The 57,671-nt window shown below is 60.7% G+C and carries 52 protein-coding genes (1 of these 52 running past the window's edge); 33 read left to right on the plus strand and 19 right to left on the minus strand.

All coding sequences use genetic code 11. The features are described 5' to 3' along the window. The 3 genes from WNE31_RS07940 to WNE31_RS07950 all read left to right on the plus strand — a co-directional run. Window positions 1-1,568 (plus strand): DEAD/DEAH box helicase (locus WNE31_RS07940; protein WP_349979196.1); only part of this gene is annotated, 1,568 nt, incomplete at its 5' end. A 2-nt stretch (window positions 1,569-1,570) separates the two neighbouring features. After that, on the plus strand, window positions 1,571-4,669 hold the full coding sequence (locus WNE31_RS07945) for an AAA family ATPase (RefSeq protein ID WP_349979197.1): 3,099 nt from the start codon (window positions 1,571-1,573) through the stop codon (window positions 4,667-4,669). Window positions 4,670-4,716: 47 nt separating this feature from the next. Then, complete coding sequence (locus WNE31_RS07950; protein WP_349979198.1) at window positions 4,717-5,913, plus strand: McrC family protein; 1,197 nt, start codon at window positions 4,717-4,719, stop codon at window positions 5,911-5,913. A gap of 444 nt (window positions 5,914-6,357) precedes the next feature. Here WNE31_RS07950 and WNE31_RS07955 read toward each other — a convergent pair whose 3' ends face one another. From WNE31_RS07955 to WNE31_RS07965, 3 genes are all read right to left on the minus strand, one after another. Beyond that, complete coding sequence (locus WNE31_RS07955; RefSeq protein WP_349979199.1) at window positions 6,358-7,032, minus strand: thermonuclease family protein; 675 nt, start codon at window positions 7,030-7,032, stop codon at window positions 6,358-6,360. 86 nt (window positions 7,033-7,118) lie between these two features. After that, the gene (locus WNE31_RS07960; RefSeq protein ID WP_349979200.1) at window positions 7,119-8,276 is read right to left on the minus strand and encodes a COG3904 family protein; all 1,158 of its coding nucleotides are present in this window, start codon (window positions 8,274-8,276) and stop codon (window positions 7,119-7,121) included. Further along, complete coding sequence (locus WNE31_RS07965; protein ID WP_349979201.1) at window positions 8,260-9,783, minus strand: hypothetical protein; 1,524 nt, start codon at window positions 9,781-9,783, stop codon at window positions 8,260-8,262. The genes WNE31_RS07960 and WNE31_RS07965 overlap by 17 nt, the downstream gene beginning before the upstream one ends. 340 nt (window positions 9,784-10,123) lie before the next feature. Between WNE31_RS07965 and WNE31_RS07970 the strand changes: the two genes are divergently transcribed. Next, window positions 10,124-11,116, plus strand: a complete 993-nt coding sequence (locus tag WNE31_RS07970) for a helix-turn-helix domain-containing protein (RefSeq protein ID WP_349979202.1) — start codon at window positions 10,124-10,126, stop codon at window positions 11,114-11,116. Here WNE31_RS07970 and WNE31_RS07975 read toward each other — a convergent pair. Then, entirely contained in the window at window positions 11,113-14,805 is a 3,693-nt protein-coding gene (locus tag WNE31_RS07975) for a calcium-binding protein (RefSeq protein ID WP_349979203.1), read from the minus strand. The genes WNE31_RS07970 and WNE31_RS07975 overlap by 4 nt on opposite strands. Window positions 14,806-15,460: 655 nt before the next feature. Here WNE31_RS07975 and WNE31_RS07980 point away from each other — a divergent pair. From WNE31_RS07980 to WNE31_RS08020, 9 genes are all read left to right on the plus strand, one after another. Next, window positions 15,461-16,561, plus strand: coding sequence for an MHYT domain-containing protein (locus WNE31_RS07980; RefSeq protein ID WP_349979204.1), 1,101 nt, complete (start codon window positions 15,461-15,463; stop codon window positions 16,559-16,561). A gap of 148 nt (window positions 16,562-16,709) precedes the next feature. Beyond that, window positions 16,710-17,564 (plus strand): FAD binding domain-containing protein, encoded by an 855-nt coding sequence (locus WNE31_RS07985; RefSeq protein ID WP_349979205.1) that lies wholly within the window; start codon window positions 16,710-16,712, stop codon window positions 17,562-17,564. A gap of 11 nt (window positions 17,565-17,575) precedes the next feature. After that, the gene (locus tag WNE31_RS07990; protein WP_349979206.1) at window positions 17,576-18,070 is read left to right on the plus strand and encodes a (2Fe-2S)-binding protein; all 495 of its coding nucleotides are present in this window, start codon (window positions 17,576-17,578) and stop codon (window positions 18,068-18,070) included. Next, entirely contained in the window at window positions 18,067-20,493 is a 2,427-nt protein-coding gene (locus WNE31_RS07995; RefSeq protein ID WP_349979207.1) for an aerobic carbon-monoxide dehydrogenase large subunit, read from the plus strand. Before WNE31_RS07990 ends, WNE31_RS07995 begins: the two co-directional genes overlap by 4 nt. Window positions 20,494-20,553: 60 nt before the next feature. Beyond that, the gene (locus WNE31_RS08000) at window positions 20,554-21,429 is read left to right on the plus strand and encodes an AAA family ATPase (RefSeq protein ID WP_349979208.1); all 876 of its coding nucleotides are present in this window, start codon (window positions 20,554-20,556) and stop codon (window positions 21,427-21,429) included. After that, window positions 21,426-22,613 (plus strand): vWA domain-containing protein, encoded by a 1,188-nt coding sequence (locus tag WNE31_RS08005; protein WP_349979209.1) that lies wholly within the window; start codon window positions 21,426-21,428, stop codon window positions 22,611-22,613. The genes WNE31_RS08000 and WNE31_RS08005 overlap by 4 nt, the downstream gene beginning before the upstream one ends. After that, a complete protein-coding gene (locus WNE31_RS08010; RefSeq protein ID WP_349979210.1) occupies window positions 22,610-23,395 on the plus strand; it encodes an XdhC family protein in 786 nt (261 codons plus the stop codon). The genes WNE31_RS08005 and WNE31_RS08010 overlap by 4 nt, the downstream gene beginning before the upstream one ends. Window positions 23,396-23,498: 103 nt before the next feature. Continuing rightward, window positions 23,499-23,951, plus strand: coding sequence for a CoxG family protein (locus WNE31_RS08015; protein ID WP_349979211.1), 453 nt, complete (start codon window positions 23,499-23,501; stop codon window positions 23,949-23,951). Continuing rightward, complete coding sequence (locus tag WNE31_RS08020) at window positions 23,944-24,894, plus strand: XdhC family protein (protein ID WP_349979212.1); 951 nt, start codon at window positions 23,944-23,946, stop codon at window positions 24,892-24,894. The genes WNE31_RS08015 and WNE31_RS08020 overlap by 8 nt, the downstream gene beginning before the upstream one ends. Before the next feature lie 40 nt (window positions 24,895-24,934). Here WNE31_RS08020 and WNE31_RS08025 read toward each other — a convergent pair whose 3' ends face one another. After that, window positions 24,935-26,263, minus strand: a complete 1,329-nt coding sequence (locus WNE31_RS08025; protein ID WP_349979213.1) for an aminotransferase class III-fold pyridoxal phosphate-dependent enzyme — start codon at window positions 26,261-26,263, stop codon at window positions 24,935-24,937. A gap of 94 nt (window positions 26,264-26,357) precedes the next feature. Here WNE31_RS08025 and WNE31_RS08030 point away from each other — a divergent pair, with 94 nt between their 5' ends. Then, window positions 26,358-27,281 (plus strand): LysR substrate-binding domain-containing protein, encoded by a 924-nt coding sequence (locus tag WNE31_RS08030; protein WP_349979214.1) that lies wholly within the window; start codon window positions 26,358-26,360, stop codon window positions 27,279-27,281. 50 nt (window positions 27,282-27,331) lie between these two features. Here WNE31_RS08030 and WNE31_RS08035 read toward each other — a convergent pair whose 3' ends face one another. The 5 genes from WNE31_RS08035 to WNE31_RS08055 all read right to left on the minus strand — a co-directional run bounded on the left by WNE31_RS08035 (window position 27,332) and on the right by WNE31_RS08055 (window position 33,884). Then, window positions 27,332-29,242: a PhoX family protein gene (locus WNE31_RS08035; protein ID WP_349979215.1), complete on the minus strand. Its 1,911-nt coding sequence runs from the start codon at window positions 29,240-29,242 to the stop codon at window positions 27,332-27,334. Window positions 29,243-29,385: 143 nt separating this feature from the next. Next, a complete protein-coding gene (locus tag WNE31_RS08040; RefSeq protein ID WP_349979216.1) occupies window positions 29,386-30,525 on the minus strand; it encodes a hypothetical protein in 1,140 nt (379 codons plus the stop codon). Between the two features lie 8 nt (window positions 30,526-30,533). Then, a complete protein-coding gene (locus WNE31_RS08045) occupies window positions 30,534-31,091 on the minus strand; it encodes a hypothetical protein (RefSeq protein ID WP_349979217.1) in 558 nt (185 codons plus the stop codon). 28 nt (window positions 31,092-31,119) lie between these two features. Next, on the minus strand, window positions 31,120-31,314 hold the full coding sequence (locus tag WNE31_RS08050; protein ID WP_349979218.1) for a hypothetical protein: 195 nt from the start codon (window positions 31,312-31,314) through the stop codon (window positions 31,120-31,122). A 68-nt stretch (window positions 31,315-31,382) separates the two neighbouring features. Further along, window positions 31,383-33,884, minus strand: a complete 2,502-nt coding sequence (locus WNE31_RS08055) for an arylsulfatase (RefSeq protein WP_349979219.1) — start codon at window positions 33,882-33,884, stop codon at window positions 31,383-31,385. 161 nt (window positions 33,885-34,045) lie between these two features. On the opposite strand from WNE31_RS08055, the gene WNE31_RS08060 reads away from it, so the two are divergent. From WNE31_RS08060 to uvrC, 12 genes are all read left to right on the plus strand, one after another. Next, entirely contained in the window at window positions 34,046-35,041 is a 996-nt protein-coding gene (locus WNE31_RS08060) for a helix-turn-helix transcriptional regulator (RefSeq protein WP_349979220.1), read from the plus strand. Between the two features lie 140 nt (window positions 35,042-35,181). Then, on the plus strand, window positions 35,182-35,340 hold the full coding sequence (locus tag WNE31_RS08065; protein ID WP_349979221.1) for a lipoprotein: 159 nt from the start codon (window positions 35,182-35,184) through the stop codon (window positions 35,338-35,340). A 104-nt stretch (window positions 35,341-35,444) separates the two neighbouring features. Next, window positions 35,445-36,305, plus strand: a complete 861-nt coding sequence (locus WNE31_RS08070; RefSeq protein ID WP_349979222.1) for a crotonase/enoyl-CoA hydratase family protein — start codon at window positions 35,445-35,447, stop codon at window positions 36,303-36,305. 54 nt (window positions 36,306-36,359) lie between these two features. Beyond that, a complete protein-coding gene (locus WNE31_RS08075) occupies window positions 36,360-36,887 on the plus strand; it encodes a CoxG family protein (protein ID WP_349979223.1) in 528 nt (175 codons plus the stop codon). Between the two features lie 135 nt (window positions 36,888-37,022). Continuing rightward, window positions 37,023-37,952 carry an ABC transporter ATP-binding protein gene (locus WNE31_RS08080; protein WP_349979224.1) on the plus strand — a complete coding sequence of 310 codons (930 nt, stop codon included), beginning with the start codon at window positions 37,023-37,025 and terminating at the stop codon, window positions 37,950-37,952. Continuing rightward, window positions 37,949-38,710, plus strand: coding sequence for an ABC transporter permease (locus WNE31_RS08085; RefSeq protein WP_349979225.1), 762 nt, complete (start codon window positions 37,949-37,951; stop codon window positions 38,708-38,710). Before WNE31_RS08080 ends, WNE31_RS08085 begins: the two co-directional genes overlap by 4 nt. A gap of 103 nt (window positions 38,711-38,813) precedes the next feature. Then, a complete protein-coding gene (locus tag WNE31_RS08090) occupies window positions 38,814-39,611 on the plus strand; it encodes a S49 family peptidase (RefSeq protein ID WP_349979226.1) in 798 nt (265 codons plus the stop codon). Further along, window positions 39,612-39,776, plus strand: coding sequence for a hypothetical protein (locus WNE31_RS08095; RefSeq protein ID WP_349979227.1), 165 nt, complete (start codon window positions 39,612-39,614; stop codon window positions 39,774-39,776). Window positions 39,777-39,779: 3 nt separating this feature from the next. After that, window positions 39,780-40,733: a calcium/sodium antiporter gene (locus tag WNE31_RS08100; RefSeq protein WP_349979228.1), complete on the plus strand. Its 954-nt coding sequence runs from the start codon at window positions 39,780-39,782 to the stop codon at window positions 40,731-40,733. A gap of 11 nt (window positions 40,734-40,744) precedes the next feature. Beyond that, window positions 40,745-41,524, plus strand: a complete 780-nt coding sequence (locus WNE31_RS08105) for an SDR family oxidoreductase (RefSeq protein ID WP_349979229.1) — start codon at window positions 40,745-40,747, stop codon at window positions 41,522-41,524. A gap of 102 nt (window positions 41,525-41,626) precedes the next feature. Continuing rightward, on the plus strand, window positions 41,627-41,779 hold the full coding sequence (locus WNE31_RS08110; protein ID WP_349979230.1) for a hypothetical protein: 153 nt from the start codon (window positions 41,627-41,629) through the stop codon (window positions 41,777-41,779). A 40-nt stretch (window positions 41,780-41,819) separates the two neighbouring features. Beyond that, a complete protein-coding gene (gene uvrC / locus WNE31_RS08115; protein WP_349979231.1) occupies window positions 41,820-43,694 on the plus strand; it encodes an excinuclease ABC subunit UvrC in 1,875 nt (624 codons plus the stop codon). A 70-nt stretch (window positions 43,695-43,764) separates the two neighbouring features. Here the strand turns inward: uvrC and WNE31_RS08120 are convergent, their stop codons facing one another. Further along, entirely contained in the window at window positions 43,765-45,714 is a 1,950-nt protein-coding gene (locus WNE31_RS08120; RefSeq protein WP_463407424.1) for a DEAD/DEAH box helicase, read from the minus strand. A gap of 130 nt (window positions 45,715-45,844) precedes the next feature. Between WNE31_RS08120 and pgsA the strand changes: the two genes are divergently transcribed. The 3 genes from pgsA to WNE31_RS08135 are packed head-to-tail and all read left to right on the plus strand — an operon-like array spanning window position 45,845 to window position 47,215. Next, entirely contained in the window at window positions 45,845-46,510 is a 666-nt protein-coding gene (gene pgsA, locus WNE31_RS08125) for a CDP-diacylglycerol--glycerol-3-phosphate 3-phosphatidyltransferase (protein WP_349979232.1), read from the plus strand. Between the two features lie 4 nt (window positions 46,511-46,514). Further along, window positions 46,515-46,766, plus strand: coding sequence for a molybdopterin converting factor subunit 1 (gene moaD, locus WNE31_RS08130; RefSeq protein WP_349979233.1), 252 nt, complete (start codon window positions 46,515-46,517; stop codon window positions 46,764-46,766). A 5-nt stretch (window positions 46,767-46,771) separates the two neighbouring features. Beyond that, window positions 46,772-47,215: a molybdenum cofactor biosynthesis protein MoaE gene (locus WNE31_RS08135; protein ID WP_349979234.1), complete on the plus strand. Its 444-nt coding sequence runs from the start codon at window positions 46,772-46,774 to the stop codon at window positions 47,213-47,215. 25 nt (window positions 47,216-47,240) lie between these two features. Here the strand turns inward: WNE31_RS08135 and WNE31_RS08140 are convergent, their stop codons facing one another. Genes WNE31_RS08140 through ubiA form a run of 3 tightly spaced genes read right to left on the minus strand, consistent with a single transcriptional unit; the run spans window position 47,241 to window position 50,643 of the window. Then, window positions 47,241-47,564, minus strand: coding sequence for a hypothetical protein (locus WNE31_RS08140; RefSeq protein WP_349979235.1), 324 nt, complete (start codon window positions 47,562-47,564; stop codon window positions 47,241-47,243). Then, on the minus strand, window positions 47,551-49,617 hold the full coding sequence (locus tag WNE31_RS08145; protein ID WP_349979236.1) for an OmpA family protein: 2,067 nt from the start codon (window positions 49,615-49,617) through the stop codon (window positions 47,551-47,553). Before WNE31_RS08145 ends, WNE31_RS08140 begins: the two co-directional genes overlap by 14 nt. A gap of 60 nt (window positions 49,618-49,677) precedes the next feature. Beyond that, window positions 49,678-50,643: a 4-hydroxybenzoate octaprenyltransferase gene (gene ubiA, locus WNE31_RS08150; RefSeq protein ID WP_349979237.1), complete on the minus strand. Its 966-nt coding sequence runs from the start codon at window positions 50,641-50,643 to the stop codon at window positions 49,678-49,680. A 12-nt stretch (window positions 50,644-50,655) separates the two neighbouring features. Between ubiA and WNE31_RS08155 the strand changes: the two genes are divergently transcribed. The 4 genes from WNE31_RS08155 (at window position 50,656) to WNE31_RS08170 (ending at window position 54,162) form a co-directional block, all read left to right on the plus strand. Next, window positions 50,656-51,381: a 16S rRNA (uracil(1498)-N(3))-methyltransferase gene (locus WNE31_RS08155; RefSeq protein WP_349979238.1), complete on the plus strand. Its 726-nt coding sequence runs from the start codon at window positions 50,656-50,658 to the stop codon at window positions 51,379-51,381. Then, entirely contained in the window at window positions 51,378-52,220 is an 843-nt protein-coding gene (locus WNE31_RS08160) for a GNAT family N-acetyltransferase (RefSeq protein WP_349979239.1), read from the plus strand. The genes WNE31_RS08155 and WNE31_RS08160 overlap by 4 nt, the downstream gene beginning before the upstream one ends. Next, window positions 52,217-52,726, plus strand: coding sequence for a hypothetical protein (locus WNE31_RS08165; protein WP_349979240.1), 510 nt, complete (start codon window positions 52,217-52,219; stop codon window positions 52,724-52,726). Before WNE31_RS08160 ends, WNE31_RS08165 begins: the two co-directional genes overlap by 4 nt. Before the next feature lie 65 nt (window positions 52,727-52,791). Further along, on the plus strand, window positions 52,792-54,162 hold the full coding sequence (locus WNE31_RS08170; protein ID WP_349979241.1) for a glutamate--cysteine ligase: 1,371 nt from the start codon (window positions 52,792-52,794) through the stop codon (window positions 54,160-54,162). Between the two features lie 51 nt (window positions 54,163-54,213). Here WNE31_RS08170 and WNE31_RS08175 read toward each other — a convergent pair whose 3' ends face one another. The 5 genes from WNE31_RS08175 to WNE31_RS08195 all read right to left on the minus strand — a co-directional run. Next, window positions 54,214-54,756: a DUF805 domain-containing protein gene (locus WNE31_RS08175; protein ID WP_349979242.1), complete on the minus strand. Its 543-nt coding sequence runs from the start codon at window positions 54,754-54,756 to the stop codon at window positions 54,214-54,216. A 96-nt stretch (window positions 54,757-54,852) separates the two neighbouring features. Further along, entirely contained in the window at window positions 54,853-55,461 is a 609-nt protein-coding gene (gene plsY, locus WNE31_RS08180) for a glycerol-3-phosphate 1-O-acyltransferase PlsY (RefSeq protein ID WP_349979243.1), read from the minus strand. Then, window positions 55,461-56,738 carry a dihydroorotase gene (gene pyrC / locus WNE31_RS08185; RefSeq protein ID WP_349979244.1) on the minus strand — a complete coding sequence of 426 codons (1,278 nt, stop codon included), beginning with the start codon at window positions 56,736-56,738 and terminating at the stop codon, window positions 55,461-55,463. The genes plsY and pyrC overlap by 1 nt, the downstream gene beginning before the upstream one ends. 75 nt (window positions 56,739-56,813) lie before the next feature. Then, window positions 56,814-57,341 carry an aspartate carbamoyltransferase catalytic subunit gene (locus tag WNE31_RS08190; RefSeq protein WP_349979245.1) on the minus strand — a complete coding sequence of 176 codons (528 nt, stop codon included), beginning with the start codon at window positions 57,339-57,341 and terminating at the stop codon, window positions 56,814-56,816. Continuing rightward, window positions 57,338-57,671, minus strand: partial view of a hypothetical protein gene (locus tag WNE31_RS08195; protein WP_349979246.1) — the 3' portion only. 107 nt of this gene lie beyond the right edge of the window; the window shows 334 of its 441 coding nt (coding positions 108-441); the start codon falls outside the window, past its right edge — the gene reads right to left on this strand; its stop codon occupies window positions 57,338-57,340. Before WNE31_RS08195 ends, WNE31_RS08190 begins: the two co-directional genes overlap by 4 nt.

Below are 57,671 nucleotides of genomic sequence, written 5' to 3' on the forward strand. Positions count from 1 at the left end.
CGCCCGCAACGACAGTGAAACAGTCGCTCGAACGACCGTATCGCTATGCCTTTCAGGAAACCAAACTGCGCAAAGGCAGTAGAGCGAGCGTCGATATGGGCGATGGCATGATGGTCGGTGTCACCATCACCGCGCTGGACCGCAAGGCGCAGACGGTTTCGGTCAAGGTAGGAAAGAAGAACGCCGCTGCCCTGCGCGACCGCATCGACCTGTTGCCGGATTTCGGAGTGGATCCCAAACCTATTCCGGCTGCTGTGCGCGCGATGATTGCCGACCAGTGCGACAAGGGCACGAGGGCTGTCGTCGAAGATTTGTTGGCGCCCAATCCGCCCGCGCTTGTGGCGGATGCCCCCCTGCCACAGGATGCCGATCCCGTCGAGCGTTTGACAAAGACCGTGCATCTGATGGACGGCACGGTCCTGCCGGTTCAGGGTCCGCCCGGCACCGGCAAGACCCATGTCACTGCCCGTGCCATCCTGTCTCTGGTCAGGGCGGGCAAACGGGTTGGTGTGTCCTCCAACAGCCATGATGCTATCCGCAACGTGTTGATGGGCTGTATTGATGCGCTCGGGGAGGACGACATCGACCTCACGGTTCAGGATGTGACCATCGCCCATAAGGACAAAACGGGCGCGGGTCCCTTGCCCGAGGGGTATCGTGAAATCATCCAGACGCGCACCTCTTCGGATCCACTGCACGGGTCGGCCCAGGTGGTGGGCGGCACGGCCTGGCTTTTCGCGCGCGAAGAACTGGAGGGTACGTTCGATTACCTGTTCGTCGACGAGGCCGGACAGGTGAGCCTTGCCAATGCGTTGGCCATGTCGCGATCCACGACCAATCTGGTGCTGGTGGGGGATCCGCGCCAGTTACCACAAGTGATCCAAGGGTCGCATCCGCATCCGGCAGACCTGTCCTGTCTTGACTGGATCATGGGGGACCATGCCGTTCTGCCAGCCGATCGGGGCATCTATCTGGATACGACACGCCGGATGCATCCGCGGCTGACCAGCTATATTTCGGACCAGTTCTACGAGGGCACGCTTCAGGCCCATCCGGACACCGCAAATCAGGTGGTCGAGGTGCCGGACCTGCCGTCAGCAGGGGCCTTTCTGGTGCCGGTCGCGCATACAGGCCGGGCGCAGGACTGCCCCGAAGAAATCAAGGCAATCCGTGCCATGGTTGACCGGCTGCTCACGGGGACATGGACCGACAAGACCGGCGCCACACGCCCCATCCGAACCGACGACATCATAGTCGTCGCCCCCTATAACGCGCAGGTCAACGCGCTGGCCGAGGCGCTGGGCGGGATCAGGGTTGGCACCGTGGACCGGTTCCAGGGACAGGAAGCGCCGATCGCGCTGATTTCCATGACGGCCAGCTCGGCGGCCGAAACGTCCCGCGGGCTGGATTTCCTTTTGTCACGCGAGCGTCTGAACGTTGCCATCAGCCGGGCCAAGGCGCTTAGCCTCGTATTCGCCTCACCGGCGCTTGTAGCGACACCCTGCGATACAGTGGAGCAAATGAGATTGGTCAATGCGCTGGCGGCGTTGGAGGAAGTGGAGACGTAGAATTGAGTGATAGACAGAAAAATGAGGTGCCTTTTCAGCTCCGGAAAGAAAAAGCTATAGCACAGGGCTTTGAATTAGCTGATGGCTTCCTTGTAAAAGAAGGTTCAACCGCCATGAGAGAGGGATCACCTGCGGTTAAGAGAAACCGTGGTCTGACCCAGACATTGCTTGCGCAAGGGGTGCTGGTGCCCGATCAGGATCCAGAACTTTACAGGTTTTCCAAAGATCACCTCTTCTCAAGTAAAAGTGCCGCGGCTGGTGTGGTCATCGACGGTAACAGCAACGGTAGCCACTGGAGGCCTGTTCCACCCGTCTATCGTTCGGAATTGAAACTCGACGGTGATGTCATCTCCCGCTGGATTTCCGCCCTAAAATCCGTGTTTCAAGGTTTCAAGCATTTCGATCCCCCAAATCAGGAGTTTGATGAGGCCGAGATCGAATTTAAGCTGAAGCGCACCCAAAGGCTCAGGGAAAAGCTGGACGAATGCGGTAGTGATACGGAATATGCAGAGGCAATCCGTTCCGCATTTAGCGGCTACAGTCTGCTCAACCAATTCTTGATGATTAAATTCGGTTGGGATTGGCCGAAGGCGGATTTGGGTCGAGTTATCGGTCAATTTGTTGAAAGCGATGGGACAGAGGTGGAGTCTTTTGTCTCGGACTTTACAAAAATTTGGATGCGAGATTGTCCGGAACCGCAACGCGACCACGCGCGGCAAGTGGCCAGCCTTTTTGCGATGCAGTTGTTTCCTTCCGATGCCGTCTACTTCAGGCGGACAATCCTGGACGAACTTTACCAAGAAGCCACGGGCCAACCCTTTCCGCGATCAGAAGACCCCGCCGAGGAGTATGCTGAAGAACTGCGGTTTGCCCGCGCTGTCGAGCGCGCCTTTGCCGAGCGTGGGCTGGCGCCGCGCAACTTGATGGACGTGCAGTCTGCCCTTTGGGTTGTCGGTAAATACAACTCGGAAACCACCGACATTACACGTGAGTCCGTTGAAGCCGCGATGGACGCCTATGAAGCCTTTCTGGAGAGGCGCGAACACGCGGAAATCTTCGAGGCATTTGGTGAGCCGCGTGACTATTGGGTGCGGTCCACACGTGCACGACGCAACCCCGTGTTTCCGACCAAGCCGTTGATCGGGTTCATTCAGAACAATCCCGAGATCACTGGAGGGTGGTCAACCAAAGGCTCGGCGGCAGCGCAATTGCACAATGCCGGGTACATCATTGTCGACAGGGCCAATACTCCTATATCCCCGCCAGAACAATTGGCACATTTGCTGCGGGATGCGGACAGAATCCGCCAAAGCGCTCTGGTGTATCACATCTTGCCAGCCCGAGAACGGCAAGAGCGACAAGTTCGCATTCGTGCAGGAGACCTGGCCAAGGATCTATTTCTGCAACAGCGGTTGCCAAATGTCTGTCAGTCTCTGCGCGGCAATAAGTTCCAAAACCTCGCGAAGGTGCAACCACCTCAGACACAAGGCCCGGATGTGAGTCCGTCAACAACTTTTGTTTTTACTTTGGAGGAGGGTGGCATGCCGACTTCGCAAGAGAAAAAGCCATCTAAATTGAACTTACCCCTCAACACCATTCTTTACGGCCCGCCTGGCACTGGAAAAACCTATGAAACGGCGGCGCGGGCCGTGAGGATTTGCGACGGGGGCGTGCCGGAGGATCGGGGCGCTGTGATGACGCGCTATGCCGAGTTGTGTGCTGCCAACCGGATCGAGTTCGTGACCTTTCACCAGAGCTATGGCTATGAGGAGTTTGTCGAAGGCTTGCGCCCGATGACCGGTGGAGACGGGCAGGGGGCGGGGTTTCGGCTGGAGCCTGTGGATGGGGCCTTAAAAAAGATGGCAATGAATGCGCGGCGACCTATCGCTGCAACCGATCCAAACCATGAGTTTTCCACAGAAAATAGACAGATTTTTAAAGTGGCTCTTGGAATGCAGAGTAACCCTTTGGTCGAAGAGCAAAGACAAGCGTGCTTTGATAATGGGTATATTGCGAACTATTTCGGTGGAGAGGTCGACTGGTCGCCAGCGGAGTTGGAAACGTACGAAGCGATGCTCGCATATTGGCGGTCTTTGCCAGGAAACAAAAACGCAAGCCACAAGAACCAACATGTCGAACAGGCATGGCAAATCCGAAGCAGGATGAAGCCGGATGATGTTGTTGTTGTACCAAGTGGCCTGCGGAAAATATGCGCAATTGGCATCGTGACGGGTGACTATGAATATGTCGCGACCGATAAATATGATTACCGTCACCATCGACCGGTAAATTGGGTTTGGATTGACGAGACAGGTAACGGCATAGATGTTTCCGACTTCTACGACTCCGATTTATCCTCGCATATGCTGAACGGTCTGAACATGAAGAAGGTGCGCTGGGGAGGGTTGCTGCCATATCTGGTTTCTGATGCAGAGTACGCCGAAGCTACACCATTGCCCCACGTCCTGATTGTCGACGAGATCAACCGCGCCAACATTTCCAAAGTAATGGGCGAGATGATCACACTGCTGGAAGAGGACAAGCGGGAAGGACAGGAAAACGAATTGTCGGTGGTCTTGCCCCACTCGAAGAAGCATTTCACGCTGCCGTCGAACCTGCACATTCTGGGCACCATGAATACTGCAGACCGCTCGATTGCCCTATTGGATACTGCGCTGCGTCGGCGCTTCCATTTCGAGGCGGTTGACCCCGATCCTTCCTTGCTGAATCCTGTCGGGGGGATTGATCTTGCCGCAGTGCTGACGGCCATCAACCAGCGGCTGGAATACCTGATCGGACCGGATCACCTGATCGGTCATGCGTGGATGATGGGCGCGCGCGATATTGCTCATTTGGACGACATCATGGCGAACAAGGTGATCCCTTTGCTGCGGGAATATTTCCACGAGGATCTGGGGCGAGTGCGTGCGGTTTTGGGGGGCGGGGATGCGTTTCTGCACCGGGTTGAGCTGACCGCACCGCCGGGGCTGGACGAGGGCTATGGCGAAACACGCTATCGCTATGTCGTCGCCCCGAGTTTCGGTGCGGCAGCCTATCGCGAGCTTATTTTGGGGGTGTCCGACATCGGGGACAGCCTGTGAAGGCTTTCTCGGGGCAGAAGCGGCTGGTTTGCCACGAGTGGCAGCAGGTGAAGGTTGGAGAGGGCCCCGAGATGCTCGGGGCGCAACAGGCGGATCGGCTGTGCCGTCTGGCCAGCCATCGGGCCGCTGTTTTAAAGCTCGGCTCCGAGGCCGTTCTGGCGCGGCGTCACAAGCATGTGAAGGCGGGTCAGGTCTGCGGCGTTCTGAGCGTGCCCGGTGTTGTGCTGGAAATCCTGCCAAAGATCGACATTGACGGCGAGGATGGTCGGGCCACGCTGATCCACATGTTGGATGTGGCCTATGATCTGCGGATTTCTGCGGAGGGTCTGGCGGGGTTCGGAAGCCAGTCGATTGACCTGCTCGAAGTAATTATTCTGTCCTTTGCCCGTCGGCTAACCGCTACGCTGAGATATGGATTGCCGCGACGCTATCGGACCGAACAGGATGATCTGGCGGTTTTGCGGGGTGCGTTGGATGTGAAACGGCAATTCACGCGGCACGCCGTGCGCCCCGACCGGCTGGCCTGCCGGTTCGACGAGTTAACCCATGATACGCCCCTGAATCGCGTGGTCGCGGCAGCCGTGCGTCTGTTGGCGCGCCGCACAGGGTTGGCCGCTACCTATACCATGCTGAATGATGCACTGGACCAGATGGAAGGCGTGGGCATCAGCCCCGATCCGCTGCGTGAACGGGTGATGCTGGACCGCACGAACAGCGCTTGGCACGGACTTTACCGGATGGCGCGTTTTCTTCTGGGCGGGGTCTCCCAATCAGCACGCATAGGCTCGGACGAAGGGTTCGCCCTGCTGTTCCCCATGAACGATCTTTTCGAGAACTATACAGCCAAACTGTTCCGGCGCGCCTATGGCCGTCGCGTCCGCGCCCAGGCTCGCGGCAAGGCCGTGACCTCCTGCGGCAAGTTCGCGCTGCGTCCCGATATTGTGGTCGATCTGCCTGACGAGACCCTGATTGTGGACACCAAGTGGAAGCGGCTGGATCTGAACGACGAAAAGGCCGGAGTGTCCCAGTCGGATGTCTACCAGATGCTGGCCTATGGTCACGCCTATGGTAGTCGCGAAAAGCCCGCCCGTTTGATGCTACTTTATCCCGCAAAGGAAGGGCAGGAGACATATGTCCTGCGGGACTGGAAGGTCGAGGGAAGTGGGTTTGCGTTGCAGGTTGGGACGCTGGGATTGCATTCACGCCAGCATCTTTGCAAGGAACTCATTAGTCTTGAGAGCTGATCCTCCCCCACTGAAGTGGTCCGCCCCTATAGTTAGAAATCGGAGGATCAAATTTTGGAGGCGTTTTATGTTTTGCCTCCGAATCCAGTTTTGGGTGAACGTTTCTATATTCCGGAAATGATCGAAGACTGTTTTGTCACTGAGTTTTGGGACTCAATTTTTTTGGCGGGGAGTTGGTTTGCCGTGTGGAATGGTGTCGATCTGGAATTGGATAAATCGGTATTCGAACAGGTCTACTTAATCGGGTAAACCTGAACTGTTGCCCTAATAATTCATCGCATGAAAGTTAGCATGTTCTCCAACTCTAAAGAAGACTTTTGATGCTAAGCTATAGGAGAGAAACGAAAATTATTAGTGGGTCGAAGCGCGGCTATTGTTGGTGAAATTGACGCTCTAGGGTCTTGTCAAAGTCATTTATGGTCCAAAAGCTGCCCTTCACAGCTTTCACCGCGCCTTTCGCCAGCCGGCGGCGCGGGCTTCGGCTTCGCTGCAGAACCATCGTTCGCCCTTGTGTTCGCTGATCCGGGTGCGGCTGTACCATTCAGTGCCCGGCAGGTGGTAGATGCGTTTTCCTTTGGAACTGATATTGCCCTTGATCACGCAGGCGCCCTGTCTTGTGTCTGCGCGGGCGACGGCGTCTGTCGAGAGCCGGGCACCCTTGCGCCACTGGTCGGGCTGCACGAAGCGGCCTTGCCAGATCCCGCTGCGCCGGTTGCGGGCGGTCTGTTCCTGCGCGACATAGTCCTGCGCGTATTTTAGATAGGCGATGGCCCAGCCGTTCTGGACCATCCAAGCGTTCAGGTTGGTCGCGCCGGTATAGCAGTTTGCGATGTGGCGGCCATAACGGTCGCGGCCGTTAATCCTGCACGAGACCGTTTTGCGTCCGATTTTCTTGTCGAGGGCCTGTGCAGATTTCTGGCCACAGCGCCATTTACGGTTGCGCGCATCAAGGCAAAGCTGCCCGCTTTCGGGGGCGTCGATTCCGTGCAGGCGGATGCGGTTGCCGTGGATCTCGATCGTATCCCCGTCCACCACACTGGCGCGGCCGGTCAGAATAGGGGCTTCGGCGGCGAAGGCCGGTGTCGACAGGATCAAAAGCAGGGCAAGCAGGCGCGTCATGGTCTCATTCACAGTTTAGTTAATATTTGGTTAATGGTTGCGCGAACACAAGTGGGCTGCATTGGCGCAGGGGAAGCAGGGTCAGATCAGGAGGTGGTTACGCCCCAGTCGCGCATTTCGCTGCGGGTGAGCCAGTACATGTCGCCCGCCGCGGTGCTGGCGCCGGCGACAAAAAACTCTTCGCTGACACCGGCCTCTTTGAACAGTGCAACCAACAACCCCGACAGAAGCTGTGCTTCACTTTCGTGGGCGGGTTGCTCGACAGAACGCCACTGATGGATGCCAAGACGGGCCATGGGGCCGACCTCGCGCGCGGTCCCGCCAAGGAAAAGGATCGAACAGGCACTGGCGCATTCGCCCGTGACCACGGTTTTTACATTGGCCGCGCGCAGCGCCGCATAGCCGCGCATCGCTTCGTCGAGCAATCCGCCGGGCGAGTCGAAGGATACCGCACGCACGCCGTCGTTCACGGCAGCGATCATTTTGTCGACGTTTGCGGCAGTGACGTCACCAGTAAAGCGATAGCTGCCTTTGGTTGCAGGCATAACGGACGGGGCCGCGGCCAGATCCGGGTTGCCGTCCAGCCAGGGGCAGGCGTTGAACAATCTAAGGTGGTCGTCCAGTGACAGGCCGGTCCGGTCAAGTTCCTGAGAGGTGGGCAGACGCCGTTCAGGGGGCTGGTTCGGCTTCTTGTTGCCAAGCACCACGTTGATGATGACCCCGTTTTCCCGAATGTCGGTATAGCACCATGCATGTTTGAACTGGGTGTCGGTGCCCTTGTCAAAGTGGTGACCTGCCTCGACATCCAGCGTTCTGCCGCCGAGGGTCATGTGTTTTGTGCGGAACAGGCTGAAATTGGTGGTGACAACATTGCCTTCTCCGTCGGTGCCTGCACCGGGCAGGGGCATGTTTGGCCAGATCGCTGTCGGGGCCGGAGGGGACGCAGCAGGCGCCAATGCCTGCTCCCTGTTTACCGGACCCAGCACAAGCCATGCGGCAAAGCCAAGGGCCAGTACGAAGGCCGACAGCGCCAAAAGAACCATGACAGCGCGATGCGTTTGCGCCCGGATCAGCGCGGTTTGTGCGCCCGAGTCTGCAGCGGTCACGTCTTGGTGCGCCTTGGCGGAGATCTCCTGGCTGCGCCGGTCCGAGGCCGCCCTCAATTCCCGTGCCGGCGCCTCGAGGCGTTCGGCATTCGCGCGGATCACCTGTTCAAGAAGGTGGGTATCATGCTGCTCGCGCATAGGGTGCTCCTTTCGGGCTGTCGTTTCCGGTGTCGTCCGACTTGAAACCTGCTGCCAGCTGGCGTCTCAGGTCTTCGGCGGCATCCGGTGGCAGGGCTTCGAGAATGGCATTGATGTCATCCTCGACGTCGCCACCCACGGGCACCGGCACGTAGACGTGTTTGAGAACCGGCACCTCGACCTCAACCGGCACCTCGATCTCTTTTTCAATGATTTTTTCGATTTCGACCTGTTCGGTGCGGATGACAGGCTGCATTCCCCGCACGCGGAACCATTGGGAATACATCGCAACGGTGGATCCGGTCAGGGCGGCGACTATGCCAAGGATTGCGCCAAAGACCGCGCCGACCCTCTTGGCCTGGTTGTCCTGCACCGCGCCGGGCTCCACGCCGAACACGAAGGACGCCCAGCGATGCATCTGCGAAAGGTTTGCCGCATGTGCGATGTTGTTTTCGGCCTCGACAGCCTCGGCCTCCAGTGCCTCGATATTTCGTGAACGCTCGGTCTTTGCGGCCTGGATTCCGAGAAGCGCGGTCATGCGTTCGCTGGCACGGGCTGCACTGTCGCGCTCGAACGCGGCCAGTGTGGCCGCCGCCTCGTCACGTTCGGCCTTTTTGGTTTCGACATCGGCCAGGGCTTCGGGCGAGGGCTGCGTGATCGAGGCCTCGACCTCCTGGTTCAGTTTCATGATTTCCGCATCGAACATGACCCGGGCCTCGGTAATGACCGACTGTTTGGCCGGCATCGTGCGCATCCGGTTGTTCAGCTGGGCGCGGGTCCGGTTGTCGATGCCGTCCCCATTCAGGCGTGTCATGATCCATTCCTGTTCCTGTTGCCAGGCTTGCGCCGCGGCCTCGCCTGCTTCGTCCTGCTGCTGAAGCAGGTTTGCGAGCTGCGCCTTCAACTCGCGTGTTTCGGAACTTTCGAGGTTTTCGCGGGCGGTTTGCAAAGCGTTTTCGCGCATCGCCAGAGACTGTTCCAGTTGGGCAAGGCGTTCGGCATCCACTGCGGCGATGTCATCGCCCGTCAGGTCGTCCTCGAGTGCAACGCTTTTGAGGCTCGCGATTTCGCCAAGCAGTTTTTGATGGGTGGCGCGTGCCTCGCTCACGGGGGCGGTGGTGACATGCACATAGCGTTCGATCCCGTTGAACACGGTCTCGAACGAAATCACCGAGGCCACGAACAAACCACACAAGGCGAGATAACGCGCAATGCCGCGCGCATGGAATACCACTGTCGCCGCTGGGATTTTTGCCAACTCGACCGCCGCCAGAACGACAAACACCCCGAATACCGGTACAGCTTGGGCAAAACTGGATCCTGCGGGTACGCTGGTGGCTTGTGCAAAGGCCACACCAAGGCCGACAGTGACAAGCACGATCTCGATCGTCCAGGCCAGCAGGATCAGCTTGCCGGCCCATTGCCGGTTTTCCTGTCGGAGTGTCTCTGCTTCTGGATGCGCCAGCGAGGCCGGCGGCTTTTCGGGGGCGGAAATTTCATCTGTCATGGGCAGCCTCGTCCTTCAGCGACGGAAAACGCCGGTCCCCTCGGCTCCTCCGTCTGTTTACCTTCTGTTAACTATTCGCTGAGGGTGACAAAAAGAGTCGTACCCTATTGAACTCCGTGTGTTTCGCCCTGAAGCCCGCGCGTTCGCCGTTACCTTCGACGTGGAAGTGCACAGTTCGATCCGGTCAGGCCTGAAATAGGGATTTGCCGGGATGTCAATTTTGGTTTGTCGGCCAATCCATTGTCATTGGGTGACAAATCCGCCTTCCTGGACCTCGCGGCGCGCATCGCTTTGTGTTGATTGCGGGGGGCGGATGGGTCAGGATCGAGGAAGGGGAGAGATGATGCAGGTTGACCGTTTTCGGGTAGATTTTCTGACGACACAGATTGCCAAAGCCTCGGACCAATCGACGGCCGAGGCATTGCTGAAACTCGTGGGTGTGAAGCACGGCGGGCTAGAGGTCGATGCGGTGCAGGAGGCCCGGCTGTTGAAGGCGGCGTGTGAAAGGCTCGCCGATCCTCTTTGGAGCATTCGCATGGGCCTTGCCTTTCACCAATCCTCTACTTTGACAGGGTATGTCGCCCGCTATTCAAAAACGCTCGCCACCGCGATCCAGCATTCCCGTAAGGTCAATCGGGTGGTGTTTCCCGCCTATGATTTCACCCTTAATGTTTCCGGAAATGCGGCGAGCTTCCGGTTTCAGGCGATTGACGAAAGGCTGGTCAAATACCATCGCCACAGGGAATTTCTGGGTCTGGGAGTCCTGTCATTTCTGCGCGACATATCGCGGACCGACTTCTTTCCCTATGAATTGCGGTTTACGCATCATGTTGGCGAACGTCAGGACCAGATCCAGAAACTTGCCGGTTTCCCGGTTGTATTTGGTGCCGAGGAGATGGAATTGGTGCTGCCGCTCTCGGTGCTTTCCCTGCCAATCCCGACCTATGACCCCAAACTGCGGGATTATCTCGTGGCTTATGGAGAGCGCCTTTTGAAGGACCGGCCCGATCCCAATCCCTCACTCCGGGCCCGTATCGAGGGGGTCCTGACAGGCGCTCTGCCAGATCGGCTTGTATGTGCTGACGAGGTTGCGTCCAGCCTCGGGATGAGTGCGCGCACCATGGCAAGACGCCTGAAAGAGGACGGCCTCAGCTTTCGGGAAATCGTCGACGACCTTCGGCTGTCGCTTGCGAAAACCTATCTGGAGAGCGGGTATAGCGTCACCGAGGTCGGGTTCCTGCTCGACTATTCGGACACCGCCAGCTTCTCGACGGCCTTCAAGCGCTGGACAGGGCAGTCGCCGAGGAGGTTTGTTTCCGCGCTGCGTATCTAAGCAAGCAAATCAAAGTTTTCGCCGTCGATCCGGAGGTAAATCGAGTCCTGTTCGGCGCCATCAACGAGGGCCCAGAGGATTTGCCCGGTTGGGCGATAAATCACGAACGCCTCGTCGATCGTAGTATCCCCGGCGTTGGGAGTATTGTCAAAGTTCACTTGAAACTGCGATGCGGTGCCATTGTTGTCCCCGAACAGCAACACATCCATTTCGGCCGCCCGATAGTCCTGAATCCAGTCGGAGCCGTGATCCCAAATGCCGACATGCAAGAACCGGTCCGCGCCGTTTCCGCCGTTCAGCCGGTCATGACCCCAGCCCCCGTTGATGAGGTCGTCGCCATCGCCGCCAAACAGCATATCACCCCAGGCCCCGCCGGACAGTTGGTCATCATCCGCGCCTCCGAACAGGGTATCGGCGCCAAAACCCCCGAACACGGTGTCGTTTCCGGCGTCGCCGCGAACTTCATCGTTGCCATAGCCGCCATCTACCCAGTCATTGCCGTCACCGGCATAGATCAGATCACGCAGGTCGCTTTCGTCAGTGCCGCCGATCAGGGTGTCATTCCCAAGGTCGCCATGCAGCGTATCGGCTCCCGTTCCGGCGTTGAAGTAATCGGCGCCTTGTCCGCCGTTGAGCACGTCATTGCCTGCGCCGGAAAGAAGGCTGTCAGACCCGTCTCCGCCACGCAATGTGTCGCTGGCATCGCCACCGATAAGGGTGTCGTCCCCAGCCTCGCCCATCAGCAGGTTTGCGTCAAAAATGTCTTGCAACAAATCGTTGCCGTCTCCTCCGTAAAGGCTGTCTCTGCCAAGGCCCCCGTCAAGCGTGTCATTTCCCGCTTCTCCCAGGACGGCGTCATTGTCCGCCTCACCGTAAAGGACGTCATGATGAAAGCCCCCTCTGAGATTGTCGCGACCATCTCCGGCCCAGATCGTATCGTTTCCATTGCCGCCGGAAAGGATGTCTCTTCCGCTTGCGGCCACAAGCAGGTCATTGCCCTCCTCTCCGTAGATGCTGTCCGATAAACCATCGTCACCGGTAGTGCCGTCTGAGGATGCGCCGTAAATCGTGTCGTTTCCAGATCCTCCTCGCAGAGTGTCGCCCCTCCCAAAATTGCTGCCAAGCATGTGCCCCGCGCCACCTTCAATCAGGTCATCGCCCGACCTGCCGTAAATCACATCACGCCCCTCGGCACCGATCAGGGTGTCGTGTCCCGCTCCGCCATCAAGGTGGTCGTGGTCGGTCGCGCCATAAATGTAGTCATCGCCGTCTTCACCCCAGATACTATCCCAGCCCGCTTGACCCAGAAGACGATCATCCCCGTCGCCCCCTAGAATAGAGTCAGCGTTATCGCCCCCTTCGATGGTATCCGCGCCGGCCAGACCTTCGATCGTGTCGCCATCTGCCAACCCGAAGATGTAGTCGGGGGACTCCGTGCCGACCAGACTGTCCCGGCCATCCGTCCCCCAGATGTAGAGGTATCTGATGGCAATATCGTCACCTAACTGAAACACGTCCGGCGGCCGGGATGCGAAGTCGCCCAACAACCGGATGCTGAAATCCGGAACCCCGTTGCCGCTCAGATCCAGAGAGAGAGTGGTTTCCGTGCCGTCAAACACGACCTCGGGGCTGCCGTGTAGCGTGGCACTGGTGATCCGGATAATGTCGCTTTGGGTGAAGTCCTGAATCAGGTCACCGTTCAATCCGTCGGCATTGGAGGTGATGGCATCCTGTCCGTTACCGGATGAAACGGTGTCGATACCGGTGCCCGGATCAATCCTGTCATCGCCGTCTTCCCCATAGAGAAGGTCGTCACCGCTGCCGCCTGAGACGCTGTCATTGGCGCCACCCGCATAAACCGTATCGGTTCCGGAATCGCCCGAGATCGTGTCCGCTTGATCCGACCCGCGCAGCAAATCGCTGCCGAAGCCTCCAAACAGCGTCGAGGGGGTGTCCTCGGCTCCGAACATCGTGTCGTTGCCTTCGCCACCTTCCGCGATGCCATGGGAAAGGCTTATAACGTCATCTCCCATGCCCCCGAGGATGGTGCCGCCGCCCGCAATCTGGTCGTTCCCGTCGCCGCCGTCCAGCGTGTCGTTTCCTCCGTTGCCGAAAATCGTATCGTTCTCCCCAAGGCCGTTAATACGGTCGGCGCCAGACGTGCCTGTCAGGGAGTCGGCGTCATCAGTACCTTCAATTGCGCGGCCAATGTCCGAAATCGTGTTGGTGCTGCGGATGGCTTCCTGCGCGCCTGCGTCGTCTTGGAAGCGAAGCTCGACGAAAATGTCCTGACCGGCATCCTCGGGCGACAGGACATAGGCGGCAGCGGTTGCCCCGACGATTTCGTCATCTCCGCGGAACCATTGATGGCTGATGTCCCCAACCCCGTCGGGATCATCGACAGCCAACGGGACCGCTGTGAGGGCTTCTCCGACAAAACCATTGCCCTCGATGACAACCCTTCCGGTGGGAAAGTTGTTGAGGGTCACGAATTGGTAGTGGATGTCGTTGCTGTTGCTGTTCCAAGCCACGATCAAAGATCCAGATTCAAGGCGCGCTACGATGGGGGTAGGGTCACTGCCCGGGTATGGGTCTCCGAAAGACGTCGGAACCTGTACCACGTCGTTTTCACCATCTGGGGAAATACGATGGCTCAGGGCGCCATACTCGAACTCAAACCTAGTGCTGTAGTAGGTGCCGTAGATCGTCTGGAGTCCGTTTCCTTCCAAGGCAACACCATCAATAGAACTTCCGTTCCTGATCGAGGTTTCCTCATTCAGAATATCGCCTTGCGCGTTCAGGTGCCGGTAAAGCGTGATGCCATTGCCGCCAAAGTCTGGCGCATCACGGACACCGGTCGTGAAAACGAAATAGCTTCCGTCATTTGCGGCCACCGTTGTGGTCGCAAGAGAAGGTGCATTCCAGGTGTATGTTGACCAGTCTGCAGCCAATATTTCATTGCCTGCGCCACCCGTGAGGTCTGAAAACACACGTGTATACGCCGCCACATCCAATATGCCGGCGACAGTGTTGGACCCCACATCTGTATTCCACGACGCTGCGAATCCGCTTTCGCCTAGCGCGGCAAGGCTCACGCCTGTCTGGTCGCCGTCAACGGCTTGATTGAGGCGAAATACGTCAGAGTCCGCAACACCGTTTGAGTCAAACCCCTGACCGAAAACTTCGTGGCCAGTCGTGCTTCCGGCAGCGAGGCTCTGCCAGGCCACGAAGGTTGATCCATCGGCAAAGGAGATGATATCGGGGCGGGATTGGTCTGCTTGGGGGGATGTGCTGACAAGGGTCTCGCCCCCGACCATGTCTCCGTTGGTGTCGTAACGCTGCGCATAGATGCCTCCCTCATAGCCATCCTGCCGGTCGGACTCCCATACGACCGTAAACCCGCCATCCGGCAGCGCCGCCACGGCTGGGTTCTGCTGGTCGAACAGGGTAAAACTGTTCACTCGGAACTCGTCACCTATGGACGCGCCGCTTGCGTCGAACCTCTGGCCGTAGATGCCTTTGCCGTCGCCGTCCTGATCTTCTGAAACCCAGACAATCACAAAGCCGCCATCCTCGAGCGCCGCGACGGCTTGTTGGGAAACTTCGCGATCCTCTTCGCCCGGCGCGGATCCATAGGTATTTGCGGTTCGTACGTCAGAAACAGGAACCACGGACGGCGAGAGAATCATTTGAAATTTCCTTGGATTGAGGGGCTTGAAACCATATTCAGTTTGCCGAAGGTTTCGAGGCCATGCAACCGGTCGGTACCCGTTTAAGTGGAGTTTGGCCGAACCTCGCAATTGTTTGGCCGACATGGACAATACTAGAGGAAAAGGTCTTTTTGGTCATGCGAAGGAAGATCGGATACGTCGAACGGCCATTCTTCCAGTCCAGTCTTGCGACAGTTTTCGGTCGCGCGGAATCACAACCGACCGAACGTGGAAATATAATTCTCACGTTATCTTAAAGCTGATGCCATCGAGCAATGCCTTGGTGAACAAACGGGCGTCACGCATGCGAGCGCGGCGCTTCGTGACACTGCCGAGCTTTGGCGTGTCCATTGGGAATGCGCTTTCACGTGTGAGGGTTAGCTTTGCGTTCGATTTTGGGTGAGATGTACATGACGGCCCACAGCACAAACGGCGAGATTTGCCGCTGGACGATTTAGGGCCAAGCTTCTTTCGAGAAATCACCGGGACGACATAAAAGAGATCGTCGGTTGTTTAGAAGTGCGGATTTTGGGCCGGGGACCCAGCGCGACCGGCCGGGGTTGAAGGACCATGGAGGCGCGCCGGTCTCAGGCGGTGATTGAATAAGCGTGTCTGCTGCGCCATTGTCACTCGCATGGAGTTTCTTGAAGTCGGACATAACCCCTGGTTGGTGGTGATCTCCCTGATTGTCGCCCTTGTTGCCGGCGCAACAGGGCTTTCGTTGACGCGCGATTTGTCCGCCAAATCCCCGTCACAGCGCAGGCTGGCGATTGCGCTGGCGGCGATTGCGCTGGGGGGTGGGATCTGGTCGATGCATTTCGTGGCCATGCTTGGCCTCAAGCTGCCGATCCTTTTCTACTATGATGCTGCGATTACGCTGGCCTCGGCCCTGATTGCGATCCTGATGGTGGCGCTGGCACTGGTCTTGTTGCATTTCACCACGCGCACGAAACGGATCATCGCGGCGGCGGGGATCATTGTCGGGGCTGGCATCCTTGCGATGCATTATGTCGGCATGGCGGGCATGCAGCTGTGCCGCCCCATTTATACCGTGCAAGGGGTTCTCGGGTCGTCGGCTCTGGCGATCGTTCTGTGCATCATCGCGATTGGGGTTGCCTATAACGAACGCTCGAACCGGACCATTGTTATCGGCACGCTGTGTTTCGGGATTGCCGTTTTCTCGGTCCATTTCCTGGCGATGGCGGGCACTAATTTTGTCGCCCTTGAAAACATCCGCGAATTCGGCCCGGTCATCAGCAACGAGGTGATGGCAATTGGTGTCATCCTGTCCAGTTTCGTGATCTTCGGGGCGTTTCTTTGGGTCGGGACCACCTATCTCGTGCCGGTTCAAACGCCCGCCCCGCGCCCGGATGTTGACGTTGATGCGCCCGTAGAAAAGCCATCTGCCCTGTTGCGCCTCCCGTGCGAAAGGGACGGCGGCAAGGTGTTCATTGCCGCACCCGATGTCGTGTTTCTGCGGGCGGACGGTCACTATACTCAGGTCTATACCCTGAGCGAGAAGTATTTTTGCGTGTGGCCGATTACCGAAGCGGTGAAACGTCTTGAGCCGATCGGATTCCTGCGTGTTCATCGCAGCTATATCGTGAACCCCAGGATGGTCACGCGGTTCGAGCGCACCAAGGACAAGGGGCAATGCACCTTTGGCGCGGCCGAACTGCCCCCGGTTCCAGTCAGCCGGTCGAACCTGAAAGCGGCGCAGGACGCCTTTGGGTAAACCTTAGCCCCAGCGACAGCGCAACTCGTGCGGTCTGGGGCGCATTTCGTGCAAAACCTTCGAAAACAAGTTGTTTTTACGGGTCAGCTCGATCGGTCAGAGCCAGCCTCCTCAGCAGCCAGAACAATTGCTGTAGGGAGGAGAGGCAATGATTCCAGCTGCCTTTGAGTATTATAGACCCAAGAACCTAGAGAGCGCCTTGTCCGTTCTTCAGGAACACGGAGATGATGCACGCGTGATCGCGGGCGGGCACAGTCTGATCCCCATGATGAAATTGCGCATGGCCGAGGTGCCGCACCTGATCGACCTTCAGGATGTGGAAGGGCTGCACGGGGTGTCCATCGAGGGCGACCGTATCCGTATCGGCGCAATGACCACCCAGCACGACATTATCAACCACGTCCAGCTGGCCACCGCTGCGCCGATCATGCGCGAAGCATCTTTGCAGATTGCCGACCCGCAGGTGCGGTACATGGGCACGGTCGGCGGCAATGTCGCCAACGGAGATCCGGGCAACGACATGCCGGGGCTGATGCAGTGTCTGGATGCCACGTTCACGCTGGTCGGGCCGGATGGAGAACGTGAGGTCGCGGCGCGCGACTTTTATGAAGCGGCCTATATGACCGACCGCGAGGATGAGGAAATCCTGACGGCGGTCGCGTTCACCGCACCCGTGGGCGGATACGCCTATGAAAAGCAGAAGCGCAAGATCGGTGACTACGCCACCGCGGCAGCAGCCGTGCTTTTGACGAAAGAGGGTGGCGTGTGCACCTCGGCGTCGATTGCCATGACCAACCTCAGTGACACGCCTGTTTATTCCGAGGATGCGGGCGCGGCGCTGGTGGGGACGTCTCTGGATGACGCAGCGGTCAAGGCGGCGGTAGATGCCATGCTGGGCGATATCGACCCCACGCAGGACAACCGCGGACCCATCGAATTCAAACGCCACGCTGCGGCAATCATTCTGCGCCGCGCGATCGCAAACGCCTGGGCCAGAGCCTGAGGAGAGAGATCATGTCCAACAAGAAACACATCAAACTGACCGTCAATGGCGAGGAGCAAGAGTTCCTGGCTGAACCGCGCGAGTTGCTGATCCACACGCTGCGCGAACGCCTGCGCAAGACCGGCCCGCATATCGGCTGTGAAACCTCGCATTGTGGGGCCTGCACTGTGACCATGAATGGCAAATCGGTGAAATCCTGCACCGTGTTCGTGGCACAGGCCGATGGTGCCGATATCACCACCATTGAAGGACTGGGCAATCCGGACACCCTGCATGTGCTGCAGGAGGCGTTCAAGGAACACCACGGGTTGCAGTGCGGCTTTTGCACGCCGGGCATGATCACCCGCGCGTCCAAGCTTTTGGAGGAAAACCCGAACCCGACCGAGGAAGAGGTCCGGTTCGGCATGGCAGGCAACCTGTGCCGCTGCACCGGTTATCAGAACATCGTCAAATCCATTCTCGCCGCTGCGGCCGAGATGAACTCCGCAAAGGAGGCAGCACAATGAACAAGGAACTTACCCGCGAAGAACGCGCCGATGCGCTGGGCGGTATGGGATGCAAGCGCAAGCGTGTGGAAGATGCCCGCTTTACCCAAGGCAAGGGCAACTATGTGGACGACATTCAACTGCCGGGCATGTTGCATGGCGATTTCGTGAGGTCCCCTTATGCGCACGCCAAGGTTGTGTCGATCAATGCCGAGCCCGCGCTGGCGCTGGACGGTGTTATTGCGGTTCTGACCGCCGAAGATCTGGCGCCGCTTGGTCTGCACTGGATGCCGACTCTGGCAGGCGACAAGCAAATGGTGCTGGCAGACGGAAAGGTCCTGTTCCAGGGGCAGGAAGTGGCCTTTGTCGTGGCGAAAGACCGCTACATTGCCGCTGATGCCGTGGAACTGGTCGAGGTGGAATATGAAGAACTGCCCGTGCTGACCGATCCCCACGCCGCGCTTGAATCCAACGTGGTTCTGCGTGAAGACCTGATGGGTGAAGATGGCAGCATTCCTGACGGTGCCCACGGTCCGCGTAAACACCCGAACCATATCTTCACCTGGGAAGTGGGTGAGAAAGAGGCCACGGAACAAGTGATGGGCGAGGCAGACGTGGTGGCCGAAGAGATGGTATATTACCACCGCACGCACCCGTGCCCCCTGGAAACCTGCGGCTGTGTGGCCTCGATGGACAAAGTCAACGGCAAGTTGACCCTGCACGGTACCTTCCAGGCGCCGCACGCGATCCGCACCGTGGTCAGCCTGATCTCGGGGATCGAAGAGCACAATATCCGCGTGATCTCGCCCGATATCGGCGGCGGCTTTGGCAACAAGGTGGGGGCCTATCCCGGTTATGTCTGTTCGGTTGTGGCCTCGATCGTCACCGGTGTGCCGGTGAAATGGGTCGAGGACCGGATGGAAAACCTGATGACCACCGCCTTTGCCCGCGACTACTGGATGCGCGGCAAGATCAGCGCCACCAAAGAGGGCAAGATCACCGCTCTCTGGTGCCACACCACGGCAGACCACGGCGGCTTTGACGCCTGTGCCGACCCGACCAAGTTTCCGGCCGGGTTCATGAACATCTGCACCGGCTCTTACGACATCCCGACCGCCTATCTGGCTGTCGATGGTGTTTATACCAACAAGGCGCCGGGCGGGGTCAGCTATCGTTGTTCGTTCCGTGTGACCGAAGCGGCCTATTTCATCGAGCGCATGATTGAGGTTCTGGCGATCGAGTTGAACATGGATGCGGCCGAGCTGCGCCGGATCAACTTCATCAAGAAGGAACAGTTCCCCTATCAGTCTGCACTGGGCTGGGAATATGACTCGGGTGACTACCACACCGCCTGGGACAAGGCGTTGAAGGCCGTCGACTATGAGGGGCTGCGTGCGGAACAGGCCCAACGCGTTGAGGACTTCAAGGCTGGCAAAACCCGCAAGCTCATGGGCATTGGCCTGACGCATTTCACCGAAATCGTCGGCGCGGGTCCGGTCAAGAATTGCGATATCCTTGGCCTTGGCATGTTCGACAGCTGCGAAATCCGCATTCACCCGACCGGATCGGCGATTGCGCGTCTTGGTACGATCTCGCAGGGGCAGGGCCACGCGACCACCTTTGCGCAAATTCTAGCGACCGAGATCGGGCTGCCAGCGGATAGCATCACGATTGAAGAGGGGGATACGGACACCGCGCCCTATGGTCTTGGCACCTACGGTTCGCGGTCCACGCCGGTCGCCGGTGCGGCCACCGCGATGGCCGGGCGCAAAATTCGCGCCAAGGCCCAGATGATCGCGGCCTACTTGTTGGAAGTGCACGACGATGACGTCGAATTCGACGTTGATCGTTTCGTGGTCAAAGGCGCGCCTGAAAAGTTCAAAACGATGAAGGAAATCGCCTTTGCCGCCTATAACCAGGCCATTCCGGGGATCGAGCCGGGACTGGAAGCGGTCAGCTATTACGACCCGCCGAACATGACCTATCCGTTCGGGGCCTATGTCTGCGTGATGGATATCGACGTGGACACTGGTGAGACCCATATCCGCCGCTTCTATGCACTGGATGACTGCGGCACCCGCATCAACCCGATGATCATCGAGGGGCAGGTGCATGGGGGTCTGACCGAGGCGCTGGCCGTCGCTTTGGGACAAGAGATTGCCTATGACGAGATGGGCAACGTCAAGACCGGCACACTCATGGACTTTTTCCTGCCGACTGCGTGGGAAGTGCCGAACTATGAAACCGATCACACCGTGACCCCCAGCCCGCATCATCCGATCGGGGCCAAGGGGGTCGGCGAAAGCCCCCATGTGGGCGGTGTGCCCTGTTTCTCGAATGCCGTGAACGATGCGTTCCGCGCATTTGGTCTGCGTCACACGCATATGCCCCATGATCATTGGCGGATCTGGAAGACCGCGAATGAACTGGGCCTGCACGGCTGACGCGAGGGTGCGCGCGGCCGGGGATGACCGCGCGCACCTGTTTGACCCGTTGAGGAGCTCATGACCTGGATCGATTTACAAACTGCCCTGGCGGCAAAGAACTATGTTGCCTCTGACGACCTTGCGGTGTCGCTGCATCTGACCCTGTCACTGCAACGCCCGTTGTTGTTGGAAGGGGCGGCAGGCGTTGGCAAGACCGAGGTGGCGCGGGTGCTGGCCGCGGTGCAGGACACGCGTCTGATCCGCCTGCAGTGCTATGAGGGGCTGGACGCGGCTCAGGCGATTTACGAATGGAACTACCAGCGCCAGTTGCTTGCGATCCGCGCGTCTTCCGAGGCGGGCGAAACGGGTAAGGCGGTTGAAGACCGCATTTTTTCCCGTGATTACCTGCTTGAGCGCCCTTTGCTGGCTGCAATCACGCAGGAACGCGCGCCGGTCTTGCTGATTGACGAGATTGACCGCGCGGATGAGGAATTCGAGGCCTTCCTGCTGGAAATTCTGGCCGATTATCAGATCACTGTGCCGGAACTGGGCACCATTACGGCCACAACGATCCCCACGGTTATACTGACCTCGAACGGTACCCGTGATCTGTCGGATGCGTTGCGGCGGCGCTGCCTGTTTGCCTATGTGGATTATCCGGACCGTGCCACGGAACTCGCGATCCTGAAGGCGCGGTGCGCCGGGATCGAGGCGCGTCTTGCCGAGCAGGTGGTCGGCTTTGTGCAGACGCTGCGCAAGGAGGAACTGGAAAAGGTGCCCGGCATCGCCGAGATGCTGGATTTTGCAGCCGCGCTCATGGGGCTGGGCATAGGCGATCTGACCGAAAATCCCGCAGCCCTGCAAGCCACACTCACGACACTTTTGAAAACACAAGGCGACCGCGCACACATCACTACCGAAGTGGCGCAGCGCATTGCGGGGAAAGCGGCATGAGCCGCGTCACGCGCTTTGCCGGTCGGGATCCGGGCGCCACGGCGCGTATGGCCGGTTTCCTTGCCCATTTGCGCGAAAACGGGCTGCGGCTCGGGGTGCAGGAAACCGAGGCGGCGCTTGCCTCCCTGACATGTGTCGAGGCTGCGCGCCCAGAAGAAGCGCGCCGCGCGCTCAAGGCCGTTTGCACAGGATCAAAGGACGAAGCACAGCAATTCGACGCTCTGTTTGACAGTTTCTGGATGGATGCAGGGCGGGTGCGGACCAAGGTCGTGCCCAGGACCACGCCGCCCGCAAAAGGGGATGACAGTGTGCACTCGTCGCGTGATGCCAACGGGCAGGATGCAGGCGGGGCCGGGGATAGCACCGCGCCGGATGGGGGCGAATGCGAGGCCGACAGTGATGGCGAGGGCAAGCTGATTGCGACCGAGATGCGCAACCTGTCGCGCCGCGACCTGCGTGATCTGGTGCGGCCCGAAGAGATTGCCGAGGCTGAAGAGGTGGCCCGCCGGTTGGGATTGGCACTGCGCGACCAGCGTTCCCGTCGCCGTATCGCGGCCCGCAAGGGCGACCGGTTGCATTTCCGTAAAACCATCCGGCGCAGTCTTGCCACCGGTGGCGAACCCATCCGCCTGATCAAACGCAAACGCCCGGATCGCAGCCGCAAGATCGTGGCGCTTTGTGATGTGTCTGGTTCGATGAGCGTTTATGCGCAGGTGTTTCTGGCCTTTCTGGCGGGGTTGATGCGGGGCGACCCGAGGGCTGATGCGTACCTGTTTCACACGCGGCTGGTGCGGATCACCGAGGCGCTGCGCGACAAGGATGCCATGCGCGCAATCGGGCGCATGTCCCTGATGGCAGACGGGTTCGGGGGCGGGTCGAAGATCGGCGAGAGTCTCGAACGGTTTGCGTCGACCTATGCCCGCCGTTTTGTCGACGGTCGGTCTGTCGTGATGATCCTGTCTGATGGCTATGACACTTCGGACCCCGCGCATATCGACGCCGCGCTGGGCAAGCTGCGCAAACGGGGCTGTCGCATCATCTGGCTGAACCCGCTGAAAGGCTGGCGTGATTATGCACCGGTTGCAGCGGGCATGGCTGCCGCCCTCCCGCATCTTGACCGCTTTGCCGCCGCCAACACGCTGGCCGATCTGGCCGCACTGGAAAAGGAGCTGGTTTCGCTATGACACCTGCAGAATTGCTTTCCACGGATTTGGCTGAAACCGCCCAGTCCCTGCGCGCCAGAGAAGAGCCGTTCGCCTTTGCAACCATCGTGCGCACGGCGGGCACCACGGCAGCCAAGCCGGGGGCCAAGGCGATCATCGGGGCGGACGGAACGATTTTGCACGGATTTCTAGGTGGCGGCTGCACCCGAGGCGCAGTGAAACGGGCCACCCTCGAAGCCCTTGAAACCGGCACGCCCACGCTGGTTTCGGTGGCGCCGGAAGAGTTTTTGAAAGACATCGGCGTCAGCGCCGGTGCGATCGTGGAAGGGGTGACCTATGCGCGCAACGGATGTCCGTCGCGGGGCACGATCGACATCTTCATCGAGCCCTGCCTTCCGGTGCCGGAACTGACCGTGCTTGGAAACTCTCCTGTGGCCGAGGCGCTGGCGCAGATCGCGCCCCAGTTTCACTGGTCCATCAGCCGTGCTGTTGGGGCGGCAAAACCCCGGGGCAAGATGAGCGCAGTCGTCGTGGCCACGCAGGGACAGGGGGATCTTGACGCGCTGCGCGATGCCCTGGCGCAAGATGCCGCCTACGTGGCCTTTGTCGGCAGCAAAAAGAAATTCTCGGCCCTGTCAAAGAAACTCTTGGAGGCAGGGGTTCGCGAGGCTGAGATCGCCCGCGTATCGGCCCCGGCCGGTCTGGATATCGGCGCGGTCACGCCCGAAGAGATCGCGCTCTCCATTCTGGGAGAGTTGGTTTCCGTGCGTCGCAATTCGGTGGAAAGGACACAAAATGCATAAAGTTTTCATGCGCTTCACCCGCTTCTTCAAGCCCTCGCCCGAGCAGGCCGAGGTGCTTGCCAAAATCAAGTTTCCCTGTTGCTGACAAAAGAAAGGAACCGTCATGGAACTGTCTGACGAAATCACCATCGATGCACCGCGTGACGTCGTTTACGCGGCCCTGAATGATCCCGAAATCCTCAAACGCTGTATTCCGGGCTGTGAAGAACTGATCAAGAAGTCTGATACGGAACTTGAAGCCAAGGTGGTTCTCAAGGTGGGGCCAGTCAAAGCCAAGTTCAGCGGCGATGTGGTGTTGCATACGGACGGCGCGCCCGAGACGTTTTCCTTGGAGGGGCAGGGCAATGGTGGCGCAGCGGGTCATGCCAAAGGCGGTGCCGATGTCACCCTGACCGAGGACGGGGGCCAGACCATTCTGCGCTATGAAGCCAAGGCGGTGATCGGGGGCAAGCTGGCGCAACTTGGCAGCCGCCTGATACAGAGCACAGCCAAGAAACTGGCGGCCAAGTTCTTTAAGTCATTCGCCGATGTCATGGCGGAGGAACCCGTTGCCTGAGCCGATTGTGTATACAGAACATCCGGTGGATGTCCTCGGGCATGCAGTACGCCTGCAGTCCGAGGCACAGCGGGTTGTCCTGATCACCTCTGTCGATATTCGCGGGGGCGCGGCCCGGGAACTGGGATCGCTGGCCGTGGTGTCCGAGAGCGGTGGCATGTTCGGCTATATGTCCAACGGGTGTATCGACAGGGATATCCGTGAACAGGCGCTGTCGTTGCTCGGCTCAGGCAAGGGCGCGAAGACCCTGCGCTATGGAGAGGGGTCGCCGTTTTTTGACCTCAAGCTGCCATGTGGCGGGTCGCTGGAACTTTTGCTGGATGCCGATCCCGATCTGGCGACACTTCGGGCGGCGCATCGCGATCTGATCGCGCGGCGGTCTGTCTGCATCGACTTTCGACCTCCGGGCGGGGAAGAACACATCAGCTTTGAATATGCGCCGAAATCCCGTCTGGCGATTGCAGGGCGTGGCGCTGTTTTTCGCGCAACCGTGCAAGTGGCCGAAGCTTCGGGATTTGAAACCCTCGCCTATTCGCCGGAAGAGGCCGATCTTGAGGCCGTCGCGCATCTTTGCGCAGAAGAGCCGGTTTTCCTGTCGACCCCACGTGCCAGACAGACGTTACCGCTGGATCGCTTTTCAGGGTTCCTGACCTTGTTCCATGACCACGACTGGGAACCGGAACTGCTCAAATCCGCCCTGATGACAGAGACGCGGTTCATTGGCTGTCTCGGCAGCCAGAAGACGCAGCAGCTGCGGCTGAATAATCTTAGGGCTGATGGGGTTGACCCGGGTTCTCTCGAACGGATCAATGGCCCGATCGGTCTTGTGCCATCGCTGCGCAATGCACCTTCGATTGCGATTTCCGCCATTGCCGAAGTGGTGGGGCGGTTTCCTTCAAGCATCCGACAAGTGCAGGAAGCAGACAAACGAAACGCCGCCTGAAAGGGGCGGCGTCTTGTCTTCGAGATGCGATTGCGTCGAACTATGTCGCGGCGGCTGGTAGATGATGGGCGCCTGTTATGTGCCCTATCGAGTCGCGCATCACCAACATGATATCGTCAATATCCTCGGGCGTGCAGATATAGGGTGGGGCGATGGCCAGAACGTCGCCGATGATGCGGAAAAACACGCCCCGGCGTTCGGCCTCTTCGCCAATGCGGCGACCCAGATCGGGGCCGAATTTCCCGTTGGTGTCAAACTCGACAGCCGCCAGCATCCCGTCCCTGCGCACATCCAGAACGCCCGGCAGGGACTTCAGGTCTTGCAGGTGGGTGCCGATACGGTCACCGAGCGTCTGCACATGGGTAGGCAGATCCATTTCCGCATAGATATCAAGGCATTCAAGGGCCACTGCCGCTCCGACGGGGTGTCCGCCATAGGTGACTCCATGCCCCAGCGTTCCGTGCTGACCCGCGAGACCGGCCATCGTGTCGCGGACGTGGTCTGTCATGGCGACGGCGGACATGGGGAACACCGCGGCGGTTAGCTGTTTGGCCATGGTCATCATGTCGGGCGCGATGTCATAGGTTTCGCAGGCGAACCACTGGCCCGTGCGGCCAAACCCGCAGATGATCTCGTCAGCGATCAGAAGGATGTCGTGGCGGGCGAGCACCTCTTGGATTTCGGACCAGTAGCCCTCGGGGGGCAGGATCACACCGCCCGCGCCCATCGCGGGTTCTCCGATAAAGGCGGTGATGGTGCACGCGTCTTCCTGCCGGATCAGTGCGTCCAGTTCGCGGGCTCGGCGTTTGGAAAAGGCGATCTCGGTTTCGCCCGGGTCTGCATCGCGCAGGAAATGTGGCCGGCCCGTGCGCAGCACATCCGCCAGCGGCAACCCGAACCCGTCATGGCAATAGGTCAGCCCGGTCAGGGCCGCGCTCATCTGGCCAGACCCGTGATAGGCGCCTTCACGGGCGATGAAGCGGCGTTTGTCCGGCTTGCCGCGCGCCTCTTGATAGTAGCGGGCGAATTTCGCTGCTGTTTCCACCGCTTCGGATCCGGACGTGCCGAAAAACACGTGGTTGAGGGGGCCGGGCAGGTGTTGCGCCAGACGTTGGGCCAGACGGTTCGTGATTTCGGGGGTACGGCCCATGAAAGAATGGTAATAAGCCAGTTCCCCCATCTGCCGGTCCATGGCCTGTCGTAAACGGTCAGGGGCAAAGCCGAGGGACGCGCACCACAGGGCGGACACCGCGTCGATATAGGCTTTGCCGTCGGCATCAAACACGCGAATCCCCTCGCCACGGACAAACTGCTTCGGCGGGGAAAGGTCGCTTGCCATCGGGTCGGTAAAGGGAAAAAGCTGGGCCATGCCTGTCTCCTTTGGGCAAATGCAGGTGCAAGCTTTACGCAGTCTTTTTTCTCTGTAAAATTCCAATTTTTCCGGTCATGCAGTAGGAAAATTCATGTCAGACGGGCGACTTCCCAACCTGAACGGCCTGCGCGTGCTAGTTGAGGTGGATCAACACCGCAGTTTTACCCGGGCGGCCGAGGCACTTGGGGTGACACAATCCGCCGTCAGCAAACAGATCGCGGCGCTTGAGGCGCATTTCGGTCAGCCGCTGTTTTCCCGCGCGCATCGCAAGGTCGAGATCACGCCGTTCGGTAAAAAGGTGGCGGAAATTGCGGCGACGGCCTTTGACCAGATCCAGTCCGGCCTGCGCAATGATCGCGAGGCCGCGCCGGATCAGGTGTCTCTTTGGGGGGATGCGGATTTCGTCGAGCTGTGGCTGTTTCCGCGCCTGCAACGGTTCGAGGCGCTGCATCCCGATATCCGGATTTCGATTTCGGTCGGGGTCGGGATGAACCAGCCGCCCATCGCGCCCTATGATTGTGCGATAATCTGGGGGCGGGGCGGATGGACAAACTGCCGGTTTGAACCGTTGATGACCAACAGCGTCTTTCCGGTGGCGGCCCCTGGATTCTTTCGCCATCTCGACCGGCCGCCGGAACTGTCGGACATTCCCGAGCACCAGTTGATCCACGATCAGGGCGCGTTCTGGTGGCGGGCCTTTCGCGAGGCGGCGGGTGACCGATCGTTCAATCCGAATGCGGGGCGGATCTATAATCGCAGCGCCCTTTGCCTTGAAGCGGCGGCGCGTGGCAACGGGATCACGATCGGCGACGAGGTGACGACACGTGAACATATCGAGCGCGGCACGCTCGTCTGTCCGTTCAACACGCGGCTGCCGTCGCCGGATTCTTACTTCGTAATCCTGCCGGAGAATGTGAATAAGACCGAGGCCGTAAGCCGGTTCATCCTCTGGCTGAAGGGCGAGTGTGACGAACATAACCGGTTTTTCGGGTCGTTTTGGAAGACCCGCGCCTGAGCTGCGCGCGCCCCAGCATCGGGCGCGCGCGTAAGGTTAGGAGGACCGGATCAGCCGACCAGCGCCCCGTCGTCGCGCCAGACGGCAATGACGGAAGACCGCGGCAGGCCGTTGCCATCCGGGAAAGACCCGCCAGGATGCTGGATGCCGACGAACATCGTCTTGCGGTCGGTCGACCAGCACAGGCCCGTGACTTCGCAGCCGTTGGGGCCGGTCAGGAAGCGTTCGATCTGGCCTGTGACTGGATCACCTGCCAGCATCTGGTTGTTGCCCATGCCTTCGAAGTCGCCTTCGTTTCGGTCACTGCCGTCGGTCTGGATCCAGAGCAGGCCCGAGCTGTCGAATACCATCCCGTCGGGCGAGTTGAACAGGTTGCCCTCGTTGATATTGGACGACCCCTTGTAGGCACCTTCCTGCGTCAGGGGGTTGCCCGCCATGACATAAAGATCCCAGTCAAAGACCGGGGCCGCGTGGTCGTCGTCGCGCGGGAACCAGCGCACGATCTGACCGAACTTGTTGGCCTCGCGCGGGTTAGGACCGTTCACAGGTGTTTCGTCGCCGCCGGCATTCGGCTTGATGCCGCGGTTCTTGTTGTTGGTGAGGCAGCAATACCCTTCGACCGCGACGGGGTTGGTGGCGATCCATTCGGGGCGGTCCATGGTGGTGGCCCCCACCGCCGAACCGGCCTTGCGGGCGTAAATCAGGATTTCAGCAGGCTCCATACCGGTGTTTTCCGGCGTCAGGGCGATCCATTCTCCGGTCCCGTCCGCGTTGAAGCGTGCAACATGCAGCGTCCCCTCGTTCAGCAGGTTTTCGGTGTCGCCGCCGGGCACATAGACCCCGTCTGAGACAAATTTATACATGAACTCGCCGCGTTCATCATCGCCCATATAGACGACAACCCGCCCGTCACGGGCCAGCGCGACAGCTGCGTTTTCATGTTTGAAGCGGCCAAGGCCGGTGCGTTTCTTGGGCCGTGCGGTGGGGTCTGCCGGGTCAATCTCGACCACCCAGCCGTGGCGGTGCGGTTCGTTCGGGGTTTTCGAGGTGTCAAACCGTGCATCCCACTTGTGATAGTCATAGCCCCAGCCCTTGGGGCCGATGCCATAACGCGCATAGCCGGCGTCGAGTTGAACCGGCTTCTGGTCCTGCGATTCCTCGGTCGAGCCGAAGTAGCCGTTGAAGTTTTCTTCGCAGGTCAGGTAGGTGCCCCACGGGGTCGGGCCCGACCCGCAGTTGTTGAGCGTTCCAAGCACCTGTGTGCCGGTCGGGTCGGCGTCGGTCTTGAGAAGATCATGCCCCGCCGCAGGCCCGGTGATCGTCATCGGTGTGTTGTGGTCGATGCGACGGTTGAAGGGCGAGTCGACCACGATGTCATAGCCGCCACCGTCTTTTGGGGCGACCTCGAAGATGGTGACGCCCTGGATGCCCTGGAGCAGGCGCACGTCTTCAAGGCTCTGCGGGGTGCCGGCGGCGTCGCCAGCATAGGGCAGGTTGGTTTTGCGGTTGGCGTATTCGTTGTTGATGGCGATGACTTCGCGCCCGTCGATCGAGAACAGCCACATGCCGTCGGTGTTTTCGCCAAACACCTTCGAAGCATTCGCCGCCGAGTGGCCGGTTGCCGGGTCAAAGGCGTCGGCATCCGAAAACAGGGGTTGGCCCCATTTCGCGACGGGCGCCCAGCTATAGCCCTCGGGCACGTGGACGGTGCCATCTGTCGCGATGGGAATCGGTTTGAAAGCAAAGCGCGAGGTGGATTGCGCCTGCGCCGAGGTCGTGCCCAAGACGCCCGCAGTGCCCATCACCGCCGCGCCCGACCCGAAGGCCAGCACGCCGCCAAGGAACCCGCGACGGGTCAGGGCCTCTTCCACGACATTGTCGAAATCACTGGTTTCGGGACGAGGGAAATTCAGTTCGTCCCAATCGTCGGCGGACATGTCCGTTGTGTCGATATCTGTCATCGGTTGTCTCCCAGTTGAGGCCACAAGGTAGGGCCGTTCTTCTCAGAACGCCAATGGACCCTGAGTCGATGACAAAGGTGTGAAACAACGGGGGGCGATGCAAAAAAATCCGGCAGAAGAAGGGGGGCCACCTGTCAGGCAGCTCAGAACCGCCACAGCGCGCCGATTTGGTAGGCGGTCACCGTTTGCAGGGTGCCAAGTGAGGGGGTGCGCGAGTCGTAGCGGCGCAGGCCGAGGAAGATATCCACATTCGGCCTGTCCAGATGCTGAACAATGGCCGCGCCCCACGCGGTGGCGCTTGTGCCCGCGCCGAATGTGTCGGCGTTCAAGATGTGGTCGATGGAAAGGGCCGTGACGCCCCAGGGCAGCCAGCGCAGCTTGCGGCCGAACTTGGCATAAATCCCGGTGCCGCCCGGATCGGCAAACCCGCCGGACAGGGTCAGGTTCCAGCCGCTGGACCGGTGCAGAACCGACGCAGAGCCGACAAGTTCGCAAAAGCTGGCCCCGGTGGCGGGGCGGATATGGCTGAGACCGACCGACGCCTGCACGTCAAACGTGCCCCGGGCGGCAGAATAATAAAAGCCTGTGTCAAACACGTCGTCCGCACCGATGTTCTGCAGGCGGCCCGACCCGGCGGCGATCGAAAATTGCAGGGCGTCAGTGATCTGGTTGTCGTAGCGCAGGCGCACGCGGCGCAGCCCGTCAAAGGTCTTGTAGACATCCCCGACCGCAATGCCCGACAGCGCGCCGCCCGCGCTGCGAAACTGGATGCCACCGGCCATGTCGGGCACTGAAACATTGATCGCCATATCGGTGCCCGAGAGGTCGGACCCCGCCGCGTCATGCGAGGCCATCGCGCCCTGACCGACCGAAAGCGTATGGGTCTCGTCCATGTTCCATGACACCTCTAGCCAGCGGATATCTTCCTTGGTCAGATCAATCGGATCAGGGGTGGTCGTCTGGCTGAATCCGTCCGACTGGCGCGTGCCTAGGCCGGTTTCAAACCGAAACCCGAAGGCGCGCCCCGGTTTGCGGGTGCGAAAGCCAAAGCGGCTTGGGTTCTGGGCGGCGTCCACAGCCAGCGACGAACGGTCCGCGCCGTCATCGACCGACACGTAAGAGGGCGACAGCAGCCCGTAAAAGGTTGTGTGCCGCCCAAGTGGTCCGGTCCAGTCCTGTTCCGCCTGAGCGGTGGTGGCGGTGAGCAGGAACAGGGCCAAAGCCCCAAGCGCGGCAACGCTGCGGGGCCATGCAATCCATGTGGAAAGCGGCATTGCAGACATGCGGGGCCTTATTCGATCACGGCCCGGCGATAGGTGCGACGGCGGACCCCGGCCGCAGAAACCGGTGTGCGTGGCATCCCGACCACGTCGATGAACAGCGATGTGTTCTTGCCCAGCACGGGCATGGTGCCCGACAGGATGCGGGCCACGGTATAATGCAGGTTGTCACCCTCCAGCACCGGATTGGTCAGTTCGACCACGACCTGCAACAGGCTGTCGCCCTCGAGAATCGACAGGTCGGCATTGGGCGGGTTGGACAGAAAACTGTCCTCTCCTTCGCTCCAGAACGGGATGAACCGTTCGGTGGTCATGTTGCCCGCGATCCGGTCGGGGCGGTCCGAGAAAAACAGGGTCACGGGGCTAACCCCGCGTAGGGTCAGGCGATTGGCATCCGCCGCATAGGACATGCCATGCGCAGTCTGCACGAACAGGAAATCCACCTCGGCAGCGTCTTCGGCAGAAACGCCGGTAGCCGAAGCGGCGGCGATCATCGCGGCTCCCCCGGTGCAAAGCTGGCGGCGGGTGAGGGCGGGGACACTGGGCGGCTTTGTAAGGTGATGGGGCATCTGGGTCTCCATTTGTGGATGGGGGCAGCTATTGGGGCGGCTGTGCGTTGCAGGTCCACGATCCCGAGATCGGGTGTGCAAGGCAGGTGGTGATCGGCATCGCGGCGAATTGGGACTGCGCGGGCAGTACCGGTTTGAGCGAGGGCGTGCCGCCGCCCGAAAGCGCGCCAATCGCGATCAAGAGGCCAAGTGCGGCCATCACGAGAATCTGTCTGGTCAACATCTTTGCGCCTTTCTCGCAAGGGTCAGTATCGGGCCGACAGCGGGGCCGGCCCGACAGGAAGGGCACAATCAATCGCTGGCGCGCAGCATCGCGTCCTCAAGCCGTTTCTTGTCGGCTTCACTAAGTTCCGGACGGTCGATCTTGAGCGTCAGCTTGTTGAGTTTGGCGGTCAGCTTGAACGGCGGCAGGTAGTCCGCGTCATAGACGCCAGTCAGAGTGTCCTGCCCGATGTCAAAGGCCTCGTCCCATTGCAGAACAACAGGAATGGTGTGCTTCATCTTTTTGGTCGCTACCACCTTGTCATCAACGCTCAGTGTGCCGGTGCCGCCCTGTCCGATGCCGCTGGCGTCGCCATAGGCCAGCGTGCTCGAACCGAGCCCGTCATATTTGAAGTCAAACACAACGGTGTGCTTACCGGGTGTCAGGGCCTTGTCCCCCTGCCACTGGATACGTTCGAGGTTCAGCATGTTCCACGTAAAGGTCGGCTTGCCGTCTTTGAGGTAAAAACCATAGCCCGCGAACCGGCCACCCGATGTCACGATCATGCCTTCAGCGCCGCCTTCCGGCACCTCGATTTCGGCGGTGAAAGTGTACGAGCTGTTCAGGATACTGGGTGAATCGCCCTGCGGCACACCGATCATCGGTTGGGTATAGACGAATTCGCTCCTGCCTGCGGTGATCGAGGGGCGTGCCTTCGCAATCCGCGTGGTGACCGAGGCATCCAGCGGGAACACTTGGTACTTCTCGGCCTCTTCGATGAAGATGGCCTTCAGTTCCTCGACCTTTTCGGGGTGGTCCTTGGCCACGTCCTTTTGCTGGTTCATGTCCGTTCTCAGGTCATAAAGCTGGAACTCCTGATTATTGAGCGGGTCGGGGTTGGGTGTCTTGGGGGTTTCCCAAGGCATCCGGTTGACCTTGGTGCTCAGGAACCAACCTTCATGATACAGTGCCCACTGGCCCATCATCTCAAAATACTGGGTCCGGTGACGGCTGGGCGCATCCGTGTTTTCCTTGTCGAACGTATAGGCAAAGCTGGTGCCTTCGATAGGGGACTGAATGATGCCGTCCACGATCTGTGGCTGCGCGATACCAGCAACTTCGAGGATGGTTGGCACAACGTCGATCACGTGCATGAACTGTTCACGCATCCCGCCCTTGTCGGTGATCCGATTCGGCCAGGACACAACCATGTTCTGACGGACACCGCCCAGACGGTTGGCGTTCTGCTTGAAATAGTCGAACGGCGTGTCGAAGGCCCAGGACCAACCGGCGGACATGTGGTTATAGGTCGCCTCGGTGCCCCACTCGTCATACCATTGCAGCTGGGTTTCGGCGGGCATCGCCGAGATGCCGTTGAACCAGGCCACTTCGTTCGGGGTGCCCATCGGGCCGCCCTCTGCCGAGGTGCCATTGTCGCCGTTGATATAGATCACAAGGGTGTCGTCCAGCTTGCCCAAATCCGCAACGGCGTCGACCACGCGGCCGATCTCATAGTCGGTATAGGCGGCATAGGCGGCAAAGACTTCGACCTGTTTGATGAACAGCTTTTTCTCGTTATCCGTCAACTGATCCCACGGTTTGATCTTGTCAGCGGGCCACGGGGTCATGGTCGCGTCCTGCGGGACAAGGCCCAGTTTCTTCTGGTTGTCAAAGATGGTCTGGCGCAGCGCTTCGTAGCCATCATCGAACAGTTCCATATCCTCGATCTTTTTCACCCATTCCTTGGTCGGGTGGTGCGGCGCGTGGGTGGCACCGGGTGCGTACTTCACAAAGAATGGCTTGTCCGGGTCGATCTGGTGCAGGCGGGTGATATGCGCAATCGCGTCATCCGCCATGCCGGTGATCATGTTCCATTCCGGTTTGCCGTCAAAGGGATAAATCTGTGTCGTGTTGCGGAACAGGTTCGGCTGCCACTGGTTCGCGTCACCGCCGACAAACCCATAGAAATACTCAAACCCCAGACCGGTGGGCCATTGGTCGAACGGACCCGCCTGACTGGCGGTAAAGGAGGGTGTGTTGTGATCCTTGCCGAACCATGAGGTGGCATAGCCGTTTTCCAGCAGAATACGCCCGACCGTGGCCTTGTTGTCGGGGATGATGCTGTTGTAGCCGGGATAGCCGGTGGATTGCTCCGAAATCACGCCGAAGCCCACCGAATGGTGGTTGCGGCCCGTGATCAGCGCGGCGCGCGTGGGCGAACAGAGCGCTGTCGAGTGCATGTTGGTATAGCTCAGACCCTCGGCGGCCAGCTCGTCCATCGTGTCGGTTGGGATCACCCCGCCAAAGGTGCTGGGCACGCCAAATCCGGCATCATCCAGAATGATCAGCAACACGTTCGGCGCTTCTTCTGGCGGCACCACGCTGGGCGGCCAGAACTCGGTTGATTTGAGCACCTGCGGCTCGATTTTGCCCTCGAACTTGGTGGGTGGCGGGGGCAGTTGGCTGCCGTCAATGGTGATGGTGGCGCCGGGCTGGCCGGGCTGGACATCCGCCATTGCGGGCGTCCCGGCATGGATCATCAGGACAAGTCCCGAGACCAGCGCCTTGGAAAGGTGTGATCTGTATTTCATTCGGTTTCCTCCTACGCAAAACAGGACCACGCGGCTGATCTTGGCGCGCGACGCGGCCATTCGGGCACAGTCTGGCGTCGGGTTTCTTGATCTGGGTCAAGGAATAGAGGTGGCATTTGACTTCTGTGGCCACGGCGGTCAAGCTGGGGGCAGGAGGCGAGATGACAGGTTCCATTCCCTTGATCCGCTCGGGTGCGATTGCCCCGATGCGGCGCTGGTTGCGCAAAGCCGGGCGGGACGAGACCCCATGCCTGCGGCAGGCCGGGCTGGAGTGGGTGCCGGAGGACGATCCGACCGTGCCCATTCCCCTGCTCGGGGCGATCGAACTGTTGACAACGATGTCCGGGGCTTTTGGGCCGGACACGCCCTATCGGATTGTCGGGGATGTCGGGGCGTTCGAGATAGGCCTGATCGGGGTCGAAGGGTTGCAGGGGCCGACGGTGCGGGACGGGATGCGCCGGATTTCGCAGATGATGCGGTTTCATGCCACGCACGAGCTGTTTTCCGTCACGGAAGAGGACGATGGCGCCATTCAGATCGTGGACGGGTGGTCGATGAACTTGTGGGATGCCGCAGCGATCCATTACGTGCAGCAATATGACGTGGCCCTGATCGACGGGATCTGTCAGGCGGCCACGGGGCGGCGGCCGAACCCGTCGCAGGTCTGGATGTTGCCGCATCCCGAACACGGGCTGGCGCATCTGGAGGGCCGGATGGGGCGGCAGCTGGCCGAGGCAAAGAACCGGGCGTTGACCCTCAGAATTGACGCGGAGGTGGCTGATTACAGCATCCCGCCAGATGTGTCGCGCGCGGCCCGCAGGCTGCTGCCGGACAATCCAGTGATCCTGCCGCGCGGCGCGACGCTGGCCGAGGATGTCGCGACGTTGCTGGTGTCGATGCTGCCACATACCAAGGTAACGCTGCCCGGGGTGGCAGCCGCGGCGGGGATGAGCGCGCGTACGTTCCGGCGGCGGCTGGCCGATGACGGTACGGGTTTTTTCGAGATCGTCGAGCAGGTGCGCGCCGAACGGGCGACCGTGCGGCTGTCAGACCCGAACCCGCCTTCGCTGGGGGCGCTGGCCAAAGAGTTGGGATTCCGCGATCAGGCCACCCTGACTCGTGCCATGCATCGCTGGCGGGCGGGCGCGGGGTCGTGAGGGCTGTGTTTCTGCTTTGGAGACAAATTGGCGCCAGGGCCGCACTCTGTTTTTGAAACCGAGACAGTTTTTGCAATTCGCTTGGAACGTGCCCCGATCTGGGTAAGATGTTTTGAAACAAGATTTCCGGGGGACTCGGTATGAAAAAAGTTATTGTCTTTGCCGTTTTGGCGGCTGCGCTGGCGGCGTGCAGCACACCACGTTTCAGCGATCCGACGCTGAACGGCCTTCAGTCCAGCTGTAGTGCGGGCGACATGACCGCCTGTTCCGAGCTGGCCCACCGGGTGAAGGCACAGTAACGCCTTTGTCAAAGCGGCAAGACCCGACGTCACGGGACGGGTGTCGGGAAAACCTTGCACAGGATGCGTGTTGTCTGCTTACCATTGGGTAAGGAGGACGCTACATGTCACATGTCGTTTACGAAAAAGATGGCCGGATTGGGCGGATCACGCTGAACCGGCCCGAGGTGATGAACGCAATCTCACTGGAGATGCCGGGGCAGATCGCTGCCGCCGTGGCCGAGGCCGATGCCGACCCCGGGGTGCATGTGATCGTGCTTTCGGGGGCAGGGGATGCCTTTTGTGCGGGCTATGACCTTACTGCCTTTGCCCAGACGGAAGGGACCAATCCCGGCGTACAGGATATGCCTTGGGATCCGATCAAGGATTACCAGTTCATGTGGCAGAACACGCAGGATTTCATGTCGTTGTTCCGCGCCCTGAAACCAGTGATCTGCAAGGTGCACGGGTTTGCTGTGGCGGGCGGGTCGGATATCGCGCTGTGTGCGGACCTGACTGTCATGGCCGAGGATGCCCAGATCGGATACATGCCCGCGCGGGTCTGGGGATCGCCCACAACGCAGATGTGGGTGTACCGGCTGGGCATGGAAAAGGCCAAGCGGATGCTGCTCACGGGTGACAAGATCACGGGCGCCGAGGCCGCCGAGATGGGGCTGGTGCTCAAGGCGGTGCCGGCGGAAGATCTGGACGATGCGGTCGAGGCGCTGGCGGCGCGGATGGCATCGGTGCCGGTGAACCAGCTGGCCATGCAGAAGATGGTGGTCAACCAGGCGGTCGAGGCGATGGGCCTGAACGAGACGCAGAGACTGGCCACGATTTTCGACGGGATCACCCGCCATTCTCCTGAAGGGATGAACTTTAAGGCGCGTGCAGAGCAGACCGGCTGGAAACAAGCGGTGCGGGATCGCGATGAAGGCACGTTTGACTGGACAAGAAACGTGGAAATTCCCAAACCCAACCGCTAGGGTCGGTGTGAACCGCCCATCCGGGCGCATGCGAACAGGTAGGAGACCCCCGACATGCATATGAGCGACCAGCGAGAAATCGCAGCCCCCGTTTCCGAAGTGTGGGAGGCGCTGCTGAGCGCAGATGTCCTGCTGCATTGCGTGCCGGGCGCCAAAGAGGTGACGGGCAACCCCGAAGAAGGGTTTGATGCCACGGTGGTGCAGAAGGTCGGCCCGGTGAAGGCCACCTTCAAGGGACATGTGTCGCTGTCGGACATGGTCGAGAAGCAAAGTCTGACCCTGACCGGTGAAGGCAAGGGCGGCGCCGCCGGTTTTGCCAAGGGCGGCGCCGATGTGAAGCTGAGCGCGACTGATGGTGGCACGCTGCTTGAATACGAGGTCGACGCCAAGGTCGGCGGCAAGCTGGCGCAACTGGGCAGCCGACTTATTGACGGCTTTGCCAAGAAGATGGCGGACCAGTTCTTTGAAAATCTGCAGGTCGCGCTGGAAGGCCCCGCCGAAGAGGACCAGGCCGAAGCCGCCGACGGGGACGCCCCGGCAGAAAAGAAAAAGGGCTGGGTCAAGCGCCTGACCGGCGGCTGATCGGGGCTGACATTCGCGGCGTGGCGGCGTATGGCGGGCCACGCGGGTGCGCTGGCGCACAGGACACCCTGTGGAAATCGACGTTTGATCCCCGACCAGCAATGCTATGTTGCGCGGGGAACAGAAGGGGGCGACATGGCGGCCATCGTGGAAATCGACAACCTGCGCAAGGTCTATGACGGCGGGTTCGAGGCGCTCAAGGGCGTGACGCTGACCATCGAAGAGGGTGAGATCCTTGCGTTGCTGGGGCCGAACGGTGCGGGCAAGACCACCCTGATCTCGACCATCTGTGGCATCACCAACCCCGGATCAGGGTCTGTGCGCGTGTCGGGGCATGACGTGGTCAAGGACTATCGCCAGGCGCGCCGGCAGATCGGGCTGGTGCCGCAGGAGATCAACCTCGAACCGTTTACCAAGGTGATCGACACGGTGAAATTTTCGCGCGGATTGTTCGGAAAGCCGCGCAATGATGCGTTTTTGCAGGACCTTCTAGAGAGGCTTTCGCTGTGGGACAAGAAAGACGCCCGCACCCGCGAATTGTCGGGTGGGATGAAGCGCCGCGTGCTGATCGCCAAGGCGCTGGCCCATGAACCGCGCGTGCTGTTTCTGGACGAACCCACCGCCGGGGTCGACGTGGAGTTGCGCAAGGACATGTGGGACATCGTGGCCGATCTCAAGGCGCAGGGCGTGACGATCATCCTGACGACCCATTACATCGAAGAGGCCGAGGCAATCGCCGACCGTGTGGGGGTCATCAACCGGGGTGAATTGCTGTTGATCGAGGAGAAGGCGGCGCTGATGCAACGCTTTGGCCAGAAACACCTGCAAATCGACCTGCATGACGCCATCGAGACGGTGCCCGACATGCTGGGCAAATACGGGCTGAAACTGGATACGGGCGGACAGACCCTGCACTATAGTTATGATACGCGGGGCGACCGCACGGGGATCACCGCATTGCTGAACGATATCGCCGAGGCGGGGCTGGTGTTGCGCGATCTGCGTACCGAGGAAAGCAGTCTGGAAGAAATCTTTGTCTCGCTGGTCAAGGAGGGCGCGGCATGAACTGGGCGGCGATCTGGGCCATCTACAAGGTGGAAATGATGCGGTTCTTCCGTACGCTGGCGCAGAGCTTTATCTCGCCGGTTCTGTCAACATCGCTCTATTTCGTGGTGTTCGGGGCCGCCATCGGCAGCCGCATCAACGAGGTTGAAGGCGTCAGCTATGGGGCGTTTATCGTGCCGGGGCTGGTGATGCTGTCGGTGATCACGCAGTCGATTTCAAACGCGTCCTTCGGGATATATTTCCCGAAATTCATCGGCACGATCTATGAACTCCTGTCGGCGCCGATCAACTTTCTTGAGGTGGTGATGGGCTTTGTCGGTGCAGCGGCGACCAAGGCGCTGTTCATTGGCTTGGTGATCCTTGGCACCGCGACCTTTTTTGTCGATCTGGAAATTCAGCATCCGGTGGCGATGATCTCGTTCCTTGTGCTGACCTGTCTGAGCTTTTCGTTGTTCGGGTTCATTATCGGCATCTGGGCGCAGAACTTCGAACAGTTGCAACTGGTGCCCCTGCTGGTGGTGACGCCGCTCGTGTTTCTGGGCGGATCGTTCTATTCGATCTCGATGCTGCCGCCGGTATGGCAGAGCATCACCCTGTTCAATCCGGTGGTGTATCTGATTTCGGGATTCCGCTGGGCGTTTTTCGGAATTGCCGATGTGCCCATCGGTCTGAGCTTGCTGGCAATTGCGACCTTCACTTGTCTCTGCATGGCAGCAATTTGGTGGATTTTCCGCACCGGCTGGCGAATCCGGTCCTGAGCCGCGCTCTGCCGTCGGGAAAGTCGGGATATTTCTGCCACGTCGCGTCTTTCCCGCGTGTCAAACCTTGTTTGTCCGGCGGGTCGGTTCTACATCCGAACTCATGAAACGCTGGATCCCTTTTACAAAGACCCCGCCAACGGTCGCCATTGTCCGCATGCAGGGCATGATCGCATCAGGCAGCAGGGGTACGCTGAACGACCGGGCGCTTGCCCCGCTTCTTGAAAAAGCCTTCAGAAAAGGAAAACCCGACGCGGTCGCGCTGGAAATCAGCTCGCCCGGCGGTAGCCCCGTGCAATCGTCCCTGATCGGGGCGCGCATCCGGCGGCTGGCGGAAGAGAAAGAAGTACCGGTCTTTGCCTTTGTCGAAGACGTCGCGGCCTCTGGCGGATACTGGCTGGCGGCGGCGGCGGACGAGATCTATGCCGATGAAAGCTCGGTCGTCGGGTCGATCGGGGTGATCTCTGCGGGGTTCGGCGCGCATGTGTTCCTGTCGCGTCAGGGGCTTGAGCGCCGGGTACATACCGCTGGCAAATCGAAATCCATGATGGATCCGTTCCGCCCCGAAAACCCCGAGGACGTGAAGCGCCTCAAGGGGATGCTGGAACAGATCCATGTCAACTTCATCAACCACGTGAAAACGCGGCGCGGGGCCAAGCTCGAAAACGCGCCGGACCTGTTCACCGGCGAAGTCTGGATCGGTAAGCAGGCCCAAGAGATGGGCTTGATCGACGGGATCGCCCATCTTGTGCCGTTCATGAAAGAGAAGTTCGGTAAGGACGTGACCTTCCGCAGGTACGGCATCCGTCGCCCGGTCTGGCAACGGTTCGGGACAACGCTGGCGCAGGACGCGCTGAGCGGTCTGGAGGAGCGGGCTGAATATGCCCGTTTTGGCCTTTAAGTGATTTTCAAGATCGTCACTCTGTTTCTGGTCGGGATGGGAATCCTGGCCATGATCGGCAAGCTGACCTATCCGGGCAAGAAACGGCTCGAGTCGGCCAAGTGTCGCAAATGCGGACGGTATAGGATCGGCAAGGGGCCCTGTCCCTGCCAGAAAAAGGGGTAAGCAATGGAGTGGCTGTTCGCCTTTCTGGGCTTGGGCATTCTGCTTCTGGCCGGGGACTCACTGGTGCGCGGCGCGGTCAACGTCGCCTTGCGGCTGGGCATTCCGGCCCTCATCGTTAGTCTTACGATTGTCGCCTTTGGCACTTCGGCGCCCGAGCTGCTGATCTCGATCCAGGCGGTTTTCAAGGGCGTGCCGGGCATCGCGCTGGGCAATGTGGTCGGGTCGAATACGGCCAATATCCTGCTTGTGCTGGGTTTCCCGGCCATTCTGGCGGTGCTGCACACCAGCCATTGCAACACGCGCAAATCCTATATGCAGATGATCTTTGCGACGGTTGTGTTCATCATCATGGCGCACCGTGGTTTTTTCGGGTTCGGCAGCGGCCTGATCCTGCTGGCAATGTTGGCCTATATGCTGTTCGATGCGATCCGCGATGCGCAGAAGCACCGGCGCGAGGGCAAAGAGCTTGATGAAGAGCTGGAAGAGCCCGAGGGCGCCGATCCTGACATGCCGTGGTGGAAAATTGCGGTGTTCCTTGTGCTGGGCCTTGTCGGGCTGCCGCTGGGGGCGGACCTGCTGATTGACGCGGCCGAAGTCATCGCCAGCGATTTCGGCGTGAGTGACACGGCCATCGGCCTGACACTGGTCGCACTGGGCACATCGCTGCCCGAACTGGCAACCACCACCATGGCGGCGCTGCGCAAACAGGCCGACGTGGCGCTGGGCAACGTGATCGGGTCGAACATGTTCAACCTGCTGGCTATTATCGGGGTCACGGCGGTGTTGCATCCGATTCCGGTGTCTGCCGAGTTCCTTGACATGGATCTCTGGGTGATGCTTGCGGCGTCCCTGCTGATTATTCCGTTCGTGTTCCTGAAGCAGGATATCAATCGTGTTTGGGGCGTGGCCTTGACCTTGCTCTATGTGCTCTATGTTGTCGGAGTGTTCATTTACTGACGGGGGCATACATGACACGGGCATTGGTAACCGGGGCAGGCAAGCGGTTGGGCCGTGCCATGGCGCTTTATCTGGCGGAACGCGGGTTCGACGTGGCGGTGCATTATGCCAGTTCTTCCGTCGCTGCCGAGGCTACAGCCGAGGACATCCGCGCACTGGGCCGCAAGGCGGTTACACTGCAGGCGGACCTTTTGATCGAGGACGAGGTGCAGGCTCTTTTGCCCGCCGCGGCCAAGGCGCTTGGTGGGCGGATCACCTGTTTGGTCAACAACGCCTCGATCTTCGAATATGACCGCATCGAGACTGCCACCCGCGAAAGCTGGGACCGGCATATCGAAAGCAACCTGCGTGCGCCCTATACATTGATCCAGCACATGGCGGCGCAGGGGCTGAGCCCCGACACCGACGCACAAGGAGAGCCGCGCGCGACAGGGCTGGTCATCAACATGCTGGATCAGCGGGTACGCAAGCTGACGCCCGAATTCTCGACCTATACGATTGCCAAGATGGGGCTGTGGGCCCTGACACAGACGGCGGCGCAGGGGCTGGCGCCGGCGATCCGTGTGAACGCGATCGGGCCGGGGCCGACGCTGCGCGGTGCCCGCCAGACCGAAGCCCATTTTGCCGCGCAAAGGGCCAACACCGTGCTGCAACGGGGCGCTGATCCCGAGGGCATCGTGGCGGCGCTTGGCTACTTTCTCGACGCGCCAGGCGTGACCGGACAGCTGCTTTGCGTGGATGGCGGACAGCATCTTGGATGGCAGACACCGGACGTGCTGGGCGTGGAATAAATCGCCTTTCCCGTGCAAGTTTTGCACGTCTCACGAAGCCGTTACATAAGCGTTACAAAAAATATAATGTTTTCAAGGATTTGATCTGAGGGCAAATTTTTATTGTTTGAAATCAATGGCTTGAAAATCTGCCTATTTTTTAGGCGCTTCAAGGAAGCAGGTAAAAAACAAGGGAAAATTCCCGATGCCGGAAAGTTATCTGCAGACTTATCCACAGAAACCGTGGACAGGTTTGGCCTTGCGTTGGCGGGGTGAAGATTGCAGGGGCGGGCAAAGAATCATATCTCGTTAAACAATGACTGATTCGACTGGAACCGACACTCCTCCGCAGCGCGGCCATGCCTGCATTCAGGCCTATCTCAAGACGCTGGACGGATCGCCCGGCGTCTACCGGATGCTGGATGAACAGGCGCGGGTTCTCTATGTTGGCAAGGCGCGCAACCTGAAGGCGCGGGTGTCGAATTATGCGCGCCCAGCGGGCCATTCGGGGCGGATCGCACGGATGATCTCGGAAACCGCGTCGATGATGTTCCTGACGACCCAGACCGAGACCGAGGCCCTGCTTCTGGAACAGAACCTCATCAAGCAGCTGAAGCCGAAATACAACGTGCTGCTGCGCGATGACAAAAGCTTTCCCAATATTCTGGTCAGCCGCGCCCATGATTTTCCACAAATCAAGAAGCACCGCGGCAGCAAGAAAGAGAAGGGCAGCTACTACGGCCCCTTTGCCAGTGCGGGCGCGGTGAACCGCGTGCTCAGCCAGTTGCAGAAAGTGTTCCTGCTGCGAAATTGTTCGGATGCCCAGTTCGAAAGCCGAACGCGGCCCTGTCTTCTGTATCAGATCAAGCGCTGTTCTGGGCCTTGCGTGGGCAAGATCAGCAAGGCGGACTATGCCGAGAGCGTGCGGGACGCTGAAAGGTTTCTGTCGGGGCGATCGACCCAGATACAGGAATCGCTGGCGGATCAGATGATGGCCGCCTCCGAGGCAATGGAGTTTGAACGCGCCGCCGCCCTGCGCGATCGTATCAAGGCGCTGACTCAGGTGCAGACGACTCAGGGCATCAACCCGCGCGGCGTGGCCGAGGCGGATGTGATCGCGCTGCATCTGGAGAAGGGACAGGCCTGTGTGCAGGTATTCTTTATCCGGGCGCACCAAAACTGGGGCAATCGCGATTTCTATCCGCGCGTGGGCGTGGATATCGACGAGAGCGAAGTTCTGGAGGCCTTTGTTGGCCAGTTCTATGACACCAAGGAGCCACCGCGCCAGTTGATCCTGTCGCATCCGATCGACAATGTCGACCTGATGGCCGAGGCGCTGGGCCAGAAGCGAGGCGGTAAGGTGGAAATCCTTGTTCCGCAGCGCGGTGAGAAGGCCGAACTGGTGGCGGGGGCGGCCCGCAATGCCCGCGAAAGCCTGGCCCGCAAGATGAGCGAAACAGCGACGCAGGCAAAACTGTTGAAAGGGGTGGCCGAGGCATTTGATCTGGATGGCCCGCCGCAGCGGATCGAGGTTTACGACAACAGCCACATCCAGGGCACCAACGCCGTCGGCGCGATGATCGTTGCGGGACCGGACGGGTTCATGAAGAACCAGTACCGCAAGTTCAACATCAAGGGCGACGACCTGACCCCGGGCGATGATTTCGGTATGATGAAAGAGGTGCTGACCCGGCGCTTCAAGCGGCTGCTCAAGGAAGATCCCGAGCGCGAGCAGGGGATGTGGCCGGACCTTTTGCTGATTGACGGGGGCGCGGGGCAGGTGTCGGCCGTGGCCGAGATCATGCGCGAACATGGCGTCGAGGATATCCCCATGGTCGGGGTCGCCAAGGGCGTGGACCGCGATCATGGAAAAGAAGAGTTTCACCGGCTGGGCCAACGCCCCTTTGCGCTGCGCCGCAATGATCCGGTGCTGTATTTCGTGCAGCGCATGCGGGACGAGGCGCACCGGTTCGCGATTGGGACGCATCGGGCGAAACGGGCCAAGGCAGTGGGCGCGACCCCGCTGGATGACGTGCCGGGTGTGGGCGCGACCCGTAAACGCGCTTTGCTGGCGCATTTCGGCTCGGCCAAGGCGGTCAGCCGCGCAAACCTTGCCGACCTGAAGGCCGTGGACGGGATTTCAGGCGCGCTGGCGGAAACGATCTACGACTATTTCCACGAAAAGGGCTAGCGGGACGCCCGGGGGTTCCACCCCCGGACCCCCGAGGTATTTGCGCCAAGAAAAAGTCTGGGCGCCGGGATTACTTCCGACGTTTCGGGACGCTGTGGCCCCCCTTGGCAGAGCCTGCGGCCTTGGCGGCGGCGCGACGGGCCTTGTTCTTCTTGCTGTTGGCTTTGCCCTTGGGCGGCGGAGGCCCCTTGGGCTTGTCGCTGTCCTTGCGGCGCGGTTTGGCCGGGGTGACGACGCCTTCGGGGCGGGTCTGTTCGGGCTTGGGCGGGCGCTTCGGGCGCGGCGCGTCCGAGGGGTCGGGTTTCGGGCCCTTGCGATGCGGCGGTTTGCCATCGCGCGGGCCGCCGGATTTGCGATGGGCCGGCTTGCCGCCCCGCGGCGCGCGGGTGTCGGGCAGGTCGGGGGCCTTGTCCAGCTGGGTCAGCCTGGCACCGTGTTCGACCGTCATGTCGGGGCCGATTTCGGAGAGGAAGCCGTCCACGCTGGCTTTCAGGATCTGGACGAAGGTCTGGTCCGGCTGAATCCGGATGGCGCCGATGTCGTCCTTGGACAGCCCGCCCTGTTTGCACAGCATCGGCAGGATGCGGCGGGGTTCGGCACCCGCGTTGCGCCCGCCGTCGATCGCGAACCAGACGCTTTCGCCGAATTCGGATTTCGGACGGGGCTTCTGGCGCTCTTGTTGCGGGGTGGAAAGGTCTTCGGGCGCGGAATGGCGGGTCTTGTAGGCTCTCAGATAGGCGGCGGCGATTTGTTCGGGGGTGAATCCGTCCAGAAGGCGCGCGACAGTGTCAGCCTCGCTTTCTGTGACGGGATCGGTCCAGACGTCATCGGCCAGCATCCTTTCCTCGTCACGGGCGTTGACCGCATCCGCCGAGGGGGCCTCGCACCATTCGGGGGTGAGTTTGGCGCTGCGCAACAGGCGTTCGGCCTTACGGCGCGACTTGGGGGGCACAATCAGGGCGCTGACGCCTTTGCGCCCGGCGCGCCCGGTGCGACCCGAGCGGTGCAGCAGGGTTTCATGGCTGTTGGGCAGTTCGGCATGGACCACGAGGTCCAGATTGGGCAGATCGATGCCGCGTGCCGCGACATCTGTGGCGACACAGACGCGGGCGCGCCCGTCGCGCATGGCCTGCAGGGCATGGGTCCGCTCGGACTGGGACAGTTCCCCGGAGAGCGACACGACTGAGAACCCGCGGTTGGAGAGGCGGGTGGTCAGGCGGTTTACCATAGCGCGGGTGTTGGCGAAAACGATGGCGTTCGGCGCTTCGTAGAAGCGCAGTACGTTGATGATGGCGTTTTCCCCGTCGCGCGGCGAGACCTGCATGGCGCGATAGGCGATATCGGCGTGCTGGGTCGCGGTCGAGGTGGTCTGGATGCGCAGGGCGTCGCGCTGGTAGCTTTGGGCGAGCTTGGCAATTTCCGCAGGCACAGTGGCCGAGAACAGCAGGGTCTGGCGGGTTTCAGGCGCCTCGCCAAGGATGAATTCGAGATCTTCACGAAAGCCGAGGTCGAGCATTTCATCGGCCTCGTCCAGCACGACGGCGCGGATGTCGGAGAGGTCGATGGAGCCGCGCATGATGTGATCGCGCAGGCGGCCCGGAGTGGCCACGACAACATGCGCGCCACGGTCCAGCGCGCGGCGTTCGTCGCGCATGTCCATACCCCCGACACAAGACGCGATGACCGCGCTTGCCTGAGCATAGAGCCACTGGAATTCTCTTTTGACTTGCAGGGCAAGTTCACGGGTCGGGGCGATAATCAGTGCCAGCGGCGCGCCGGGACGGTCGAGGCGGTCGGACTCGCCCAGAACGGTCGGGGCGATGGCAATGCCAAAGCCCACGGTTTTGCCCGATCCGGTCTGTGCCGAGACAAGCAGGTCGCGGCCTGCGATTTCGGGGTCGGAGACGGCTTCCTGTACGGGGGTCAGGGCGTCATATCCACGATGCGCGAGGGCATCGGCGAGGGGTTGTTTCACAAGTGCGGCTTTCGGTTCGAGAAGGGCGGGGCGGGTGCGGATCACCAGGGACCCCGCGCCCCTTGCAATGCTGTGCGGGGCGAAGGGGATCGTGTAGCGGTTTTGGCGGGGGTTGTATAGGGGGTTACCTCACTTGGAACTTTCCCCGACGCGGCAGACAGGTTAGGTAAGCAGAATGACCTGGAATATCCCGAACGCCCTTTCCGTTCTTCGACTTGTCGCGGCCCCGATGGTGGCTGTGATGTTCCTGTATTTCGAACGGCCTTACGCGGACTGGTTCGCGCTGTGTCTGTTCATTTTGGCCTCGGTGACGGACTGGTTTGACGGCTATCTGGCGCGGGCCTGGGGGCAGGAAACCAAGATCGGCGCGATGATCGACCCGATTGCCGACAAGGCGATGGTGGTGATCGCACTCATGGTGATCGTGGGTTATTCCAATGAGCACTGGACGCCGTGGCTGGTGTTGCCGGCCACCGTGATCCTGTTCCGCGAGGTGTTTGTTTCGGGGTTGCGCGAGTTTCTGGGGGATGTGGCGGGCACGCTCAAGGTGACCAAGCTGGCCAAGTGGAAAACCGCAACCCAGATGGTCGCGATCACCTTCCTGTTTGGTCAGGGCATGTTCGAACACTATCTTGGTATGTCAGCGTGGGGCATGGACCAGGCGCTGGTAGACCAGATCATGCTGGGCGAGGTCGACGACACCCAAGGGCTGCGCTGGAAATTCGAGGGCATGTTCTGGACCGGCTGGATCGGCATGGTGTTGCTTTGGGCGGCGGCGGTTTTGACGGGGATCACGGGCGTGGATTATTTCCTAAAGGCGCGCCCGCATCTGAAGGATTGATGGCATGACACTGGATGTTCTCTATTTTGCGTGGGTCCGGGAACGGATAGGGCTTCCGAAGGAAAAGCTTGAGACCGGTGCCGCGACCGTGATGGATCTGGTCGAGGAGTTGCGCGCACGCGAAGAGCGCTATGCGCTGGCCTTTTCGGACCTGTCGGCGTTGCGCGTGGCGGTGGATCAGGAACTTACAGACTTCGACGCTCCGCTGAACGGGGCCCGCGAGGTTGCGTTCTTTCCGCCGATGACCGGGGGCTGAGGTCGATGCGGATTCTGGTTCAGGAAGCCCCTTTCGATTTCGGGGCCGAGGCGCAGGCTTTTGCCAGCGGCCACAAGGATATGGGCGCGGTGGTCACCTTTACCGGAATCGTGCGTGATTTGCCCGAGGATGATCTCGACCGGATGGTGATCGAGCATTACCCCGGCATGACCGAGAAAGCCCTTGAGAAGATCGCGGAAGAGGCCACCATGCGCTGGGGGCTTGGCGATGCGCTGGTGATTCACCGGTATGGCACGTTGCGCCCGGGTGACATGATCATGATGGTGGCCACTGCCGCGCCGCACCGCGTGGATGCGTTCGAGGCGGCAGAATTCCTGATGGATTACCTGAAATCCCGCGCGCCGTTCTGGAAGCAGGAATTTACCGCGGATGGCGGCGCATGGGTCGCCGCCAAGGATGCCGACGAGGATGCGCTCAAACGGTGGTAGGCGGCGCCCCAGATTCGTGTCCGGTTTAGTGTCCGGCGCGCTCAAGCTGGCTGCGCAGTTCTTCCGCCTCGTGGCGGGCATCACGCAGGCCTTCCATCGCGGCCGAAAGTTCGGCCTCGGTCTGGGCCAGCTGGTTGGTCAGTTCGGCCTCGCGCTGTTGCAGGTAGGTAATCGCCTGGTCGCGGGTTTCCTCGGCCTCGTGCAGTTCCTGCCCCATTTGTTCAAGCTGGTCGACATCCGCCTGTGACACGCGGGTGAACCGGTGAATGAGCCAGTTCGCGAACCAACCCATGCAGAAAGCCACGAACAGGATGGCCGCTGTCACAAAGATAAACTCAATTCGCTGCATCGTCTGAGGTCTCCTGAGTCTCGGTGGCGTCGCCTTCTTGCGGGGCGGTCTCGCCTTGTGGATCTGCGGCCCCAGAGGTGGCGTCCACGGTTTCTTCTTCTGCGTCTGGCGCGGCTTCGGTCGCTTCGGGGCTGGTCTGTGCCCCGGCGCCACTGTCGTCGCCGTCACCTGTGTTTTGTGGGGTCGCTTCACCGGTTTCGGAGTTGGCTTCCTGCGCCTCGAGCGTGGTTGGTTCTTCCGCGACCGGTTCGGGGCGGATCAGAACAAAGGCGATCCGGCGATTGGCTTCGCGGCCTTCTTCGGTATCGTTGTCGGCGATGGGCTGGCTTTCGCCATAGCCTTTAGCCGTGAAGGTCGAGGTCAGGAGGCGGCGTTCGGCCAGCGCGTTCAGAACCGACTGGGCCCGCGTTTGGGACAGGGCCTGGTTCATTTCTTCGCGGCCCTGGCTATCGGTATGGCCCTGGATTTCCAGACGGATCTGGCCACAGTCGCGCAGCACCTCGGCAATCTTGTCGATGATCGGGGCCGCGCTGGCATCCAGCGTGCCCGAGCCCGGTTCGAACACCAACTTTTCCGCCTCGGCAATCGCGGTGATCTCGGCCTCGCATTCCTCCGGGGTTGGCAGTTGCGCAATCGGGTCCAGTGTTTCGACGTAAGAGACATCAATACTGAAATGGTCGGTCTGCGAGAGTTTTTCGGCAAGAATGCGCGAAATCTCGGCATTGGCATCCGGGTCGCCGGTAGTGCCGCTGACCGATAGGGTATCGGGGGTTACGCGCAAGACGCCATTATGCAGGTGTGACAGGGCATCAAGCCCCGCCATCACGCGCACCGACCATGTCATCGGCAGGGTGTCGTCCAGACGCGCAGCCATGTGGGTCGCGCCGCTGCCAAAGCGGGCTTGCGCATAGCTTTCGGTTGTGTCGCGGGCGATGTCGCTTTGCAGGCGTCCACGGAGTTGCAACAGGCCCTCTGGGCTGAGTGTTGCGGTGAATTCCGGGATCGTGTTTTCGGTTTCGATTTCGACCGGCAGGGTGGAATGCAGGGCGAAGACATCGGGCAGCGAGGTTTCCATTTCGCCCACAACGCGGTCAAACAGGGCCTGTTCGGTGCCGCTTTGGGCGATGAGGGTGATATCGGCATCCGAAAAGGTCACCGACCCGCCGCCCAGCGTAGACAGGCCCTTGATCGCGATTTCTGCCGCGTCTGACCATGTCGGCGTGGGCACGCCCAGACCGATGGTGCAGGTGGCCGGGCCTTCCAGACCTGCGGCGATGGCGGAATCCAGAATGCGTTTGCGCGATTCGGCGCTTTCGGCCGAGCAGGCATCGAAGCGCGGGCCGGTTTCGTCGATCACGAACCGCAGGGTGAACGGTGTGATGACGGGTCGCGGCGCAGTGATGTTCAAAACCACCTCGACCGAGGCCGGAGCACGGCGGCGCAAATCGTTTTCCAGCTCGCGGCGCTGGGCCGGGCTATCGCTCGTGGCGGTGACGGCGACGCGCCCTGCCTCGACCGAGATCTTGGCGCGGGGCAGAAGGTCAAGCGCGGACAGGGCAAAGTTGACCGCTGGCGCCCAGCCTTCGGGGGCCGCGTAGGTGGCGGCCTCAAGGAAATCGGTGATCGCGGGGGCGCCCTCCAGATCCTCGAGCTTGTCGCGGATCATGGTGCGGTTCGCGTTTTCAGGAATCAGGCCGATCAGTTGGATGCCGGAATCATTACGCAGAATTTCGACGGAAAAGCGAGGCGGGCCGATTTCGGCGCTGGCCTCGACCTGCATGTTGTCGATCACGCGGGCGGCATCCACGACCTGACCGGCGGCCGAGATCGCCTTGAAACGGTCGGCCTCGGTCGGGGCGACGCCGGTGATGAACACGCGCAGGCCCTCGGTGTGGACCTTGGACCAGCTCATGCCCTGCTGGTGCAGGTTATACATAACAGAACGGCGCGAGTTCTCTTCGATCCAGTCTGCCGAAAAGCTGGCCGCAACCAAGCTGAGGATCGCGGCAGAGGTAAAGGTCGAACCGAATATGAGAAGAGAGGACAGGCGCATTCCGAGCGGTCTTATACTATTGGGCTCCGGCTTGATACGACGCACGCGCCCGGACTGCAATCACAGGAAGCAGGCGATGGCGAAAAACAGCAAGGGGATCAGGCCGGTATCCCGGTTTGAACGGAACAGCATCATCAGGCGGTGGTTGTCGTCCATGTCCAGCCTGCGCATCTGCCACTGCATGTGCCAGCCCATTGCCCAAGGCCCCGCCAGCGCCACCACCAGCGACAGCGGGCTGCGGTCAAGACAGGACAGCACCACCGCCACCCCCAGCAGGGCCACGGTGGCAATGGTGAAGGCCTGAAGCCATTGCGGGGTTTTGTCGGCAAACAGGCGGGCGGTGGATTTCACCCCGATCAGGGCGTCGTCCTCAGTATCCTGATGGGCATAGATCGTGTCATAGAACAGCGTCCACGCAATCCCGGCGAGGTACAGGATGATCGCTGGCAGCCCAAGGCTGCCGGTGTGGGCGGTCCAGGCCAGAAGCGCACCCCAGTTAAACGCGATGCCCAGAAACACCTGCGGCCACCAAGTAAAGCGTTTTGCAAAGGGATAGACGGCAACCGGCAGAAGCGACAGCACCCCCAGAAGGATCGCGGCGCTGTTGAAGGTCAACAGGATGGCCAGACCGATCAGGGCCTGTGCGACCATCCACGCCACGGCCTGCTTGGTGCTGACCTGTCCCGAGGGAATCGGACGCGAGCGGGTGCGTTCGACCCGGCCGTCGATCTCGCGGTCTGTGATGTCATTCCACGTACAGCCCGCCCCGCGCATGACAAAGGCACCGATCGCACAGCCGATGGCGATCCAGAGATCGAACCAGCCATAGCTGCCATCCGACAGCATCGCCAGCAACAGTCCCATCCAGCAGGGCAGTAACAGCAGCCATGTGCCGATGGGCCGGTCCGCCCGCGAAAGGCGCAGATAGGGGCGGCTGGGGGGCGGGGCGATGTGATCGACCCAGTTGCCCTTGACGGCGTCGGAAACTTGCCCCTGAGGCTCTGGCGTTGTGGGCGTGTCGGCCATATGTAGGTGTCCATGAAACAGGCAAAAGTCAGACTGTATGTAGAGCAACCTTTGGGCCAAGGGCAAACGGTTCCTCTTGAGCGTGACCAGGCGCATTACCTGTTCGGGGTGATGCGCATGGGGGTGGGGGATTCCGTGTTGTTGTTCAATGGACAGGACGGTGAATGGCGCTGTGTGGTGGCACAGGCGGGCAAGCGTGGCGGGGAACTGGTGTGTGACGAGCAGACCAAGCCCCTGCAAATGCCGCCGGACCTGTGGCTGTTGTTCGCCCCGATCAAAAAGGCGCGCACGGATTTCATCGTCGAGAAAGCCGCAGAGATGGGCGCGGCCCGGATCATGCCGGTGCAGACAGCGTTCACCAATTCCGAACGAATCCGGCAGGATCGCTTGCAGGCCCACGCGGTCGAGGCGGCAGAGCAATGCGGCGGTACTTTCGTGCCCGAGGTTACGGATCTGCAAAAGCTGGACCGCGTGCTGGCCGACTGGCCCGAGGACCGGCAACTGATGTTCTGTGACGAGGCCGAGGTGGGCAGCGCCAAGCGTCTTGGCGCGTCTGTCGGCGGGAAGTGGGCCATCCTGATCGGCCCCGAAGGCGGCTTTTCCGAGGCTGAGCGCGCGCGGCTGCACGCGCATCCCAAGGCGCATGTCGTGGCGCTGGGCCCGCGCATTTTGCGGGCCGACACGGCAGCGGTGGCAGCGATGACCGTCTGGCAACAGGCGCTGGGGGACTGGACATGATCCGCAAGGCCGAAGACAAGGATATTCCCGCCATCGTCGCCTTTCTTGAGCGGCACATCGCAACCTCGATGTTCCTGCTTGGCAACCTCGAAGCCCATGGTCTCGAAAACCGCACACACCCTTGTGGCACTGCATTTTTCCTGCGTGAAACCGGCGACGGGATCACCGGAGTGTTCGGGGCTTCGAACGGGGGGCTGTTGATGTGCCAGCTGCCGGGAATCGGCCATACCGAAGCCCAGACCTATGCCCACCTTCTGAAAGGCTATACGCTGCGCGGCATGACCGGCGCGGCGGATCAGGTTGCAACCATTCTCGGGGCCTTGTCCGTGCCGCCCGAGGCGTGGAAGTCGAATACGGTGCAGCCACTTTATGCGCTGTCGCTTGAGTCCCTGTCTGACAGTGATGCCGTAATCCGTGCCCCTGAAGAGGCAGACCGCGCCATGCTGCAAGACTGGTTTACGGCCTATTCCGAGGACAATCCGATTGCCGCCAGCACGACGCCAGAAGCCCTTGCCGAGGCTGCGATCACGGGCGGGCGCGTGCGGCTGTTGTTTGACGATGGGGCACCTGTGGCCATGACCGCGATCAACGCCCGTTCGGACAGTGCGGTGCAGGTCGGCGGGGTGTTCGTGCCGCGCGATCTGCGCGGGCAGGGATTGGCGGGGCGGGTTGTAACCGCCCATCTGACCGAATTGCGCGAGGCCGGAATCACCCGCGCGATCCTGTTTGCAGCCACGCCCGATGCGGCACGGGCCTATGAGAAAATCGGGTTCGCACGCGCGGGCGATTATCGGGTGGCCCTTCTGGCCGAGGCGCACATGCTGGGAGATCCGGCATGAGCTTTGTGCGGCCCGAGGTCCGCAAGGCGCTGTACCACTGGCGCGAAGTGCTGGTTGGGGGCGCAGTGCTGATCTTGGGGCTTTATTGGGCCGCCGGGTTCGGTCTCTTGATGTGGATCGGGGGCGTGGTCGCCATCGCAGGTGGGGCCATGATGGTCGCGGGCATTCAGCGTGCGCGGTTTCGGGGCCGACAGGGCGGGCCGGGGCTGGTGCAGGTGGATGAGCGCGAGATCACTTATTACGGCCCGCTGGATGGTGGCGCGGTGGCGATTGACGAGATGACGGGACTGTCTCTGGATGCGCGCAGCACGCCGCCGGTCTGGGTCTTGCGCCAGCCCGGCGTGCCGCCTTTGCACATTCCGGTCAATGCCGAGGGCACCGATGCGTTGTTCGATGCCTTTGCAGCCCTGCCGGGGATTCGCACCGAGCACATGCTGGCGCAGCTGCGGGCGAAACCGGATCACCCTGTCGTGATCTGGTCAAAACAGGCCGCAAGGCTGCATTGACACCACGCGCGTTTCGCATCACCACTGACCAGACATGCGCATCCAACAGGATCGGAGACAAAGCGATGTCCATCCCTCAATCCGGCGGCGGGCCGATCGAACACCACTCGCAACTGGCCGAGTATCTCGAATCCGGCTGCAAGCCCAAGGAAGACTGGCGCATCGGTACCGAGCACGAAAAGTTTGGCTATTGCAAGGACACGCTGAAACCGCTGCCTTACGAGGGCAAGCGGTCGATTCAGGCCGTGCTGGAAGGGTTGCGCGATCGCTATGGCTGGAGCCCCGTTCTGGAAGCGGACAAGCTGATCGGGCTGGAAAAGGACGGCGCGAATGTCTCGCTGGAACCGGGCGGGGCGCTGGAATTGTCGGGCGCGCCCTTGGACAATATCCACCAGACCTGTGACGAGGTGAACGAACACCTGCGTGAAGTGAAGGATATCGCTGACGAGATCGGCGTTGGTTTCATCGGGCTTGGCGCGGCCCCGATCTGGACGCATGAGGAAATGCCGCTCATGCCTAAGGGGCGCTATCGCCTGATGAATGATTACATGGAAGAGGTCGGCACGATGGGCCGCGCCATGATGCGCCGGACCTGCACCGTTCAGGTGAATATCGACTTTGGCTCCGAGGCCGACATGGTGCAGAAACTGCGCGTGGCGCTGGCGTTGCAGCCGGTGGCGACGGCGCTGTTTGCAAACTCGCCCTTCTTCGAAGGAAAGGTGAACAACCACAAAAGCTGGCGCAGCCGGATCTGGCGGTCGCTAGATGACGCGCGCACCGGCATGTTGCCTTTCGTGTTCGAGGATGGGTTCGGGTTTGAACGCTATGCCGAATATGCGCTTGATGTGCCGATGTATTTTGTCTATCGCGATGGCAAATATATCAACGCGCTGGGTCAGTCCTTCCGCGATTTCCTGAAAGGCGAACTGCCTGCGCTGCCCGGTGAAACCCCGACGCTCAGTGATTGGGCCGACCACCTGACCACCGCCTTCCCCGAGGCCCGGATCAAGAAATATATGGAAATGCGCGGTGCCGATGGTGGCCCGTGGCGCCGCCTGTGCGCCTTGCCGGCGTTCTGGGTCGGGCTGACCTATGACCAAGGCGCACTGGATGCGGCGTGGGATCTGGTCAAGGGCTGGGATGCCGAGACCCGCGAGGCGCTGCGCGTCACCGCGTCCGAGGCTGGTTTGCAAGCCGTGGTCGGGGATATCAAAATGCACGATCTGGCGCGCGAGGTGCTGAAGATTTCCGAGGCGGGTCTTGTGGCCCGTGGCCGCGAAGGGGCAGGCGGGCTGGTGCCGGACGAGACCCATTTCCTGAGCGCCCTCAAGGAAAGCGTCGAAACCGGCAAGGTACCTGCGGATGAATTGCTGGAGCATTACCACGGCGACTGGAATGGCGATCTGACGAAGATCTACGCCGATTTCAGTTATTGATGCGAAGAGGGCGCCGGTTGGCGCCCTTGATCGTTTTAGAGGAGTGCCCTGTCAGGACGGGCGTTGCAGGACGCGCGACCTGTAATAGTCGTGGATCTCTTGCTTGCGGGCTTGCATCATCTCGGGGGTGGGTTGCGCCTTGAGACGGTCCAGCGCGGCATAGCCCTGCATCGGGTCGGGTTTGCCGGTGGATTGGCCTTCCCACTTGCCGCTGTTGCGATAGGGCGGGCCATAGATGTTGTCGTTTTGCTCGGATGGCAGGCAAAGCAGGAACAGGAACCAGAGCGGGCCGACAATTGGGACCATCACGATGAAGTACCAGAACCCCGACCGGCCACTGTCATGCAGGCGGCGCACCGTGACAGACAGGTTCGGAATGAACATCAGCAGGGTGAAAATGGCCGAGCTATAGCCGATATCGGTGGCGGTCGCGGTCTCGGCCACCAGAAGAACACGGATATCGGTCCAGACCAGACCGCTCATCACCACGAAGTGGATCAGGCCCCACCACCAGTATTCCGATCGGGGCGCGCGTCCGGAAAAATTGAACGCTTTGAAAAGGACGGATTCAGCAGCTGCGAGGGGGTTCATCATGACAAATCTCCGAAACTCGAAATAACGAGTCACAGGATGTCGGAAAAACCGGGCAGGACTGTGGCGCAATCTGCGCCAATCAGGGGCACGCCAGGGTCAGGTTTTCTTGCCGATGCGGGGTTCGGTACCGGCGCGCAGACGCTTGATGTTGTCGCGGTGGCGCCAGAACACCAACAAGGTGATCGCCGCCCCCATCACGATGGACGACCCATATCCGAGGAACAGCATCCAGAAGGTCGAGGTGCTGGCCGCGATCAGGGCCGACAGCGAGGAAATGCGCGACACGGCGGCGGTGGCCAGCCATGTCAGGCAGCAGGCAATCCCGACCGGCCAGGCCAGTGCGAGGATCAGCCCGAGGAAGGTCGCAACGCCCTTGCCGCCCTTGAAGCCCAGCCAGACGGGATAGCAATGTCCGAGAAAGGCCATGAAACCAGCAACTTGTGCCGCGTCTTCCCCAGCGAGGGCGCGCGCGATCAGGACCGCAACGGCCCCCTTGCCACCATCAAGGATCAGCGTTGCCGCGGCGGCGGGTTTGTTGCCTGTGCGCAGAACATTGGTGGCGCCGATATTGCCCGATCCGATGTTGCGCAGATTGCCAAGACCCATCACCTTGGTGATGACCATGCCGAACGGGATCGAACCAAGAAGATAGCCAAGCGCCGCCCAGATCAGCAGGACCGGCAACGTGTGGGTGATTTCGGGCATCAGTCTCTCCGATAGACGGCTTGGCCGGCGACATAGGTTGCCAACACCTTACCCTGCATGCGTTGACCGTCAAACGGCGTGTTCTTGGATTTCGATTTCAGGGCGAAACGGTCCATCACGAAGGGCGCATCGGGGTCAAACAGGACCAGATCTGCCGGTGCACCGGCGTCAAGACGCCCGTTCGGCAGGCCTAGACGCCGAGCGGGGTTCAGAGACATGGCGCGGAACAGGTCGGGTAGGGTCAGGTACCCGTTGTGATAAAGCTGCATCGCGGCGGGCAACAGGGTTTCCAGCGCCACGGCGCCGCTTGCGGCCTCTTCAAAGGGCAGGCGTTTGGATTCTTCGTCCTGCGGCGTATGCATTGACGAGATAATGTCGATCAGGCCGGTCTTCACCGCTTCGATGATGGCAAGGCGATCCTCTTCGGCACGCAGGGGCGGCTTGATTTTGAAGAAGGTCCGGTAATCGGCCACGTCCAGTTCGTTCAGCGTCAGGTGGTGGATCGATGTGCCTGCCGTGACGTCGAACCCGTTGGCCTTGGCCCGTTCCAGCGCGGGCAGGGCACGGGCGCAGGTGATCTGGTCTGCGTGATATTTCACGCCGGTCATTTCGACCATCGCGATATCTCGATCCAGCCCCATGCGTTCGGCCATGGGCGACACGGCGGGGAGCCCGCGCAGGGCGGCGAATTTGCCCCCGGTGGCGGCGGCCCCGCTGGATAGGATCGGTTCCTGCGGATGGGCAATCACCAGCGCGCCGAGGCTGCGGGCATAGGTCATGGCGCGGGCCAGAACCTTGGTGTCCGCGACCACATGATCGCAATCGGTGAAGGCAATCGCGCCTGCGTCCATAAGGAACCCGATCTCGGTCATCTCGCGCCCTTCACGCCCCTTGGTCAGGGCGGCCATTGGCACGACATTGACCGGCGCGGCCTCGTTCGCCCGACGGGTGACAAATTCAAGTGTTTCGGGGCTGTCGATGGCGGGGGTGGTGTCGGGGCGCGTGACCATCGTGGTGACGCCACCCGCTGCCGCTGCAATGCCCGCGGTTTTGTATGATTCCTTGTGGCGTTCGCCCGGTTCACACACTTTCACGCCGATATCGACGATGCCGGGGGCAAGGCACTTGCCGCCACAGTCGATCACCGTATCCGCCATAGGGGCAGGCGCGTCCCGACCGGTGGCGCGAATGTTGGTCCCCTCAACCAACAGCCAGCCGGGGCCCTCTTCGCCGCTGGCGGGATTGATCAGGCGGGCATTGGTGAACAGCGTTGTCATGCGGGGGGCCTCTCGAGTGTGCGACAGTCGGATCCTTGGCTTTGCGTATCCGTGATTTTCGCGCGGTCGTAAAGCCTAAGCATGGTCGCGGGTGTTTTTCTGGATGTCGCGGATCATCCGGTAAACCTCGCGCCCGTCGGCAATGCGTTCAAAGCCGATCGGCCCGATCCTTCGGTGGGCCCCGACATAGCGCCGCCCGTGTGCGAAATGGATGGTGGACAGGGTGGTGTCGTCAAAGGAAATCCGTGTGTCCGAGTCAATCGGATAGCTGTCCAGCGTTTTGCCCTTGACCGGAAGTTTCGTCGCCACGAAGGCGCGGCGGTCGGTCAGCGTGTACCATGTGCGGCGGCGGATGAAGGCGCCACCAAAGATCGGCCCCAGCGCGATCAGCAACCCAACGCAGAAATGCAGCAAACCGAACATCCAGAAGGCCCCGCCGCCTTGTGCGGCCATGACCATCCAGAACAGGGCGAAGCCCGCGAAAAACAGGCCGAAGATCAGGCTGACAAGGTTGGCCGGGTCCAGCACAAGGTCGCCGTCGGGACGTCCCTGCCAGAGAATACGCTCGTCCGCGTCAAGGATGCCGTCCCAGCCGTCGTTCACCCGCGCCCCCCGACCTGGGCCGACTGGATCTGGCGAATGGTTCCGGCCACGTCGGGCTGATATTTCAGCAGGTGTTTGTCGCCGCTGCTGGTGACGACCTGCACCACGCTGCCCAGCTTGTTCAACTGCTTGATCTCGCCCAACCGGATCGCGCGGCCCATCGGACCCAAGAGGCGCTGGTTGGTCAGATCCCAGCGGACCGAGAGTTCCTCGCTCATCATGTACCAGCCCCGGATCACGACCGCGGCCAGGCCGCCCACGGCGCCGGTCCAGACATAGGGGTTGCCCAGCAGGTAGAGGATCAGCATGCCACCTGCCATGGCGAACACG

The organism is Shimia fortis (assembly GCF_040225985.1).
In the GTDB taxonomy this organism is placed as follows: Bacteria; Pseudomonadota; Alphaproteobacteria; order Rhodobacterales; family Rhodobacteraceae; genus Shimia.

Excerpts from the sequence above, each read along its gene's own strand:
- pyrC (WP_349979244.1), bottom strand. The coding sequence starts at position 56,738 with ATGACAACGCTGTTCACCAATGCCCGCCTGATCAATCCCGCCAGCGGC.
- WNE31_RS07965 (WP_349979201.1), bottom strand. The coding sequence starts at position 9,783 with ATGACAGATGAAATTTCCGCCCCCGAAAAGCCGCCGGCCTCGCTGGCG.
- WNE31_RS08045 (WP_349979217.1), bottom strand. The coding sequence starts at position 31,091 with ATGCCCCATCACCTTACAAAGCCGCCCAGTGTCCCCGCCCTCACCCGC.
- moaD (WP_349979233.1), top strand. The coding sequence starts at position 46,515 with ATGACACTGGATGTTCTCTATTTTGCGTGGGTCCGGGAACGGATAGGG.
- WNE31_RS07975 (WP_349979203.1), bottom strand. The coding sequence starts at position 14,805 with ATGATTCTCTCGCCGTCCGTGGTTCCTGTTTCTGACGTACGAACCGCA.
- WNE31_RS08155 (WP_349979238.1), top strand. The coding sequence starts at position 50,656 with ATGAAACAGGCAAAAGTCAGACTGTATGTAGAGCAACCTTTGGGCCAA.
- ubiA (WP_349979237.1), bottom strand. The coding sequence starts at position 50,643 with ATGGCCGACACGCCCACAACGCCAGAGCCTCAGGGGCAAGTTTCCGAC.
- WNE31_RS08100 (WP_349979228.1), top strand. The coding sequence starts at position 39,780 with ATGGAGTGGCTGTTCGCCTTTCTGGGCTTGGGCATTCTGCTTCTGGCC.
- WNE31_RS08010 (WP_349979210.1), top strand. The coding sequence starts at position 22,610 with ATGACACCTGCAGAATTGCTTTCCACGGATTTGGCTGAAACCGCCCAG.
- WNE31_RS08035 (WP_349979215.1), bottom strand. The coding sequence starts at position 29,242 with ATGACAGATATCGACACAACGGACATGTCCGCCGACGATTGGGACGAA.
- WNE31_RS08025 (WP_349979213.1), bottom strand. The coding sequence starts at position 26,263 with ATGGCCCAGCTTTTTCCCTTTACCGACCCGATGGCAAGCGACCTTTCC.
- WNE31_RS08070 (WP_349979222.1), top strand. The coding sequence starts at position 35,445 with ATGTCACATGTCGTTTACGAAAAAGATGGCCGGATTGGGCGGATCACG.
- WNE31_RS08105 (WP_349979229.1), top strand. The coding sequence starts at position 40,745 with ATGACACGGGCATTGGTAACCGGGGCAGGCAAGCGGTTGGGCCGTGCC.
- WNE31_RS08135 (WP_349979234.1), top strand. The coding sequence starts at position 46,772 with ATGCGGATTCTGGTTCAGGAAGCCCCTTTCGATTTCGGGGCCGAGGCG.
- WNE31_RS08165 (WP_349979240.1), top strand. The coding sequence starts at position 52,217 with ATGAGCTTTGTGCGGCCCGAGGTCCGCAAGGCGCTGTACCACTGGCGC.
- WNE31_RS08065 (WP_349979221.1), top strand. The coding sequence starts at position 35,182 with ATGAAAAAAGTTATTGTCTTTGCCGTTTTGGCGGCTGCGCTGGCGGCG.
- WNE31_RS08160 (WP_349979239.1), top strand. The coding sequence starts at position 51,378 with ATGATCCGCAAGGCCGAAGACAAGGATATTCCCGCCATCGTCGCCTTT.
- WNE31_RS08005 (WP_349979209.1), top strand. The coding sequence starts at position 21,426 with ATGAGCCGCGTCACGCGCTTTGCCGGTCGGGATCCGGGCGCCACGGCG.
- WNE31_RS07955 (WP_349979199.1), bottom strand. The coding sequence starts at position 7,032 with ATGACGCGCCTGCTTGCCCTGCTTTTGATCCTGTCGACACCGGCCTTC.
- WNE31_RS07980 (WP_349979204.1), top strand. The coding sequence starts at position 15,461 with ATGGAGTTTCTTGAAGTCGGACATAACCCCTGGTTGGTGGTGATCTCC.
- WNE31_RS08055 (WP_349979219.1), bottom strand. The coding sequence starts at position 33,884 with ATGAAATACAGATCACACCTTTCCAAGGCGCTGGTCTCGGGACTTGTC.
- WNE31_RS08140 (WP_349979235.1), bottom strand. The coding sequence starts at position 47,564 with ATGCAGCGAATTGAGTTTATCTTTGTGACAGCGGCCATCCTGTTCGTG.
- WNE31_RS08040 (WP_349979216.1), bottom strand. The coding sequence starts at position 30,525 with ATGTCTGCAATGCCGCTTTCCACATGGATTGCATGGCCCCGCAGCGTT.
- WNE31_RS07970 (WP_349979202.1), top strand. The coding sequence starts at position 10,124 with ATGATGCAGGTTGACCGTTTTCGGGTAGATTTTCTGACGACACAGATT.
- WNE31_RS07985 (WP_349979205.1), top strand. The coding sequence starts at position 16,710 with ATGATTCCAGCTGCCTTTGAGTATTATAGACCCAAGAACCTAGAGAGC.
- WNE31_RS08015 (WP_349979211.1), top strand. The coding sequence starts at position 23,499 with ATGGAACTGTCTGACGAAATCACCATCGATGCACCGCGTGACGTCGTT.
- WNE31_RS08080 (WP_349979224.1), top strand. The coding sequence starts at position 37,023 with ATGGCGGCCATCGTGGAAATCGACAACCTGCGCAAGGTCTATGACGGC.
- WNE31_RS08145 (WP_349979236.1), bottom strand. The coding sequence starts at position 49,617 with ATGCGCCTGTCCTCTCTTCTCATATTCGGTTCGACCTTTACCTCTGCC.
- uvrC (WP_349979231.1), top strand. The coding sequence starts at position 41,820 with ATGACTGATTCGACTGGAACCGACACTCCTCCGCAGCGCGGCCATGCC.
- pgsA (WP_349979232.1), top strand. The coding sequence starts at position 45,845 with ATGACCTGGAATATCCCGAACGCCCTTTCCGTTCTTCGACTTGTCGCG.
- WNE31_RS08050 (WP_349979218.1), bottom strand. The coding sequence starts at position 31,314 with ATGTTGACCAGACAGATTCTCGTGATGGCCGCACTTGGCCTCTTGATC.
- WNE31_RS08075 (WP_349979223.1), top strand. The coding sequence starts at position 36,360 with ATGCATATGAGCGACCAGCGAGAAATCGCAGCCCCCGTTTCCGAAGTG.
- WNE31_RS07990 (WP_349979206.1), top strand. The coding sequence starts at position 17,576 with ATGTCCAACAAGAAACACATCAAACTGACCGTCAATGGCGAGGAGCAA.
- WNE31_RS08090 (WP_349979226.1), top strand. The coding sequence starts at position 38,814 with ATGAAACGCTGGATCCCTTTTACAAAGACCCCGCCAACGGTCGCCATT.
- WNE31_RS08060 (WP_349979220.1), top strand. The coding sequence starts at position 34,046 with ATGACAGGTTCCATTCCCTTGATCCGCTCGGGTGCGATTGCCCCGATG.
- WNE31_RS08175 (WP_349979242.1), bottom strand. The coding sequence starts at position 54,756 with ATGATGAACCCCCTCGCAGCTGCTGAATCCGTCCTTTTCAAAGCGTTC.
- plsY (WP_349979243.1), bottom strand. The coding sequence starts at position 55,461 with ATGCCCGAAATCACCCACACGTTGCCGGTCCTGCTGATCTGGGCGGCG.
- WNE31_RS08085 (WP_349979225.1), top strand. The coding sequence starts at position 37,949 with ATGAACTGGGCGGCGATCTGGGCCATCTACAAGGTGGAAATGATGCGG.
- WNE31_RS07995 (WP_349979207.1), top strand. The coding sequence starts at position 18,067 with ATGAACAAGGAACTTACCCGCGAAGAACGCGCCGATGCGCTGGGCGGT.
- WNE31_RS08000 (WP_349979208.1), top strand. The coding sequence starts at position 20,554 with ATGACCTGGATCGATTTACAAACTGCCCTGGCGGCAAAGAACTATGTT.
- WNE31_RS08030 (WP_349979214.1), top strand. The coding sequence starts at position 26,358 with ATGTCAGACGGGCGACTTCCCAACCTGAACGGCCTGCGCGTGCTAGTT.
- WNE31_RS08170 (WP_349979241.1), top strand. The coding sequence starts at position 52,792 with ATGTCCATCCCTCAATCCGGCGGCGGGCCGATCGAACACCACTCGCAA.
- WNE31_RS07960 (WP_349979200.1), bottom strand. The coding sequence starts at position 8,276 with ATGCGCGAGCAGCATGATACCCACCTTCTTGAACAGGTGATCCGCGCG.